51 protein-coding genes (1 of these 51 running past the window's edge) are annotated in these 57671 nt (G+C 68.1%); 18 read left to right on the forward strand and 33 right to left on the reverse strand.

Annotated elements, in window-relative coordinates; genetic code table 11:
* Positions 1 to 25: 25 nt before the first annotated feature.
* The 8 genes from OG878_RS11865 to OG878_RS11900 all read right to left on the reverse strand — a co-directional run bounded on the left by OG878_RS11865 (position 26) and on the right by OG878_RS11900 (position 9124).
* Positions 26 to 1726 (reverse strand): proline--tRNA ligase, encoded by a 1701-nt coding sequence (locus OG878_RS11865; protein ID WP_328886759.1) that lies wholly within the window; start codon positions 1724 to 1726, stop codon positions 26 to 28.
* A 36-nt stretch (positions 1727 to 1762) separates the two neighbouring features.
* Entirely contained in the window at positions 1763 to 2374 is a 612-nt protein-coding gene (locus tag OG878_RS11870) for a GNAT family N-acetyltransferase (protein ID WP_328886760.1), read from the reverse strand.
* Positions 2375 to 2517: 143 nt separating this feature from the next.
* Complete coding sequence (locus OG878_RS11875) at positions 2518 to 3360, reverse strand: GNAT family N-acetyltransferase (protein WP_328891212.1); 843 nt, start codon at positions 3358 to 3360, stop codon at positions 2518 to 2520.
* Positions 3361 to 3573: 213 nt separating this feature from the next.
* Positions 3574 to 4728, reverse strand: a complete 1155-nt coding sequence (ispG, locus tag OG878_RS11880; RefSeq protein WP_328891213.1) for a flavodoxin-dependent (E)-4-hydroxy-3-methylbut-2-enyl-diphosphate synthase — start codon at positions 4726 to 4728, stop codon at positions 3574 to 3576.
* Positions 4729 to 4913: 185 nt separating this feature from the next.
* Complete coding sequence (locus OG878_RS11885; protein WP_328886761.1) at positions 4914 to 6224, reverse strand: M50 family metallopeptidase; 1311 nt, start codon at positions 6222 to 6224, stop codon at positions 4914 to 4916.
* The gene (gene dxr / locus OG878_RS11890; RefSeq protein WP_328886762.1) at positions 6221 to 7483 is read right to left on the reverse strand and encodes a 1-deoxy-D-xylulose-5-phosphate reductoisomerase; all 1263 of its coding nucleotides are present in this window, start codon (positions 7481 to 7483) and stop codon (positions 6221 to 6223) included. Before dxr ends, OG878_RS11885 begins: the two co-directional genes overlap by 4 nt.
* Positions 7484 to 7664: 181 nt before the next feature.
* Positions 7665 to 8417 carry a hypothetical protein gene (locus OG878_RS11895; RefSeq protein WP_328886763.1) on the reverse strand — a complete coding sequence of 251 codons (753 nt, stop codon included), beginning with the start codon at positions 8415 to 8417 and terminating at the stop codon, positions 7665 to 7667.
* A gap of 77 nt (positions 8418 to 8494) precedes the next feature.
* Positions 8495 to 9124, reverse strand: coding sequence for an LppU/SCO3897 family protein (locus OG878_RS11900; RefSeq protein ID WP_328886764.1), 630 nt, complete (start codon positions 9122 to 9124; stop codon positions 8495 to 8497).
* Positions 9125 to 9522: 398 nt separating this feature from the next.
* Here OG878_RS11900 and OG878_RS11905 point away from each other — a divergent pair, with 398 nt between their 5' ends.
* A complete protein-coding gene (locus OG878_RS11905) occupies positions 9523 to 9975 on the forward strand; it encodes a nuclear transport factor 2 family protein (RefSeq protein WP_328886765.1) in 453 nt (150 codons plus the stop codon).
* 87 nt (positions 9976 to 10062) lie between these two features.
* Here the strand turns inward: OG878_RS11905 and aroA are convergent, their stop codons facing one another.
* From aroA to OG878_RS11940, 7 genes are all read right to left on the reverse strand, one after another.
* Positions 10063 to 11301, reverse strand: coding sequence for a 3-phosphoshikimate 1-carboxyvinyltransferase (aroA, locus tag OG878_RS11910; RefSeq protein ID WP_328886766.1), 1239 nt, complete (start codon positions 11299 to 11301; stop codon positions 10063 to 10065).
* 104 nt (positions 11302 to 11405) lie between these two features.
* Positions 11406 to 13352, reverse strand: coding sequence for an acyl-CoA dehydrogenase family protein (locus OG878_RS11915; protein WP_328886767.1), 1947 nt, complete (start codon positions 13350 to 13352; stop codon positions 11406 to 11408).
* A gap of 374 nt (positions 13353 to 13726) precedes the next feature.
* A complete protein-coding gene (locus OG878_RS11920; RefSeq protein ID WP_328886768.1) occupies positions 13727 to 14137 on the reverse strand; it encodes a VOC family protein in 411 nt (136 codons plus the stop codon).
* A gap of 10 nt (positions 14138 to 14147) precedes the next feature.
* Positions 14148 to 14588: a helix-turn-helix transcriptional regulator gene (locus tag OG878_RS11925; protein ID WP_328886769.1), complete on the reverse strand. Its 441-nt coding sequence runs from the start codon at positions 14586 to 14588 to the stop codon at positions 14148 to 14150.
* Between the two features lie 272 nt (positions 14589 to 14860).
* Positions 14861 to 17248: an ATP-binding cassette domain-containing protein gene (locus OG878_RS11930; protein WP_443049094.1), complete on the reverse strand. Its 2388-nt coding sequence runs from the start codon at positions 17246 to 17248 to the stop codon at positions 14861 to 14863.
* A gap of 232 nt (positions 17249 to 17480) precedes the next feature.
* Positions 17481 to 17624: a hypothetical protein gene (locus OG878_RS11935; RefSeq protein ID WP_328886771.1), complete on the reverse strand. Its 144-nt coding sequence runs from the start codon at positions 17622 to 17624 to the stop codon at positions 17481 to 17483.
* 263 nt (positions 17625 to 17887) lie between these two features.
* Positions 17888 to 18862 (reverse strand): serine hydrolase domain-containing protein, encoded by a 975-nt coding sequence (locus OG878_RS11940; protein ID WP_328886772.1) that lies wholly within the window; start codon positions 18860 to 18862, stop codon positions 17888 to 17890.
* A gap of 568 nt (positions 18863 to 19430) precedes the next feature.
* Between OG878_RS11940 and OG878_RS11945 the strand changes: the two genes are divergently transcribed.
* Positions 19431 to 20441, forward strand: coding sequence for a PP2C family protein-serine/threonine phosphatase (locus OG878_RS11945; protein ID WP_328886773.1), 1011 nt, complete (start codon positions 19431 to 19433; stop codon positions 20439 to 20441).
* Between the two features lie 242 nt (positions 20442 to 20683).
* Here OG878_RS11945 and OG878_RS11950 read toward each other — a convergent pair whose 3' ends face one another.
* From OG878_RS11950 to OG878_RS11970, 5 genes are all read right to left on the reverse strand, one after another.
* Positions 20684 to 20857, reverse strand: coding sequence for a hypothetical protein (locus tag OG878_RS11950; protein WP_158711388.1), 174 nt, complete (start codon positions 20855 to 20857; stop codon positions 20684 to 20686).
* Positions 20858 to 21585: 728 nt separating this feature from the next.
* Positions 21586 to 22137 (reverse strand): hypothetical protein, encoded by a 552-nt coding sequence (locus OG878_RS11955; RefSeq protein ID WP_328886774.1) that lies wholly within the window; start codon positions 22135 to 22137, stop codon positions 21586 to 21588.
* 146 nt (positions 22138 to 22283) lie between these two features.
* Positions 22284 to 22667, reverse strand: coding sequence for a VOC family protein (locus OG878_RS11960; protein ID WP_328886775.1), 384 nt, complete (start codon positions 22665 to 22667; stop codon positions 22284 to 22286).
* 837 nt (positions 22668 to 23504) lie between these two features.
* The gene (locus OG878_RS11965; protein WP_328886776.1) at positions 23505 to 24230 is read right to left on the reverse strand and encodes a class I SAM-dependent methyltransferase; all 726 of its coding nucleotides are present in this window, start codon (positions 24228 to 24230) and stop codon (positions 23505 to 23507) included.
* Positions 24231 to 24755: 525 nt separating this feature from the next.
* Positions 24756 to 25091 carry a pentapeptide repeat-containing protein gene (locus tag OG878_RS11970; RefSeq protein ID WP_328886777.1) on the reverse strand — a complete coding sequence of 112 codons (336 nt, stop codon included), beginning with the start codon at positions 25089 to 25091 and terminating at the stop codon, positions 24756 to 24758.
* A 461-nt stretch (positions 25092 to 25552) separates the two neighbouring features.
* Here OG878_RS11970 and OG878_RS11975 point away from each other — a divergent pair, with 461 nt between their 5' ends.
* Positions 25553 to 26491, forward strand: coding sequence for a phosphotransferase family protein (locus OG878_RS11975; RefSeq protein ID WP_328886778.1), 939 nt, complete (start codon positions 25553 to 25555; stop codon positions 26489 to 26491).
* A gap of 467 nt (positions 26492 to 26958) precedes the next feature.
* The gene (locus tag OG878_RS11980) at positions 26959 to 27687 is read left to right on the forward strand and encodes an XRE family transcriptional regulator (protein WP_328886779.1); all 729 of its coding nucleotides are present in this window, start codon (positions 26959 to 26961) and stop codon (positions 27685 to 27687) included.
* On the opposite strand, the gene cutA is transcribed toward OG878_RS11980, so the two are convergent.
* Complete coding sequence (gene cutA, locus OG878_RS11985; protein ID WP_328886780.1) at positions 27684 to 28004, reverse strand: divalent-cation tolerance protein CutA; 321 nt, start codon at positions 28002 to 28004, stop codon at positions 27684 to 27686. The genes OG878_RS11980 and cutA overlap by 4 nt on opposite strands.
* Positions 28005 to 28441: 437 nt before the next feature.
* Between cutA and OG878_RS11990 the strand changes: the two genes are divergently transcribed.
* Positions 28442 to 28873, forward strand: coding sequence for a DUF6281 family protein (locus OG878_RS11990; RefSeq protein WP_328886781.1), 432 nt, complete (start codon positions 28442 to 28444; stop codon positions 28871 to 28873).
* Positions 28874 to 29394: 521 nt separating this feature from the next.
* Here OG878_RS11990 and OG878_RS11995 read toward each other — a convergent pair.
* Entirely contained in the window at positions 29395 to 29634 is a 240-nt protein-coding gene (locus tag OG878_RS11995) for a hypothetical protein (RefSeq protein ID WP_328886782.1), read from the reverse strand.
* Between the two features lie 33 nt (positions 29635 to 29667).
* Here OG878_RS11995 and OG878_RS12000 point away from each other — a divergent pair, with 33 nt between their 5' ends.
* From OG878_RS12000 to OG878_RS12010, 3 genes are all read left to right on the forward strand, one after another.
* Positions 29668 to 29889, forward strand: a complete 222-nt coding sequence (locus OG878_RS12000; protein WP_328886783.1) for a hypothetical protein — start codon at positions 29668 to 29670, stop codon at positions 29887 to 29889.
* Between the two features lie 358 nt (positions 29890 to 30247).
* The gene (locus OG878_RS12005) at positions 30248 to 30763 is read left to right on the forward strand and encodes a DUF2231 domain-containing protein (RefSeq protein WP_328886784.1); all 516 of its coding nucleotides are present in this window, start codon (positions 30248 to 30250) and stop codon (positions 30761 to 30763) included.
* A 944-nt stretch (positions 30764 to 31707) separates the two neighbouring features.
* The gene (locus OG878_RS12010) at positions 31708 to 33111 is read left to right on the forward strand and encodes a PP2C family protein-serine/threonine phosphatase (RefSeq protein ID WP_328886785.1); all 1404 of its coding nucleotides are present in this window, start codon (positions 31708 to 31710) and stop codon (positions 33109 to 33111) included.
* Positions 33112 to 33960: 849 nt separating this feature from the next.
* Here the strand turns inward: OG878_RS12010 and OG878_RS12015 are convergent.
* Positions 33961 to 34635: a CBS domain-containing protein gene (locus OG878_RS12015; RefSeq protein WP_328886786.1), complete on the reverse strand. Its 675-nt coding sequence runs from the start codon at positions 34633 to 34635 to the stop codon at positions 33961 to 33963.
* Positions 34636 to 34843: 208 nt separating this feature from the next.
* Between OG878_RS12015 and OG878_RS12020 the strand changes: the two genes are divergently transcribed.
* Positions 34844 to 35761, forward strand: a complete 918-nt coding sequence (locus OG878_RS12020; RefSeq protein WP_328886787.1) for a pyridoxamine 5'-phosphate oxidase family protein — start codon at positions 34844 to 34846, stop codon at positions 35759 to 35761.
* A 153-nt stretch (positions 35762 to 35914) separates the two neighbouring features.
* Here the strand turns inward: OG878_RS12020 and OG878_RS12025 are convergent, their stop codons facing one another.
* The 6 genes from OG878_RS12025 to OG878_RS12050 all read right to left on the reverse strand — a co-directional run bounded on the left by OG878_RS12025 (position 35915) and on the right by OG878_RS12050 (position 41463).
* Complete coding sequence (locus tag OG878_RS12025) at positions 35915 to 36130, reverse strand: SHOCT domain-containing protein (RefSeq protein WP_328886788.1); 216 nt, start codon at positions 36128 to 36130, stop codon at positions 35915 to 35917.
* Positions 36131 to 36863: 733 nt separating this feature from the next.
* Positions 36864 to 38231, reverse strand: coding sequence for a Ni/Fe hydrogenase subunit alpha (locus OG878_RS12030; protein WP_328886789.1), 1368 nt, complete (start codon positions 38229 to 38231; stop codon positions 36864 to 36866).
* A complete protein-coding gene (locus tag OG878_RS12035) occupies positions 38228 to 39010 on the reverse strand; it encodes an oxidoreductase (RefSeq protein WP_328886790.1) in 783 nt (260 codons plus the stop codon). The genes OG878_RS12030 and OG878_RS12035 overlap by 4 nt, the downstream gene beginning before the upstream one ends.
* Position 39011: 1 nt before the next feature.
* Complete coding sequence (locus OG878_RS12040; protein WP_328886791.1) at positions 39012 to 39848, reverse strand: FAD/NAD(P)-binding protein; 837 nt, start codon at positions 39846 to 39848, stop codon at positions 39012 to 39014.
* Positions 39848 to 40306: a Crp/Fnr family transcriptional regulator gene (locus OG878_RS12045; protein WP_328886792.1), complete on the reverse strand. Its 459-nt coding sequence runs from the start codon at positions 40304 to 40306 to the stop codon at positions 39848 to 39850. Before OG878_RS12045 ends, OG878_RS12040 begins: the two co-directional genes overlap by 1 nt.
* On the reverse strand, positions 40303 to 41463 hold the full coding sequence (locus OG878_RS12050; RefSeq protein ID WP_328886793.1) for a 4Fe-4S dicluster domain-containing protein: 1161 nt from the start codon (positions 41461 to 41463) through the stop codon (positions 40303 to 40305). The genes OG878_RS12045 and OG878_RS12050 overlap by 4 nt, the downstream gene beginning before the upstream one ends.
* Positions 41464 to 41639: 176 nt before the next feature.
* On the opposite strand from OG878_RS12050, the gene OG878_RS12055 reads away from it, so the two are divergent.
* The 5 genes from OG878_RS12055 (at position 41640) to OG878_RS12075 (ending at position 47873) form a co-directional block, all read left to right on the forward strand.
* Positions 41640 to 42143, forward strand: coding sequence for a hydrogenase maturation protease (locus OG878_RS12055; RefSeq protein ID WP_328886794.1), 504 nt, complete (start codon positions 41640 to 41642; stop codon positions 42141 to 42143).
* 190 nt (positions 42144 to 42333) lie between these two features.
* A complete protein-coding gene (ppk2, locus tag OG878_RS12060; RefSeq protein WP_328886795.1) occupies positions 42334 to 43149 on the forward strand; it encodes a polyphosphate kinase 2 in 816 nt (271 codons plus the stop codon).
* Between the two features lie 258 nt (positions 43150 to 43407).
* Positions 43408 to 44754 carry a nicotinate phosphoribosyltransferase gene (locus OG878_RS12065; protein ID WP_328886796.1) on the forward strand — a complete coding sequence of 449 codons (1347 nt, stop codon included), beginning with the start codon at positions 43408 to 43410 and terminating at the stop codon, positions 44752 to 44754.
* 156 nt (positions 44755 to 44910) lie between these two features.
* Positions 44911 to 45534 (forward strand): CBS domain-containing protein, encoded by a 624-nt coding sequence (locus OG878_RS12070; RefSeq protein ID WP_328886797.1) that lies wholly within the window; start codon positions 44911 to 44913, stop codon positions 45532 to 45534.
* Between the two features lie 902 nt (positions 45535 to 46436).
* Complete coding sequence (locus tag OG878_RS12075; RefSeq protein ID WP_328886798.1) at positions 46437 to 47873, forward strand: multicopper oxidase family protein; 1437 nt, start codon at positions 46437 to 46439, stop codon at positions 47871 to 47873.
* A gap of 146 nt (positions 47874 to 48019) precedes the next feature.
* Here the strand turns inward: OG878_RS12075 and OG878_RS12080 are convergent, their stop codons facing one another.
* Genes OG878_RS12080 through OG878_RS12090 form a run of 3 tightly spaced genes read right to left on the reverse strand, consistent with a single transcriptional unit; the run spans position 48020 to position 52391 of the window.
* Complete coding sequence (locus OG878_RS12080) at positions 48020 to 50635, reverse strand: cation-translocating P-type ATPase (protein ID WP_328886799.1); 2616 nt, start codon at positions 50633 to 50635, stop codon at positions 48020 to 48022.
* A complete protein-coding gene (locus OG878_RS12085) occupies positions 50632 to 51492 on the reverse strand; it encodes a universal stress protein (protein WP_443049095.1) in 861 nt (286 codons plus the stop codon). The genes OG878_RS12080 and OG878_RS12085 overlap by 4 nt, the downstream gene beginning before the upstream one ends.
* The gene (locus OG878_RS12090) at positions 51489 to 52391 is read right to left on the reverse strand and encodes a universal stress protein (protein WP_328886801.1); all 903 of its coding nucleotides are present in this window, start codon (positions 52389 to 52391) and stop codon (positions 51489 to 51491) included. Before OG878_RS12090 ends, OG878_RS12085 begins: the two co-directional genes overlap by 4 nt.
* A 272-nt stretch (positions 52392 to 52663) precedes the next feature.
* Here OG878_RS12090 and OG878_RS12095 point away from each other — a divergent pair, with 272 nt between their 5' ends.
* Positions 52664 to 53365 (forward strand): CBS domain-containing protein, encoded by a 702-nt coding sequence (locus tag OG878_RS12095; RefSeq protein ID WP_328886802.1) that lies wholly within the window; start codon positions 52664 to 52666, stop codon positions 53363 to 53365.
* Between the two features lie 199 nt (positions 53366 to 53564).
* Here OG878_RS12095 and OG878_RS12100 read toward each other — a convergent pair whose 3' ends face one another.
* The gene (locus tag OG878_RS12100) at positions 53565 to 53699 is read right to left on the reverse strand and encodes a hypothetical protein (RefSeq protein ID WP_328886803.1); all 135 of its coding nucleotides are present in this window, start codon (positions 53697 to 53699) and stop codon (positions 53565 to 53567) included.
* A 577-nt stretch (positions 53700 to 54276) separates the two neighbouring features.
* Between OG878_RS12100 and OG878_RS12105 the strand changes: the two genes are divergently transcribed.
* The 3 genes from OG878_RS12105 to OG878_RS12115 all read left to right on the forward strand — a co-directional run.
* Positions 54277 to 55704 (forward strand): MBL fold metallo-hydrolase, encoded by a 1428-nt coding sequence (locus OG878_RS12105; RefSeq protein WP_328886804.1) that lies wholly within the window; start codon positions 54277 to 54279, stop codon positions 55702 to 55704.
* Positions 55705 to 56018: 314 nt separating this feature from the next.
* Entirely contained in the window at positions 56019 to 56669 is a 651-nt protein-coding gene (locus OG878_RS12110; RefSeq protein ID WP_328886805.1) for a CBS domain-containing protein, read from the forward strand.
* Between the two features lie 295 nt (positions 56670 to 56964).
* Positions 56965 to 57671: the 5' portion of an Acg family FMN-binding oxidoreductase gene (locus OG878_RS12115; RefSeq protein ID WP_328886806.1), read on the forward strand. 295 nt of this gene lie beyond the right edge of the window; the window shows 707 of its 1002 coding nt (coding positions 1-707); it begins with the start codon at positions 56965 to 56967; its stop codon lies off the right edge, out of view.

The following is a 57671-nucleotide window of genomic DNA, read 5'->3' on the forward strand; positions in this document are numbered from 1 at the left end:
GGGCCTTCGGCGGTCCGAGCGGGCGTCAGCCCTGCACGGTGAGGCGGGCGATGGCCTCGTCGACCGTGAGCTCCTCGCGCTCGCCCGTACGGCGGTCCTTGAGCTCCAGGACGCCCTCGGCCGAGCGACGGCCGGCGACCAGGATCTTCGGCACACCGATCAGCTCGGCGTCGGTGAACTTCACACCCGGCGAGACACCGGCACGGTCGTCGACCAGGACCCGGACGCCCGCGGCGCCGAGCTTCTCGGCGACGTCGAGGGCCAGCTCGGTCTGGAGCGCCTTGCCCGCGGCGACGAGGTGGACGTCGGCCGGGGCGATCTCGCGGGGCCAGCACAGGCCCTGCTCGTCGGCGGTCTGCTCGGCGAGCGCGGCGACGGCGCGGGAGACGCCGATGCCGTACGAACCCATGGTGACGCGGACGGGCTTGCCGTTCTGGCCGAGCACGTCGAGCTGGAAGGCGTCCGCGAACTTGCGGCCCAGCTGGAAGATGTGGCCGATCTCGATGGCGCGGTCCAGCTTGAGGCCGGTGCCGCACTTGGGGCACGGGTCGCCGGCCTCGACGACGACGACGTCGAGGTAGTCGTCGACCTCGAAGTCGCGGCCGCAGACGACGTTCCTGGCGTGGGTGTCGGGCTTGTTGGCGCCGGTGACCCAGGCGGTGCCGGGGGCGATGCGCGGGTCGGCGATGTAACGGACCTTCTCCAGGCCCTGCGGGCCCACGTAGCCGCGCACCAGGTCGGGACGGCCCTCGAAGTCCTCGGCGGTGACCAGTTCGACCACGGCGGGGGCGAGGTGCTCGCCGAGCTTGCCGAGGTCGACCTCGCGGTCGCCGGGGACGCCCACGGCGACGATCTCGCCGTCTACCTTGACCAGGAGGTTCTTCAGCGTCGCGGAGGCCGGGATCCCGAGGTGGGCGGCGAGCGTCTCGATGGTCGGGGTGTCGGGGGTGTCCAGCTCCTCGACCGGGCCGTGCGCCGAGCCGTCCGCGGGGGTGGCCTTGAAGGTCACGGCCTCCGTGTTGGCCGCGTAGTCGCAGGCGGGGCAGTCGACGAAGGTGTCCTCACCGGCCGGGGCGGGCGCCAGGAACTCCTCGGACGCCGAGCCGCCCATCGCGCCGGAGACCGCGGAGACGATGCGGTGGTCGAGGCCGAGCCGCTCGAAGATGCGGATGTAGGCGGCGCGGTGCAGCTGGTAGGCCTCGATGAGGCCTTCGTCTGTGGTGTCGAAGGAGTACGAGTCCTTCATCTGGAACTCGCGGCCGCGCAGCACACCGGCGCGGGGGCGGGCCTCGTCGCGGTACTTGGTCTGGATCTGGTACAGGATCACGGGCAGGTCCTTGTAGGACGTGATCTGATCCTTGACGACCTGGGTGAAGATCTCTTCGTGGGTGGGGCCGAGGAGGTACTCGGCGCCCTTGCGGTCCTTGAGCTTGAAGAGCAGGTCGCCGTACTCGTCGTAACGACCGCTCGCGTCGTACGACTCCTTGGGGAGCAGCGCCGGCAGCAGGACTTCCTGACCGCCGATGGCGTCCATCTCCTCGCGCACGACGCGGGTGATGTTCTCCAGGACCTTCTTGCCCAGGGGCAGCCAGGTCCAGATCCCGGCCGCGGTGCGGCGTACGTACCCGGCCCGGACGAGCAGCTTGTGGTTGAGCGTCTCGGCGTCCGCCGGGTCGTCGCGCAGTGTCTTGATCATCAATCGGGACATGCGCTGGACCTGGACCATGATGAACTCCTGCTCGGAAGGGTGATATGCAGGAGGTTAGCCGGGTGATACGGGCGGGCGGAAATCGATTGGCCCTCCCCGGGCCCGGCGGCGCAGCGGAAGAGGTGCTCCCATCACCGCGTACGGCATGGGAGCGCTGGGAAACAGCACCTGCCGGGCCAGGTCCCGGTAGCCGAGCGTGCGATACAGACCACGCGCCGGGCTCTCCGTGTCGATGGCGGAGAGGATGGAACGGGGCTGGTCGACGGCGTCCGTGAGGGCGGTGATCAGCGCGCGGCCGATGCCCTGGTTCTGAAACTCCGGGTGGACGTGCAGTTCGGTGATCACGAAGGAGTCGTCGAGCCAGTGCTCGCAGTCGTTGGCCCGCAGATAGGGCTCGACGACCGTGGACCACCAGTGTCCGCGCTCGTTCGGCATGCCGTAGACGAATCCGACGAGACGGCCGGCCCGCGTCGTGGCGCCGAGGGCGCGGGCATGCGGGTGCTCGAGATGCCTGAGGACGATGTGGCGGCGTACGTTCACCTCGTTCTGCCCGAGGCCGAAGGCGACGGCCTGCACGGCGAGCGCCTCGTCCACGCGCGCGGCGAGATCGATCGGCCCGACCAGGACACTGGGAGTGTGGGCACCGCCCCCGGAAACTGCTGCCATGCGCCGAACCCTACTGTCCGTGCCGGGCTGCGGGATACGTGCCCGGGGCTGCCGGGGGTGCCCTCGGACGGGCGGGAACCGCAGGCCGGGGGGCGCGCAACGGCTCCCCGTGCGCAAGATCCGGACGGCCGCCTTCGGCGTGGTCAGAACAGCACGCTCATGAATGCGCCGACCTCACGGAAGCCGACCCGCCTGTAGGCCTTGCGGGCCGGGGTGTTGTAGTCGTTCACATACAGGCTGACGACCGGCGCGACATCGGCGAGCGCATGGCGCAGGACCGCCGCCATCCCGGTCTCGGACAGCCCGCGGCCCCGGTATTCGGGGGCGACCCAGACACCCTGGATCTGGCAGGCCTGCGAGGTGGCCGCGCCGATCTCCGCCTTGAAGACGACCTTGCCGTCCTCGACACGGGCGAAGGAGCGGCCGGCGCCGACGAGCTCGGCGACGCGTGCCTGGTAGAGGAGTCCGCCGTCACCGGCCAGCGGGGAGATGCCCACCTCCTCGGTGAACATCGCGACGCAGGCCGGCATCAGCAGCTCTATCTCGTCCTTGCGGATGCGGCGTACGAGCGGGTCGGGCGTCACCTCGGCGGAGGGACTCTCGGTGACCATGAGCGGCTGGTTGGCCCTGACCTCGCGTGCGGGGCCCCACCCGGGTTCGAGGAGTCGCCACAGCTGTGCCGTGGGTTCGGCGGGACCGACGATGGACGAGCAGCGGCGGCCGGCCCGCCGGGCACGGTCGGCGAAGGCCCTGACGGCCTCGGGGGTGGCGCAGATGGGTACGAGATTGGCGCCGGAGTAGCAGAGCGACCGCAGTCGGCCGTCCGCGTACCAGCCCCACATCTCGCCGCCGAGGCGCCACGGGTCGAGCCCTGCGATCTGGACCCGTGATGTCACGAAGGCGTTGGCGACGGGTTCGCTCTCCAGGATGGCGAGCGCGGCGCCGAGGTCGCTGGGTTCGAGGACCCGGGTGGTGGTCTGCGTCAACACGAGGGGGCCTCACCATGCAGTCTGCTGATTTCCGCACTGTACCCAAAGAGGCTGGGAGACGCCGCCCCATGCCCGCCTCCGGTCCCTTCGGCGCACCGTGAGGTCTCTCACGGCTGTGCCCCGCCGGGCGGCTGGTCCGCCGGGCGGGGCATTGGTGCTGAGAGCGGGAGTACGGCTCGGATCGGCGCCGGGCCGGTCGCGAGACCGGCGTCAGCTGACGGAGACCTCGGGTTCGCCGGAGGCGATGCCGTCCTTCTCCATCTGCTCGGCGATCTTCAGGGCTTCCTCGATGAGTGTCTCGACGATCTTCGACTCGGGAACCGTCTTGATGACCTCGCCCTTGACGAAGATCTGCCCCTTGCCGTTCCCGGACGCCACACCCAGATCCGCCTCACGGGCCTCGCCCGGACCATTGACGACACAGCCCATCACGGCCACCCGCAACGGCACCTCCATGCCCTCAAGACCCGCGGCCACCTGATCCGCCAGCTTGTACACATCCACCTGCGCCCGACCGCACGACGGACACGACACGATCTCCAACCGCCGCTGCTTCAGATTCAACGACTCCAGAATCTGCAGACCGACCTTGACCTCCTCGGCCGGCGGCGCCGACAACGACACCCGGATCGTGTCCCCGATCCCCTCCGACAGCAACGCACCGAACGCCACCGCCGACTTGATCGTCCCCTGGAACGCAGGCCCCGCCTCCGTCACCCCCAGATGCAACGGGTAATCACACTGCGCCGCCAGCAGACGGTACGCATTGACCATCACCACCGGATCGTTGTGCTTCACCGAGATCTTGATGTCCCGGAACCCGTGCTCCTCGAACAGCGACGCCTCCCACAACGCCGACTCCACCAGAGCCTCAGGCGTCGCCTTCCCGTACTTCTTCAGCAACCGCGCATCCAGCGAACCCGCGTTCACACCGATCCGGATCGGCGTCCCCGCATCACTCGCCGCCCGCGCGATCTCCTTCACCTTGTCGTCGAACTGCTTGATGTTCCCCGGATTCACCCGCACCGCCGCACAGCCCGCATCGATCGCCGCGAACACATACTTCGGCTGGAAATGAATATCCGCGATCACCGGAATCTGCGACTTCCGCGCAATCGTCGCCAACGCATCCGCATCATCCTGCGTCGGACACGCCACCCGCACGATCTGACAGCCCGACGCCGTCAGCTCCGCAATCTGCTGCAACGTCGCACCGATGTCCGACGTCCGCGTCGTGGTCATCGACTGCACCGACACCGGTGCATCCCCACCGACCGCCACCGACCCGACCTGGATCTTGCGGCTGACCCTCCGGTCGGCGAGCTTGGTCGGAACGGACGGCATTCCGAGAGAAATCGCAGTCATGCGCTGAGCATCCCCAAGGTGTGGATCAAGGTCCCGAGATCGGCGGGCTCCGGACTTCGAGGTTACGGCACCGGTGGGATCACCGAGCACACCGCATCCCGAAGTCCGGACAACCGTGGCCGGCCGGACACCGGGTGGGTGCCCGGCCGCCACTCGTGGTGCATGCGATGCGGTCGCCGGGCCGGTCAGGTGATCTTGACCGGGTTGACGATGTCTGCCACCAGGACCAGCAGCGTGAAGCAGATGAAGACACCGGCGACGACATAGGCGACCGGCATCAGCTTGGCCACGTCGAAGGGGCCGGGGTCGGGGCGCCTGAAGACCCGTGCCACATTGCGGCGCAGGGACTCCCAGAGCGCTCCGGCGATGTGCCCGCCGTCGAGCGGCAGCAGGGGCAGCATGTTGAAGAGGAACAGTGAGAGGTTGAAGGTTGCGAGGACGAACAGCATCATCGCGATCTGGTTCGTCGCCGGGATGTCCAGGTTCATCACCTCGCCGCCGATCCGGGCGGCACCGACCACACCGACCGGGGAGTCCGCAGCCCGCTCGCCGTCGCCGAATGCCGCGTCCCACAGGTCCGGGATCTTGGACGGGAGGGCGATGATCGAATCGACACCGTTCTCGATCATGTCGCCCATGCGGACGACCGAGTCGCCGAACGAGAGCGGCACGATGGCCGTCTGAGCCGCGAAGCCCAGGTATCCGGCCGGGACGAACTTGCCGGGGACCACCTCGCCGTTGGAGTCCTTCTCGGCCACCGAGTTCTTCTGCAGCACGGCGTGGAGGGTCTTCTCCTGGCCGTCGCGCTGGACGGTGATGGTGGCGGGGCCGATGGTCTCGCGGATCCGGTCGGAGAGGGTGGCCCAGTCGTCCACCTTCCGGCCGTCGAAGGCGACGATCCTGTCGCCCTTCTTCAGTCCGGCGGCCTGCGCGGGCGAGACCGGGTCGCTCTTCTTGCAGGTGTCACGCTTCTCGCTCTGCGCGATCACGCACTTCTGAACTCCTGCCACCTCGGTGGTCTGCGTCTGGAAGCCGAAGGTCATCGCGACCCCCAGGAAGATCGCGACGGCGAGGACGAGATTCATGAACGGTCCGGCGAACATCACGATCACGCGCTTCCACGGCTTGCGCGTGTAGAAGAGACGCTTTTCGTCACCCGGCTCGATCTCCTCGAAGGAGGCCTCTCTGGCGTCCTCGATCATGCTGCGCCACGGTGAGGTGGACCGCGCCTCCAGCCGGCCGTCCGCACCGGGCGGAAACATGCCGATCATGCGGATGTAGCCACCGGCCGGGATCGCCTTGATCCCGTACTCGGTGTCGCCCTTCTTCCGCGACCAGACGGTCGGTCCGAAGCCGACCATGTACTGCGGAACGCGGATACCGAAGAGCTTCGCGGTCGACAGGTGACCCAGCTCGTGCCAGGCGATCGAGAACAGCAGGCCGAAGGCGAAGATGACGATGCCCAGAATCGTCAACAGGACCGTCGTAATACTCATGCGCGCGCCTCCGCTGTCGCTTTCGCCGAGAGTTCCCGAGCCCGGGCCCGCGCCCAGGTCTCCGCTTCCAGGACGTCTGCGACCGTGAGCGAAGTTCCCGTGGACGGGGTGCCGTGTTCGGCCACCACCGCCGTGACCGTATCCATGATTCCGTTGAACGGCAGCCGCCCTGCCAGGAAAGCGTCCACGCATTCCTCGTTCGCGGCGTTGAACACCGCCGGGGCGGTGCCGCCGAGCGTACCCACATGCCTGGCCAGCCCCACGGACGGGAAGGCGTCGTTGTCGAGGGGGAAGAACTCCCAGGTGGACGCCTGCGACCAGTCGAACGCGGGTGCCGCATCCGGCACGCGCTCCGGCCAGCCGAGGCCGATGGCGATCGGTCCGCGCATGTCCGGCGGGGTGGCCTGGGCGAGGGTCGAGCCGTCGGTGAACTCCACCATGGAGTGAACGTACGACTGGGGGTGGACGACGACCTCGATCCGGTCGAACGGGATGTCGTAGAGGAGATGCGCCTCGATGACCTCCAGCCCCTTGTTGACCAGGGTGGCGGAGTTGATCGTGATGACCGGGCCCATGGCCCAGGTGGGGTGCGCGAGGGCCTGGTCGCGCGTGACGTGCGCCAGCTCGCTCTTCGTCCGTCCTCGGAACGGGCCGCCGGAGGCGGTGACGACGAGCTTCCGGACGTCGGCCCGGGTACCGGCGGCGAGCGCCTGGAAGAGCGCGGCGTGCTCGGAGTCGACCGGGATGATCTGGCCGGGCTTGGCCAGCGCCTTCACCAGGGGGCCGCCGACGATCAGCGACTCCTTGTTGGCGAGGGCCAGCGTACGGCCCGCCTCCAGCGCGGCGAGCGTGGGGGCGAGGCCGATCGAGCCGGTGATCCCGTTGAGCACGGTGTGGCAGTCGCTCCCGGCGAGCTGCGTGGCGGCGTCGGGCCCCGCCAGGATCTCGGGCAGCGGCTGCCCGGCCCCGTACTGCTCGCGCAGCGCCTCGCGCAGGGCCGGCACCGCGTCCGGTGCGGCGACGGCAACGGTGCGTACCCTCAGCTGCCGGGCCTGCTCGGCCAGGAGGGCGACCCGGCCGCCCGCGGCGGAGAGCGCGGTGACGCGGAAACGGTCGGGGTTGCGCAGCACCAGGTCGATGGCCTGGGTGCCGATGGACCCGGTGGAGCCGAGGATGACGAGATCCCGGCGGCCTTCCGCTGCGTCGAAGACGAGGTGCGGGTCGGCAAGGGGGGCAGGGCTGTCGCTCATGCCCCCCATTGTTGCGGCACCGGCCCGGCAGGTGGACAGCGCGTCCCCGGAGAAGCCCGGAAGAGCAGGTCCGGCAGCGTTCCTGTGAATTCCGGCTGCCGCCGGGCCCCGGCCCACGCCAGGGCCCGGCGGCGCGGTGCGGGGCCGGTCGCGCGCGGGCTGTGCCGGAGCCGCGGGGCGAGGGCGGTGATCACACCGAGCGGAACGTGGTCCACTGCGCGGTCATGATGTCCTGCGGGATGCCCCCGATGTCCTTGGTGCCGGTGATCTCGCCGCGGAAGGCGAGCGTGGTGGAGCCCGAGCGGACGACGGTGAGGTACTCGTACAGCTTCAGCTTCCCCTTCACGTCGAGGAGGGTGAACCGGAAGGCCTTGGCCTCGTCGGCCTCGGCCGCGAAGCCGGGGGCCTCGGCGGGCTCGACCTTCAGATACTTCGCGCTCGCCAGTGCCCGGTCCTCGGTGAAGCCTCCGGCGCATTCCGCGCCCGCCGTGCCGAGCGCCTTCATGACCTCGGCAGCCTCCCCGTTCGCGTACGACCGAAGGGTGACGTCGACGGTGATGCCGAGCATCTCGTCGGGGAGGTCGACCTTGCGCTGGACCTGGGCGGCGGGGTCGTGCCCGCTGACGTCGCCGGCCAGGCTGACCAGCGGCTGGCAGACGGCCGGGTCTGCTGTGTAGGCGTCACCGAGAGGGCCGTCGAGGGTGTACTCGGACGCCGTGTACCTGCCGACGCCCTGCCCGTCGGTGAAGGAGGCCGCCGTGAGCTGCGCCTCGGTGAGTGCCTTGGGCGCAGAGGCTGCCCCCGACGGTTTGTCGTCCTTCCCCGGTCCACCCGGACCGCTCTTCTCACTGCTGCACGCGGTTGCGCCCAGAGCCGTCGCGACCGCAATCGTCACGGCCGCCGCCCGGCGCCACTGCCTGCGCTGGATCCCCACCCCGAACATCTCTGCCCCATCTCGCTGTTGGTGTGCGTCGTTCCCGGCCGACGCCCGATTGTGCGGCATGCCCGCGGCCGACGCGTCTACTTGGACATGGGGTGGGCGCACAAGGCCTTCTGATCTGCGCTGTATTCCAGGTGCAGCAGCCAGTCCATGCCCCAGCACCTGTCCCCGTCCGAGATCCAGAACTCGGCCTCGGGCGAGCTGCAGCCGACCTCTTCCAGATCCTGGTCGGGCCATGTGGCGTTGTTGCGGACGCAGTCTCCGACGGTGAACGTGGGCTGCGCGTCGGGGATCAGCCTCGGCACGGTGACCATGGCGAGCGCCAGTACCAGGGCGGCCATGACGACCAGCGCGGGCGGGCGGGCCAGTACGCGGCGGCCGGGCGAGAGCGGGGGGCGCGGATGCCCCACCGGGTGGGGCAGCGCGCGGATGCGGGAGCGGGCACCGATGTTCATCAGCATCGTGACCGGAGTGGCGAACACGGACAGCAGGCCCCACCAGCCCCGCCACAGCGTGTCGGAGGTCAGCTTGCGGTAGACGGCGGTTCCGCAGGTCCGGCAGAAGGCGCCTTCCTCGGTCAGGAAGCGGAGCGTGATGACCAGACCCCGGTGTCCGCGCACCACGACGTGGGCTGCGGGTATCGCACCGCAGATACGGCAGGACACGGTGGATCCGAACGGAACCGGAGGGTGGTGGGGCGATGTGGACATGAGAACTCCTGGGAACGGCGTGCGCCCCGGAACCCTAATGGGGGATCGCGGATTCCGTGGCGGAATCTCACGAGCACCGGCCATCCGCGAGGCTCCGCAGGTCAGCTGTCCCGTCGTACGAAGCCGCCGGATCCTCCCTCGCTCCCGTTCGTACCGGCGGGTCCTCGTCGCGGTGCGCTCCGAGCGGGCCGTGTCACATCCCGGGGGGCCGTGTCGTCGTAATGCTGAGACGAACACACCGTCCAGCGAGCAGGAGCCCCGTGGACGCTGGGCGATCGCGCCCTGCCGGCACCCGGACCACGCTCGGCGGGACCGGCCGCACTGCCGGCGGGGAGGCTTCCCCCCATGGCGGCGCGGCGTCGTTCGTGCACCGAGTTCAGGGTACGAGGAGGAACCCGATGAGTGACTTTCAGGCCATTGCGGATCGCGTCGAGATCGAGGCGCTGCGCGGTGAGTTCACCGATGCGGTGATGATGCGCGACTACGACCGTGTCGCCTTGCTGTTCACACCGGACGGCGTGTGGCGAATGCCCGGCATCCCCGTTGAGCTCGAAGGCCAGGAGGCGATCCGCGCCTGGGGCAGGCGGGTGCCCGATGTCGTGGACTTCCTCGTGCAGAACACGCACCCGGGCGTGATCCGGCTCGACGGCGCCTCCGCGTCCGGCCGTGCGTACATGGCGGAGATCGGGCGTGGCCGCGACGGCCGCGGAGGGCTGAACTACGCCATCTACCACGACCGTTATCAGCGCACCGGCGACGGCTGGAAGTTCGCCGAGCGCGTCTACGAGATCCGGTACGAAGACACCTCGCCGCCGGCCGGCTCGCCGCCCCGCTCGGCTGAGGATGCGTAGCCGGCCCACCGCGCAGGCCCGGTCGTTCGAGAACACCGGTCATCGGTGTTCTCGAACGGCCCGGCACCCCGGCCGGCCGGCGAACCGCTAACGGTTCGTGAGTTCCGCGAAGCCGGCGAATGCCTCGTGAAATCGGGGGAACGTCTTCCGCACGCAGCCGGGATCGTCGTAGGTGATGCCGGGAACGCGCAGGCCGGCGACGGCGAACGACATGACGATGCGGTGGTCACCGTGGGTGGCGATCTCGGTGGGACGCGGTGTACCGGGGTGGATCTCGATCCAGTCGGGGCCGGTCCGGACGGTGATGCCCATCCGCCGGAGGTTCTCCGCGCAGGCCTCCAGCCGGTCGCACTCCTTCACCCGGGTGTTGCCGACGTCCTCGATGCGTACCGGGCCGGAGGCGAAGGGCGCGAGCGCGGCCAGGGTCGGCATGGTGTCCGAGATGTCGCGCATATTGACTGTGAGGCCGCCGAGCGTGCCGCTGGACCGGACCGTGGTGGCCTCCTGGGTGCTGCGCACCTCGGCGCCCATGCGGCGCAGCACGTCGACGAACCCGAGGTCGCCCTGGAGCGCGTCCTTCCCGAGGCCGGGGACGGTCACCTCGTGGCCGGTGAGCGCTGCCGCGGCGAAGAAGTAGCTGGCCGTGGAGGCGTCGGGTTCGACGGCGTACGAGGTGGCCCGGTAGCCGCCGGGCGGCACCGTGAAGACATTGCCGTCGCGGGTCACCTCGACGCCGAAGCTGCGCATCATCGCGAGGGTGATCTCGATGTACGGGGCGGAGACCAGGTCGGTGACGGTGATCCGGAGCCCTTCCGCCGTCAGCGGCCCGAGCATCAGCAGCGCGGTGAGGTACTGGGAGGACTCCCCTGCGTCCAGGGTGAGTTCGCCGCCCTTGATCCCGGACGCGGCGATCCGCAGCGGGTGGTGGCCCTGAGCCGCCTCATGGTGCAGCTCGACGCCGAGTGTGCGCAGGGCCTCGGTGAGCGGGGCGAGAGGCCGGCGGCGCATCTGCGCGGAGGCGTCGAAGCGGTACGTGCCGGAGGCGGCCGCCGCAACGAGCGTCGGCAGGAAGCGTGCCGTGGTGGCACCGTCGCGGCAGTAGACGTCGGCCTCGGTGGCGGCCGGTCCGGCCGGGCGGCCCTCGATGTGCCAGCGGTCCGCCTCCTTCGCCACGTCGTAGCCGAGACGGCCGAGGCCCTCGGCGAAGCCTTCGGTGTCGTCCGAGCTCAGGGGGCGTACGAGGGTGCTGACGCCGTCCGCGGCGGCGGCCAGGAACAGGGCGCGTGCGGTGACGGACTTGGAACCGGGGACATGGATGACGGTCACGTGTCCCCATCCTGCCGTGCGGCGCGCGGCCGGGCGGGGCGCGTCCAGCGAGTGGACGCACCCCGCCCGGTGGTGCAACGGCGGGTGACCCGCTATGTCACCGGTCAGCGGATGGTTCGGTGAACGTTCCCCCTGGTGGCCGGACCGGGGCTGGCGTCGGCGATCCAGGGGCCCTCGCCGCTCGGGTCGACGACACCCTCCTCGAGCCAGGTGTACGAACCGTCCAGGACGGCGTCGACCACACGACGGTCGAGGTCGTCGGTGTTGGACCAGAGCCGCGTGAAGAGTTCTTCGGTCCGGACCCGGGACTGATGGCAGAAGGCGTCGGCGAGCTGGTAGGCCTCCCGGCCGTGCTCACCGGTACTGCGCAGATGTTCCGCGCGGACGCAGGCGGCGCTCATCGCGAAGAGTTCCGCTCCGATGTCGACGATCCTGCCGAGGAAGCCCTGCTTGGTCTCCATACGGCCCTGCCAGCGCGACATCGCGTAGAACGTGGAGCGGGCCAGTTTGCGCGAGGAGCGTTCGACGAACCGCAGGTGGGCGGAGAGGTCCGGATGACCGGAGTGATGGAACTCACTGTAGGTTCGGGGGAGTTGACCTGGTCCGGTGACCAGTTGGGGCAGCCAGCGGGCGTAGAAGCCGGCCGCGTTCGCCCCTGCCTTCGCCTTGGCGGAGAGCGGCTTCTCGGGGTCGATCAGGTCGCCCGCGACCTTCAGATGGGCGTCGACGGCCTCACGGGCGATCAGCAGATGCATGATCTCCGTCGAGCCCTCGAAGATCCGGTTGATGCGCAGGTCGCGCAGGAGTTGCTCGGCGGGGACGGCCCGCTCGCCGCGGGCGGCCAGGGAGGCTGCCGTCTCGAAGCCGCGGCCACCGCGGATCTGGACCAGTTCGTCGGCCATCAGACAGCCCATCTCGGAGCCGTACAGCTTGGCCAGCGCTGCTTCGATCCGGATGTCGTTGCGATCCTCGTCCGCCATCTGGGAGGCGAGATCCACCACGGCTTCCAGCGCGAAGGTGGTTGCCGCGATGAAGGCGATCTTCGAGCCGACGGCTTCGTGCCGGGCGACCGGCCTGCCCCACTGCTCGCGGACGGACGACCATTCGCGGGCGATCTTCAGGCACCACTTCCCGGCGCCGACACACATGGCGGGCAGGGACAGCCGTCCGGTGTTGAGGGTCGTGAGGGCGATCTTGAGGCCGGCGCCCTCGGGGCCGATACGGTTCGCGGCCGGCACCCGGACCCGGTGGAAGCGGGTCACGCCGTTCTCGAGCCCGCGCAGCCCCATGAAGGTGTTGCGGTTCTCCACGGTGATGCCCGGGGCGTCCGCCTCGACGACGAACGCGGTGATGCCGCCCTTGTGGCCGTCCGACTTCGGGACCCGGGCCATCACGACCAGCAGGTCGGCGACGACACCGTTGGTCGTCCACAGCTTCACGCCGTCGAGGATGTAGTCGGATCCGTCCGGGACGGCGGAGGTGGCGAGCCGGGCCGGGTCGGAGCCGACATCCGGTTCGGTGAGAAGAAAGGCCGAGATGTCGGTACGGGCGAGCCGGGGCAGGAACGTGTCCTTCTGCTCCTGGCTGCCGAACAGCTTCAGCGGCTGGGGAACGCCGATGGACTGGTGCGCCGAGAGCAGCGCACCGAGCGCCGGGTTGGCGGAACCGACCAGGGAGAGAGCCCTGTTGTAGTAGACCTGGGTCAGCCCCAGGCCGCCGTACTTCGGGTCGATCTTCATCCCGAGGGCGCCGAGTTCCTTGAGGCCGTTGATGACCTCGTCGGGGATCTGCGCCTCACGTTCGATCAGTGCGCCGTCGATCTTGGTCTCGCAGAAGTCGCGCAACCGGGCGAGAAACGCCTCGCCGCGCCGGACGTCGTCCGCGGCCGGCATCGGGTGCGGATGGATCAGATCCAGCCGGAAACGGCCAAGGAACAGTTCCTTGGCGAAGCTGGGCTTGCGCCAGTCCTGCTCACGTGCGGCTTCGGCCACTTGACGCGCTTCGCGCTCGGTGACCTTGGGCGTGTTCTTGGGAGCGGATGGTGCGGACATGAGGAGCTCACCTCGCCGCGTTGTCGGGTGGTCGGACACGGCCGGTTCGCGCGGAGCGCGCCGCATGCGCGCCTGCCGAGCCATACCAACCGGTGCTACTCGTCCGTATGTACCCGATTCCTGCCGCCCTCACCAGCCCTCGGACGCCGATCGGGTCGTGCGCCACTCCAGCGGCACGTTCAGCTGGCGAACCGCGGTCGGGCCGGTTCGAAGGAAGCGGGAACGGCCGAAGCCCCTGTCTGCAGGGCACGTTGCCCTTCGACGGACGGCCCGGCCGGCCCGACTTCCTCCGGCGGACGGTTCCGCCGCCCGGGCACAGCGAGGCTTCTTCGATCTGCTGTGCCCGGGCGGTGGGAGCCGAAGGCTCGCGCCGGCTACGCCGTCGGCGCCTGCGAGATCCGCACCATGTTGCCCGACGGGTCGCGGAACGCGCAGTCGCGCGGACCCCAGGGCTGGTCGATGGGCTCCTGCAGCACCTCTGCGCCGGCCGCCCGCACCTTCTCGAAGGCTGTGTCGAGATCGTCGGTGCGGAAGACGATGTTCGGCAGGACGCCCTTGGTGAGCAGTTCCTGCAGCGCGTCGCCGTCGGCCTTGGACCGGCCGGCGTGAGGTTCCGAGAGCACGATCTCGAGGTCCGGCTGGGTCGGGCTGCCGAGGGTGACCCAGCGGAATCCGCCGGAAGCGACGTCGTTGCGTACTTCGAGGCCGAGCGCGTCGCGGTAGAAGGCGAGCGACTCGTCCGGATCGTTGACGGTGATGTGGCAGTACTGGAGTGCGATGGTCATGCGGACCACGCTAGGCGGCGGCCTCGCGGACCGCTTCTCCGATCCTGCTCGGCATGTTTCTGGTCGGACGGGTGCGCATCTTCGCCACACACGCGGGCATCGCCGAGACTGCGGGGTGCTCGCGCAAACGGTAGGCGCTCGGCGTCTCCCCAAGGAGCTCGGTGAATCGCGAGCTGAACGAGCCGAGCGACGTACAGCCGACCGCCATGCACGCATCGGTCACGCTCATACCCGCGCGCAGCAGAGCCATCGCCCGCTCGATCCGGCGGGTCATGAGATAGCTGTACGGCGTCTCGCCATAGGCCGCCCGGAACTGCCGCGAGAAGTGCGCCGGTGACATGAGCGCGTGGCGGGCGATCGTCGGCACGTCGAGCGGGCGTGCGTACTCCCGGTCGATCAGATCCCGCGCCCGGCGCAGGTGCCCGAGGTTGGCGAGGTCTTGCGGGGTCATGGGACGAGGCTACCAGCGTTCCCTTCGGAAGCTGCTGACCTGCGACGATGCGACGTGGTAAGGATCCTCCGACCTGTCCCGGAACGGCTGCGAGCCATCTGGACGCCGTCGGCGCCGACCCCGACGGCCGCCCGCGCAGGGCGCCCGGCCGGGAAACCCGGCCGAGCGCCTGTCCGAGCCACCGGCAACAGCCGCATGGTCGGCCGTGTTGCCACGGCCCGATGGAATCGGCGACGACAGACCTCGTCCCCCGCTGTCCGCAGGGACCTCGGTCAGGTGCCGACGTAGGCCGCGAGGTGTTCGCCGGTCAGGGTGGAGCGGGCGGCGACGAGGTCGGCCGGTGTGCCCTCGAAGACGATCCGGCCGCCGTCGTGGCCGGCGCCGGGGCCGAGGTCGATGATCCAGTCGGCGTGCGCCATGACCGCCTGGTGGTGCTCGACGACGATGACCGACTTGCCGGAGTCGACGAGCCGGTCGAGCAGGGCGAGCAGGTGCTCGACGTCGGCGAGATGCAGGCCGGCGGTCGGCTCGTCGAGGACGTAGACGCCGCCCTTCTCGGCCATGTGCGTGGCCAGCTTGAGCCGCTGCCGTTCACCGCCGGACAACGTGGTGAGCGGCTGCCCGAGGCTGAGGTAGCCGAGCCCGACATCGGCGAGCCGCTGCAGGATCCGGTGGGCCGCCGGTGTGTGCGCCTCGCCGGCGCCGAAGAACTCCTCGGCCTCGGCCACCGGCATCGCGAGCACCTCACTGATGTCGCGGCCGCCGAAGTGGTATTCGAGCACAGATGCGTCGAACCGCTTCCCCTCGCAGTCCTCGCAGGTGGTGGCGACACCGGCCATCATCGCCAGGTCGGTGTAGATGACGCCGGCGCCGTTGCAGGTGGGACAGGCCCCTTCGGAGTTGGCGCTGAACAGCGCCGGCTTCACACCGTTGGCCTTGGCGAACGCCTTGCGGATCGGGTCGAGCAGCCCGGTGTACGTCGCGGGGTTGCTCCGCCTGGAGCCGCGGATCGCGCCCTGGTCGACCGACACCACTCCCGCGCCCGCGGGGATCGATCCGTGTACGAGCGAGCTCTTGCCGGAGCCGGCGACGCCGGTGACGACGGCGAGCACCCCGAGCGGGATGTCGACGTCGACGCCCTGCAGGTTGTGTGCCGTCGCGCCGCGGATCTCCAGCGTGCCGGTGGGCGTGCGCACCTTCTCCTTGACGGCGGCCCGGTCGTCGAAGTGGCGGCCGGTGAGGGTGCCGCCGGCCCGCAGCCCCTCGACCGTGCCCTCGAAGCAGACGGTGCCGCCCGCCGTCCCGGCTCCGGGGCCGAGGTCGACGATGTGGTCGGCGATCGCGATGACCTCCGGCTTGTGCTCCACGACGAGCACCGTGTTGCCCTTGTCCCGCAGCCGCAGCAGCAGGCCGTTCATCCGCTGGATGTCATGCGGGTGCAGGCCCGTGGTGGGCTCGTCGAAGACATAGGTGACGTCGGTGAGCGAGGAGCCGAGGTGGCGGATCATCTTGACGCGCTGTGCCTCGCCGCCGGACAGCGTGCCCGACGGCCTCTCGAGCGAGAGGTAGCCGAGGCCGATCTCCGCGAACGAGTCGAGGGTGTGCTGCAGCTTGCCGAGCAGTGGCGCCACCGACGGTTCGTCGAGGCCGCGGACCCATGCGGCCAGGTCGCTGATCTGCATCGCGCAGGCGTCGGCGATGCTGACTCCCTCGATCTTCGACGACCGGGCCGCTTCGCTGAGCCGGGTGCCGTCGCAGTCGGGGCAGGTGGTGAACACCACCGCCCGCTCCACGAAGGCGCGGACGTGCGGCTGCAGCGCGTCGATGTCCTTGGACAGCATCGACTTCTGCATCTTCGGGATCAGGCCCTCGTACGTCAGGTTGATGCCCTCGACCTTGATCTTGGTCGGCACCTTGTGGAGCAGGTCGTGCAGTTCCTTCTTGGTGTACTTGCGGATCGGCTTGTCCGGGTCGAAGAAGCCGCAGCCGCTGAAGATGCGGCCGTACCAGCCGTCCATGCTGTAGCCGGGGATCGTGAGCGCACCCTCGTTGAGCGACTTGCTGTCGTCGTACAGCTGGGACAGGTCGATGTCGGAGACCGCGCCCCGGCCCTCGCAGCGCGGGCACATGCCGCCGGTGCGACTGAAGCTCGCCTTCACCGCCTTCCTGGCACCGCGCTCGACGGTGATCGCACCGCTCGCCCGGACCGAGGCGACGTTGAAGGCGAACGCGCTGGGCGGGCCGATGTGCGGCTGCCCGAGCCGGCTGAAGAGGATGCGCAGCATCGCGTTGGCGTCGGTGGCGGTGCCGACCGTGGAGCGGGCGTCGCCGCCCATCCGCTGCTGGTCGACGGTGATCACGGTCGTCAGCCCGTCGAGGATGTCGACCTCGGGACGCGCCAGCGTGGGCATGAAGCCCTGCACGAAGGCGCTGTAGGTCTCGTTGATCAGCCGCTGCGACTCCGCGGCGATCGTGTTGAACACCAGCGAGCTCTTGCCCGAGCCGGAGATTCCGGTGAACACCGTCAGCCGGCGTTTCGGGATCTCGATGCTGACGTCCTTGAGGTTGTTCTCGCGCGCTCCGTGCACGCGGATCAGATCGTGGCTGTCGGCGGCGTGCAGCGCGGGCGACTGCGTGTCCGTCCTCTTGGCCATGGTCATCGTGTCTCCATCTGTTGCGCGGGACCGCGTCTGCGCGGCCTCCGTCGACACCGCCTGGCTCGATCCAATCAGGTTCGCGCGGTCCGTCTGGTTCCGTGCCGAGAGGTCGGATGGTTCCGTGCCGAGAGGGCGGACCGATCAGCGGTCGTCGCGCTTCGGCTCGTCACCCCGGGCGAGGAGCATCCGTCCGCGGGGAACCCGCTGCCGTCCATCACGCGGGTGCCCGGATTCGTCAGAAGAAGACGGTGCCGCACGGTTCGCCTCGGTGCGCGGCCACACGCGCGAGCGTGCCCTCCTCGGTGGGACCGGCGGCCGTGAGGCCACTCCGGTCAGCGATCAGTACCTTCACGCGGACGATCTCGCGGTGCCGGCGCACGGCTTCCGGCACCTCCCGGTGGGCCGCCGGCCACCGGCGCTCTCCGGTGCGGCGGCTCCCGGGCGGAGGTCGAGCGCCCGGGATGCGGCCCCGGCCACCGGCCACGGCGGGTGCCGGCCGAGCCGGATGAGGACCTCGCAGCTACGCGGGCCGCCAACCGTGAGCTGACGGCCCAGGTCACACGCTGACCGCGACGCCCGGATCTCACCGGCGACGTCCCAGGCGTCTCAGGCGTCTCAGGCGTCTCAGGCGTCTCAGGCGTCTCAGGCAGCGAAGTCGTTGACCGCCTTGGCGATGTCGTCCCCGGTCAGGGGCTGCTGCATGTCGCTGAGCAGTCGCGCCAAGGCGGGCAGGGCGCTCTCCTCATTGGCGAGGGCCACGCTCACGTAGTCCCGGTCCGGAATGAGGACTATGGCTGCCCGGTAGCCGGGCAGCCGTCCGTTGAGATACATCTGGCCCGACGGCCCCAGGGCCCATCCGAGCCCGTAAGCCATGGGGTCGCCGGACCCGGTGCGCGGACGGCGGATCTCCTCCAGGAGGGCCCGGTCGGCGAGCAGGCCCTCGCATGCGGTCAGGAGATCCGACACCGACGACCACAGGCCCCCGCTGGGCCGACGGGTGCGCGGGTAGGCGAGCAGCGGGAGTTCGGTCGTGGCGTCCCACCCGGTGACGGACGCCGCCGGGGTCTCGAAACCCGTCCGTGCGAGGCCCCAGGGGGCGAGCACGTTTCCCTTCAATGCGCTCTCGTACGTCGTACCGCTCAGGGCTGCAAGAACCGAGCCGGCCAGGAAGTAGTTACCGTTGTAATAGGACCACCGCCGGCCGGGCTCCCGCTCGTTCCCGGCGCGGACCACGAGCCGGGCGGCTTCCAGCAGCCCGTCGTCCCCGTCGCCCAGAGCCCTCACCGTCGCCGCGTCCACCGATTCGCGCAGGCCGGACACCTGCCCAAGAATCTGCTCGACGGTGAGGCTCTCGTCGGCCCGCCAGTCCGGCGCGAGGCCGGGGAGCAGTTCGACGACAGGTGTGCCCAACGGGACGCCCTTGTCCCGCAGCGTGCGGACCAACGCCGCGGAGGTGAAGACCTTCGTGAGCGACGCGACACGGAAACACGATTCCGCCGTCACCGCGACCGACCCGTGGGTGGCCGTCGTACGTGCGCCCGCGGCCGAGAAGCCTGCCGCAACAGCCGGGACATCGCGAAGACTCGCCTGCTCTTCCATCAGCTCCTGAAGATTCACAGTCCGCATGGTATTGACGGCGTTCCGGACCGTCGAACGCGGTGCCACCAGCCAAACCTGCGGAGCAAGTGTCTGCTGCGCCTTGATCCGTGACACCGGCCCGGGGACGGTCCGGCTCGGTGGGGTCGACCCGCGTCGCGTCCGGCCACCGGACCGGGCGGGTGACGACGCAATCGGCCTTTCCCGCGACGCTCCGTGCCGCTCTCTTCGACTCGGGCGGCGTGCAGCTGGATCGGCGGCCGTTGAACGCGCGGGGCGGGCGGGTCGGCGGCCAAGGGCTGTCCCGTAGTCCGTAGTCCCTGGCGGGCGCACCACGACAGCTGCGGCACCTGGCCGCGTTGCCGGAACGCCCGAATACGCCCAGTATGAGGACGCTCCTCCGCCTTGCGTTGCACCACATCCGACGTCGCGCGCTGATCCACCAGGGATGACGGGACAGGCCTTAGCCTGAGCTGGCCAGGAGCCCAGTCAAGGTCGGGAGCAACACGTGGCAAGGCGGGGAGTGTGGAAGTGGGTGGGAGGCCGGACCCACCTGCTGCCCGCCGTCCTGCTTGTCTTCGCTGTGTCGATGGACCTCGCCACGGCGCGCAATGTCAGCGCTGCGGCCCTCTACGCGGCTGCGATCCTGGCGGCCGCCCCCCTGTTGTCCCTGCGCGGGACCATCCTCACCGGCGTGAGTGCGTTCCTCCTCGACTGGGCCATGTTCCGGTATTTCGGCTATCGCCGGAGTCCGATCGAGTTCAGCGAGCTGGGCATGGTTGCGACAGTGACCGGGATCGCGGCCTTCCTGAATCGCCTCTTGTGCCACCGAGAAATGCAGCTGCAGTCCGTGCGCTATATTGCCGCCGCTGCTCAGCGTGCCGTTCTGCCGCACCCACCGGAGAGAATCGGTCCGCTGCGCTTCGCCGCACGCTACGAGGCTGCTCAGACGGATGCGCAGATCGGCGGGGACCTCTACGCGGTGGTCGACACCCCATTCGGCGTGCGCTGCGTGATCGGCGATGTGCGTGGCAAGGGGATGGAAGCGGTCAGGGTGGTCGCGATCTGCGTCGGGACGTTTCGAGAGGCAGCCCTGCAGGAGCCCAGCCTGACCGGCCTCGTGGAACGACTGGAGCGGGCCGTCACCCTCGATGCCCGGCAGTCGGGGAGCCTGATTGAGCTCGAAGGGTTCATCACAGGCGTGTTTGCGGAATTCCCGCGGCGCGGGAACGAATTCCGGTTGGTCAATCGCGGGCATCCGGCGCCTCTGCTGTTCCTGGGAGACACAGCGCAGTACGTCGAGCCCGGTCGGCCAGGTCTGCCTCTGGGCCTGGCTGCCCTCGGTGCCGGCCCCAAGTGCGTCGACACGGTGGCGTTCCCCGAAGGGGCGAGTCTGCTGCTCTACACCGATGGACTCACCGAAGCGCGGGACGAGACGGGCACCTTCTACGACCCTGTCGGCAGGTTCGCGGGACATCGGTATCCCGGCCCAGGTGCCCTTCTTGACGCCCTGCTTGCCGACGTGCACCGGCACACCGGTGGCCGGAGAACCGATGACATGGCGCTGCTGGCCATCGCCCGTACACCGGACAACGCATGACCGACTGGCGCTCGCCGGTGGCGCTCCAACCTACGCCGGTGGCGCTCCAACCTATGGGGGCGTCGCCGTTTCAACGACGGCGGTGACGGCGGTGCCGATGGCCAAGAGCTCGGCCCCGGCCGGACCTCGGCAAGCACCAGCACAAGGTGGCTCGGATCCGGAAACGGCGGCCGCGTGAAACACGAGTAGCCGCCGTTGCACCGTGGTTCGGTGCAACGGCGGCCGCGTCGGTTGGGCCGCTACTACAGCTCCCGCTCGATCTGGTGCTCGCTGACCTTGTCTTCGCGCATGGTCGCCTCGTTCTGGACGGCGTAGCGAGCCTGCGCCCCGCTGCCCTCAGCGCTCCGGATCTCGCCGCGCTGAAGCTCGTCCTGCTGGTCGCGGTACTCGACGTGCTGTCCCTTGCGGTACGGCATGGAAATCTCCAAGTCTCGTGTGGGTCGATGGGAGGCTGATCCCGCCGATTCGGCGGGGCCCCTCCTGGCGCCGGCGACTATCGCCAGGCGCAGTGACAGCCCACCTCCAACTACGCGCACCAGCAACCACTGCGGGGCCGAATGGGGGACGTATCGCCCGCCCGGCCGACACCGCCTTGACGTTGGTCAACCCCACGGGGCTGCACGCGGGCCCGGGAGGAGCGGCCGCCCAACCATTGGCGTGCTGTCCCTGTCGATCTCTCCAGGACCCCTCGGCCGCGAGGCAGTTCCCGCCCAGAGTTGCTCTACCGCGCGCTGGATGGAGTGCAGCGCCACGGGCGGAAGCGCCGCGTCACCTCCCACATGGGTACCTTGTGCGCGGAGTCCTTTGCGCCAATGGAACGAACACGTGGTGGGCGTACCGGTCGATCCAGCGTGGATGGACGCAGGGCTTCGTACCGTGCTCCTTGCCTCGCCCGACACACTCTTCAGCGACACAGAGGCGGCGTGGCCTCCATGACTGCCGGCGCCGGAGCAGACGTCGCGTGTTTGCGCTGGGGCGATGCTCGGACCCTGTGGACCGACCTCGGGGCCGACGCCGAGGGCGCACCTCCCGAAAGGTAAGACGATGCTGGCTGCTGTCCCCCGTCTTGAGTTCCGAGCGCAACTCGACTGCCGGCTCGGCGCCTACCGCATGTCGTGACACCGCGGACAAGGTGTCCGTGGTGTCACGACACAGGCTGGCCCGGCGCGATCCGAAAAGATACGCCCCGGTCGCGGCGTTGCAGGATGTAGAGATCCCAGCTGTCGGGGTCGCCGACGCAGACGAACAGTTTCGGGTGCTCGGGGGTCCCGAATACCGACCAGGTGTCCATGGAGCAGTCGTCGACGGACAGATCGACCTCCTGTGACCACGGTCCGGCACCCGGGTCGTACTCCCAGGTTCCGGCGCCGCTGCACTTCTGCACCACGGTGTCGAAGGAATCGTCCAAGTCGAACGTCTCGACCCGGGTAGCCGTGGCCTTGCCGTCCGAGGTGAGGATGAGCGTTCCGCCCTTCCCGTCGGACCACGTCCCGGCGACCCGTTCCGTGCTCAGCCGCGGAGGCTCGTATCCGAGGCCGGCGTACAGACCGATGCCGGCGAGCGTGATGGCGGTGACGACCGCGAGCGTCCCGTACAGAGCCACCCACCCGAACATCGCGCCGCCGGAGAACCGTGGGCGGTCCGGCAGCAACAGCCTGCGGGCGACCAACGCGGTGACGGCGAACGTCGCCGTCACCGCGAGCCACCCGCCGGTGGTGCGATCAGCACGGTCGCCTCGTAGCGGACGGCGAGTCTGTCACGCCTGGTGGCGGCGGTCCGGTGGCGCTTGAGGCGGTTGATTCCATCAACGAATGGCGGTCACCAGCACATTCACAACCGCCGCTACCCGTCGTCGCGGCACAGGCAGAAGGGGTGACCGGCTGGGTCGAAAAGCACGCGAACGTTCTCCTGGGGCTGAACCGGCGCCAGCGACGCTCCCATGGCGACGGCCTCGGTAGCCGCCTCGTCCAGGTCACCCACCTGGAAGTCGAAGTGCATCATCGTGCGCTGCTCACCATCAGTTGGCGGCCACGTGGGCGGTCGATACCCGACGGCCTGCTGAAAGACGATATAGACAGATCCCTGCGGCGGAGCGACGACGGCCGTCCCCGGCTCCTCGTGCACGATGGACCAGTCCAGCAGCTGCGCGTAGAAGCGGGCCAGGGCCCCCGGGTCCGGCGCTTCGATCGCGGTTCCCCACCACATGCCACTGGTTCTCGATCTCATGCTTAACCCTAACCGAGGCCGCCAGCACCGCGGTTGGGCGGATCGCAGTCATCAAACGACCATCGCAATCAGCGCTTTCGCAACAGACCCACCGTCCAGCGCGGCCGGGACCAGGCAGCGATCACACCGCGGGGCCTGGCGAGCATCCGCACCAACTGCTCCCGACATTGGGGGTGTTCTCGACCTGGGGCCGACAGGGCGGTGTCTCTGCGGTTGGTCAGCGACACAATGAGCCCGTGAGCGAGCAGGGTGGGGATGTGGTCGCAGTGTGGCGGGTGCACCCGAGCCTGATGGGCTGGGCAGGGGTGTCGTGGACGCTGGTCGCGCTGTCCGTGGCGGGTGCTTGGCCGGCCTGGTTGCTGGGTCCGACAGAGACACAGGCCGTGCAGCAGTCCCAACCTGTGTGTCATGTAGGTGTTTTAGCAGTCGGGACTGACAGGCGCCGCGGGGGCTGCCTGGATCAGGGGTGTGACGATTCCCGCAGGTGAACCCTGTGAGATGCCTGCTGTGCATCTGGCAGTGGAGATGGGCGACCTCGAAAAGCTGACGCGACTCCTGGATCCTGGAGCTGATCCGGATGAGTTCGACGATTACGGCGGCCGGACAGCCTTGCTCTTGGCAACCGACAGCGAAGCAGACGGTGCGGTACAGAGCGGAGAGCCTTTGCACGCCGCTGCGACCGCAATCCTTCTCGCCTACGGAGGCGACCCTGAGCGTCCTTCACGAGATGGGCTTACCCCGATGCAACTTGCTTCCCAGTCACATCATGAGATGGCCGTGCGGCTGATCGAGGTCCACTTGGGCCGGCGACGCCTGGCCGGGCAACGCCGATGTGCGTCACTTCCTGCTGCCCGCGCGCACGACGAAGAACGGTGGCAGGTCGGCACGCTGCGGTTGTTCGGCGGTGACCTGGGCGTCCGGCGTCGGTTCTGCGGCCGCTTCGATCAGAAACCCGTGCGCGACCAGGGCGGTCAGGTAGGTGGACAGCATTCGGTGCTGGTTGCCGGCTCGGCGCACGCCTTGGGGATTGCCCGAACGCCAGAATCCCTCGGCGTGGTAGTCGCCCACCACGCGGCGCGGGCGACCTCGCGCGGCATCCGTCCAGAACGCATGCGGTGCTTCGAAGCAGGGGTGCGGGATGGTGAAGATCAGACGCCCGCCAGGAACCAGGACACGTCGCGCGGTCGCGAGCGCGGCATCAAGGTCGGGCACGTTGTTGATGGACAGACCGGCGGTCACCCAGTCGACGGAGTCGGTGGCCACCGTGGCCAGGGTGCATCCGTCGTCGACCGCGTAGCGCGCCCCGGTCGGCAGATTCTCCTCAACGGCCCGCGCGTGCTCGATCATGCGCGGGGACGGATCGATGCCCAGAACCCGTGCACTGCGGGTGGCCAGGGCGCGGGTGATGATCCCCTCACCGCATCCGAGATCGAGAACACGCTGACCGGACAGCTCATCGGGCAAGCAGCCGAGGAGGATGTCACGGCTGAACTCGTGCAGGGCGGAGCCGGTCCGCAGACGCTCGGCGTACCAGTCGGCGATCGTGTTCCAGGTCTCGGTCATCAAAACCCGGACGCTACTCGACAACCTCCGCAGCGGACCACGGAGTTGTCAACGGCTCCCTGGAATCGATCGTCCAGGAGGCCGGCTGCGTCTCTTCCCGGGGCGTCCCGGTTCCGGAGGTCGTACCGTCCTCGGGATCCAGGGAGCAGATCCTGAGCGTTCGCGCGGCCCTCGGCAGGTGATCTTGCATTCGCGGCCGTTGCCGGCGCTTGCACCTCGGGAACCCGCTCGCGACCGATCGGCGAAACGATCGCGGGCGGGAGTCATTGAGAGCGCGCCGGCACATCCACGAACTCGTCCAGGACAACCGTGCAGTCCGATAGGGAGCGGACCAGGGTCCGTCTTCAAAGATCAATCGAGTGGTGGATCACGGTGTGGTGCTGCCGCCGGTGATCAGGATCTTCATGACCGCTCACGGCAGACCTCGGACATCGGCCGATTATCCGGTGATGGGCCAGCCGATGACCTGGTCAAGCTGAAGGTCGCGGAGGACGGCATTGTCCAACTTGATGCCAGTGGCATGGGTCAGCCATAGGGCGGGGTGCCTGTGAGGACCTGGCCCAATTGCGCACTGGTCAGGTCCGCCCCCCGGAGGTCGGCTCCGGTCAGATCGCAGCCCGCCAGGGAGACCTCTCGCAAGGAGGCGCCGCTCAGGTTGGCCCCGCGAAGATCGCACAGCTTGAAGCGGCAGCCGTCCAGGGTGGCTTGACGCAGATCAGCCCCGCGAAACGAGCACCGCGTGAACCACAACTGCTGCAGGCGCACCGATGCGAGATCACCACCGTCGAAGGATTCCCGTTGGAGCGCCGCATACCGACGGCGGGACGCGAGGTCTTCCTTGACCGTCACTACTTTGCCCATGGCGGACATCGTGTCAGCCCTGGCAGACGGCTGTCGTGGGCAAATTGCGGGCGCCGGCGTCAGCCGCCCAGAAGGGATGTGCAGAAGCGGCGCGCAGGCCTGGTGAGGGAGTTCAACGTCGGCGCGTGGAGACCGCACACGGCTCCGGAGAGCCGGGAGAGTGCGCCATCTGGGGCGGTGATGTCGGGCGGCAGCGGGTGACACGCGACTGCGGTCAGCTCAGGCACTTGATCGCCCAGGCCGAAGCCGACATGCACGCGTGAGGCGCGGCCGTGATGGCGCTTGTGTTGTCCGCCCGGCAGACGAGGCGCAAATGTCGTTGCTGCGCAGTATCAAGTCTCAGTAACGTGCTGTAGGTGGCTTGATCTCCCATGCCGTCGGCCTGACCGGCGGTCGAAGCATTCGCTCCGCCGCCGTCGGTATCCGACCGCGGCTCGTTTGCCTTACCCAGGAGATCCTTCATGCCCCAGAGCAACATGTCTGACCGAGCTGATACTCACACTGCCGAGACTGTGCTGAGGGAGGCCAACCACGCGCATGGCACCCAGTTCCAGCTGAATCACCGATTCGACGACGGAGTGCAGTCAGGAGCCTGGCTCCTGACCGACGACACCGGCCGACGAGCAGTACTGAAATGGAGTTCCGCCCGCGTCCGGGCTCGTCAGATCGAGCATGCCGCTGAGGGGGTCGCAAAGATCCGCTCTGCCGGGTATCCGACGCCCGCCTGGCTCGCCGTCGGCACGAGCACAGAAGGCTTTGGATACCAGATCCAGGAGTTTGCAGGCGGTCGCAGCCCGAGACAAGTGGCGGCAAGGGAGGCCCAGTTGCTGATTGACCTCCTGGAGACGCACGCGGGCCTCGATCCCGACCCGGACAGGTGCTGGTCGCAGTACGTGACAGACCGCCTGACCGACCGACGTGAGGACCTGTGGCAGCAGGCGGCCGAGACCGGCCCAACTGGGCGTGACCTCGTCAATGCCTGCGAACGGCTTCTCGCTGCCCATGGGACTGTCACTTTGCCCACCGGCGACCTGGTCCACGGCGACTTCCGCCCTGGCAACATCCTCTTCCACGCAGATCGTGTCAGCGCTGTCATCGACATGGAAGCACTGGGCAGCGGCACCAGGGCCTTCGACTACGCAACGCTTCTGAGCGCCCACGACATCACCCCTGAGGCACTGCAGATGCTCTGCGCCGCCGGCGCGCGGGTCGCCGGCCCCGGCGCTCTGGCCTACTGCTTCGCCCACGTCGTCCTTGACCTAGCCGTCTTCGTCCATCGTCGAAACCTTCTCCCGGGCATTCGGAACGTGAGCACGCTCCATGAGCGCGTACTGATCCTGCTGAACCACACCGACGAGGCCCAGAGATCCTCGACGTCGCGTGTCCCTACGCAACGCTGAGATGCACGTCAGGCACAACCCGACCGGCGGCCGCACGGCCGGTCAAGCACAAAACCAGGCGTGCCTCAGTGCCAGCACCCGCAGATCGGAGCGGGCGTGGGCACCTGGCACAGCAGGAGCAGGTCAGGACAGGATCGGGATCAGGCCGATCGCGAAGACCACGTAGAAGCCTGCCGCGACGGCGAGGCGGGCCGGGGTGAGCCCGCATGGTCAGCAACAGGTAGGCGGTCGCGGCCATGGTGATGAGCCCTGACCACAGCAGGGCGCCGTCGCAGTGCCACTTGGTGAACAGCAGGCCGAGTCCACTGGGGACGGTGGCATGGATCATCATGGCGCCGGAGATGTTCGCGAGCGCGAGCTTGGTCCTGCCCTGCCGTACTCCTTCCAGCGGCGGACGACGCGGGCCTCACTCACCGGCTGTCCGCTCTGCCGCCGCCCGCTGGTACCGGCCGGTCATCACCAACTGAGTGACCGCCTGCGGGACGCAGAGCCCGCCGGGACTGTCCATCGGAGGGGCCGCGTTCGACGGCGGTCGCACACGCGACGCCGAATCCCTCTACGAGGAGAGCCGCGACTTCGCGCGCGACACACAGGACACCGACCTCTACGGCAACAGCCTTGCCTTCCTCGCCTACAACACCATCGCGGACGACCGGCGCACCGCCATTACGTTCGCAGAGGACTCCTGCGCCACGATCACCGCCAGGACGCCGTCCTCCGTCCGCGCCCTCCTCTACGAGCGGCTCGCCTGGGCCTGCGCCGTCGGCAACCAGCCTGCCGGCACCGACGTGGCCCTCACCGCCGCACGCAAGGCCCTTGCCGACGCACAGGACGACGAACCTCAGCCCGACTGGTCCGCCTGGGTCGACGACACTGAGCTCGACATCATGACGGGCCGCTGCTGGACCGAGCTCCGTCGTCCTCTCCGCGCCGTGCCCGTCCTCACCGACGCCCTCAACCGGTACTCCGACGACCACGCACGCGACAAAGCGCTCTACCTCTCCCGGCTCGCCAACGCCTACCTCACTGCCGGCGAGATCGAGCAGGCGGCCGTGACGACCGGCCGCGCGCTCGAACTCTCAACAGGCGTCGCCTCCATCAGGCCCCGACAGCGCATCACCCCACTGCTCGACCAGCTACGCCCCCACGCGGACCTCTCCGTCGTCCGGGACCTCCTGGAACACGCCGCCGGTTAGGGAGCTACAGCTCCAGCAATCCACTTCTTGCACCCCTCGGACCCCAAGGCGATCGGTACGGCACACACCTCCGGGTTGTCCCACGGGTGATGCTCAAGAAGGTGCGCCTCCAACTCCGCGTAGCGGTCTGTCGTCGTCTTGAGAAGGAGCTGCCACTCCTCGCCTGTGCCGAACTCGCCCAGGTGCCAGAACGCGCTGGTGACCGGCCCGATGATCTGCGCACCGGCGGCGAGCCGCTGCTGGACAGCCGGACCCGCGAGGTCGATTGCTTGCTGCTTCGTCTCCGTGGCCGTGGATACCTGCACGTATTCAGTCATGTAGCCGGGTGCTGGAGCGCGCGGCCTGGGCCGAGCAGCGAGAGAACCGATTGACGGTGGAGACCGCAGCCCGCGTGCAGGCGGCGATCACCGCCCACGCCGAAGCAACGGAACCGCTACGCCGTCGAGCGGGAACTGAAGCGGGGTGTGAGGCACTCCGAGCCTGACGCCGACTGACCTGCGCAGGGACCCTGTTGTGTTCGCCTCGCCCAGCGCTGCTCGGGCGAGGCGCGTCCGAGTCGCGGCGAGCAGCCAGCTAGGGTCTCTCGTTTGGATCAGGTGAGAAGGGCGAGTCACCGAAAGCGGAATGAACCAGTTCGCCCCGCGCTCCGTCATGTTCATGAATTGATCGGGAGACGCGCCTGGGGTCCGAACTCCCCACGGGTTACGCGGCACCCGGTGAGACGGAGCGCGCACGCTCCAGAAGGAGCCCACTGATGCGAATTAGAATTTCGCGCCGACGCGACGCCGACATGTCGACGCGGTCGCGGCGGCTGCCGTTGCACTTGGGCATGATCATGGTCGTGGCCGCGCTGACGACCGCCTGTTCAGCGCAGAGCGGTGGCGGGGAGGCCGGAGGGTCATGCACCATCGCTGCCATGTACGGGGGCCGCACCTATACGCAGCTGGCCAACGTCGACTTCACCGTAGGCAAAGCACTCGGCCCCGCCGAGTTCCCGCCCTGCCATGACACACCGGGCCACAACGACGATGCCGCAGGGCCCGAACCGACCACGGCCTATGCCGTCGACGGCTTGAATCCACGTATCGCCATCGCGGTGCGATACACCTCGGACGAGGTCATGCTGCTCGCCGTCCAACCCGGTGGCAGCCTGCCTCCGGAGGTCAAGGCCCTGACACGAGGCTAGCGGCCATGAGGCGATCACCGCTGAACGTGGGCTGCGGTCAAGACAGTGCCTCCGGCGGAGGATCGACCGACACCGGGATGGAGAGGGCGCCGCTTCCGACTGCGGGTCCGTAGTGGCGTGCGCGGGGTACTCCCATCCCGCGCACGCCATCGACCCAGGCGGAGCCGAGCAGTCGCGGCCCCTGGCGTCACAGTCGTTCGTACAGTAGCGCGCTCCACCTGGACGCCAGGAACCACGCCCGCTCCACGGTGTGTGGGTCGACGGCGGACGGGATGGGAGCTGGGGTGAGTGGCGGGTAAGGGCAGTGGTGAAGCCGCAGCGAGAGGGACAGCGGCCGTGCCACATTCGTGCCAGATCCCAGGGGGAGCAGCGGGGAATCGGGGCGAGCGGCGGAGCACCCCCAGGCACCCGGCGAAGGCAGTGAACCCGCAGGTCAACGCAGTGATCGCCCAACCTGGCTCCTAAGGCGGGGGTCGCAGCTCGGATTCTCCTCCGGTCGAGATCCACGCCGACGGCGTCGCTCATCCCTTCCTCGGGCACATCAAAGGCACGGACGCCAGTCGCGCCACGGAGGAGACCAGCCCCGGAATGAGGAACCATGCCGGCAGATTCTCCGCTGGCACGCCGACGGAGAGGGCCGCCACGGACACCATCAGCTGCGCCGCTGCCATGAAGCAGCCGAACGTCCGGTTCGGAGGCAGCCAGGGCAGCGCCGCCCAGGCGACGGGCAGAAGTAGCCATAGAACGAGCGCGATAACCATCAGTACCTTCTTGTCTACTGATTCACCGGCCTGGTGTCCCCACCGAATGTGCGGTACGCAGACCTGCCGGAGGCTTTGGGCTGCGACGGCTGGTACACCGCACGTGTCACCACCATCGCCGAACTCGACCAGGCCATGGACACCGCGGCCACGGCCGACACTGGCTGCTGCATCGAGGTCGTGACCACTACCTACGAGGCACCGCCTATGGCTAACCAGCTCCACGAGAACATCGACACCCTCTACTCCACGTGAGCACGCTTCACACCCTCCGCTCCTGAGGTCGGACCCACACAGCGGCACACCCGCCGCCGCGTTCGCCTCACTCACCCTCGTCGGGCCCCGCCTGACGCTCACCGACACCTACGCCACCGCTGCATTCGCCGGAGGCGACGGGGCACAGGGCTGGGTGGAAACACTGGACGGCTACGAAGCACTCGCGGTTCTGCCCGACGGCCAGGAATGGCGAACCCCAGAATTTCGGCGATATGGATCATGAGACAGGGCACGGACTCATTCCCGGTCACGGCCGCGGCTTCGCCACCGAAGGCGCCGTAGAAGCTCTACTTGTTCCCTGTCCAGCGTTGAACACCAACCCCGAAGGAGCCCCGCTGTGGGACTCGACCTGATCAACGGCATTCCCGCGCACGTCTTGCTCGTGCACTTCGTCGTGATCCTGGTACCCCTCACTGCTCTCGCTCTGATCCTGTGCGCCGCCCTCCCCTCGGTCATGCGCCGGTTCGGACTTGCACTCCCAGCCCTCGCCCTGGTGTCCCTGATCAGCGTGCCGTTGACGACAAACGCCGGCGAGTGGCTGGAGCGGCACGTGGACAGCAACGCACTGGTCCGCAAGCACACCGAACTCGGCGACGAACTCCTTCCCTGGGTCGTCGCACTCTTCCTGGTGGCCACGGCGGTGTGGTGGTCCTACCGCCGCGCCGCCCACCGCACCCCCAAAGCGGGGGGATCCACCAGCACGGTGGCCATCCCGCTGCGCATCACCGCAGCGGTGCTGTCCCTCGTCGTCGGAGTCGGCGCGGGCGTACAGGTGTACCGAATCGGCGAGTCCGGTGCCAAAGCCGCCTGGCACGACGCCTACTCCTCCACCGCGCACCCCAACCGTGACTGACCGGCATCCGTCGGGACGCACCCCAGCCCGGGGACCGCGCTCGTTGACAACCACACGACATCCAGCCCTTCTGCCTGATGCGCATTGAGCACCAAAAGCAGGAGGTCCAGGACGTGCCCGAGCACCACTGCTCGGCTCACGCGGTCCCTGTCACAAACGATCCATTCCTGGAGCAAGATCAAAATCGGGTCACCGGGGCGTCGCCACAATCGGATCATTTCTCAGAACTCGCTCTCGCACAAAAGCGAGTCGACCCCCTCAGGGGAGATGTTCTCGCCGTCCGTGGGGTCGAGGTTGGTGGCCGTGCCGCGCGTTCTGCCCGCGTTGGAGCGGTGAGCACGTCGATGGCACCGATCCCGGTAAGCATCGGCTCGGAGGCCGCTCCCCGCCGACAGGGTTGATCGGTCTGCTGCAAACCTGCGCGCAGGCCCGCCGTCGGCCGGCGCACGGCTGCCGTTGCACAACCTTCCCAGCGATGGTGCCAACCGGAATACGCAGCGACGTTCCCGCGAACGCGGCCCGGTCTGCCCGGGCTGCGCCAGCTGGGGCGTGCCGCCTTCGGAGTAATGACCGGGTTGAGCTGTTTGATCGTGTCACGCTGTGATCTTGTTCGATCACGGTCGTGTCAGGAGCCCGAGATGTACCGCTCGCGTGAGTGGGTGATGAGTCGATCCGTCGTGCCTGCCACGCGGATCACACGGTCTCGGCCCGACGGTGGCCCAGCGATGCCGGAACGGTACAGCCACCGGCGTCGCCGGAACTCGGGTTGCTTGGACAAGAGGCCGCCAACGCCTCGTTAAGCAGCGGCACAAGACCTTCGACCTATCCGGGGCGTCGTGCGGCGAGCGCCTGCCGGCTCACCTTCAAGTCCGTCTGATCCCGACCGGAACCGACTGCAGATGGGCTGAGCCACCGAACCCAAATCGAACCACCAGGCGGCCGTGATGACAGGGAAAATCGATGACCCTCAGCAGCCTGACCCCAGGCTGCGCCTCCGTCTGGGCACCGAGTTGGAGCGAATTGCCGAGCAGCTCAGATCATTGGCCCGGACCCAGGACCGATTGCATGACCTGTACGAAGCCGTCCTCAGCCGAGACGTGGAACTGCCCGTAGTACTGGGTCTGATCGTGTCCACAGCGATGGAACTGGTCGGCGCTCGCTACGGCGCTCTGGGCGTGCTTGATGAGCAGGGCGAAAACCTTGAACTGTTCGTCCCCGTGGGTCTGTCCGAGCAGGAACGGGCAGACTTGGCCGGTGTGGAGCTTCCCCGCGGGCGCGGCCTGCTCGGGCATCTGATCGCCCACCCTCAACCACTGCGTGTCGAGGACATCGCCAGCCACCCTGACTCGGCAGGCTACCCACCCGGTCATCCGGCTCTGCGCACCCTGTTGGGCGCACCGATCAGCATCCGCGGGAAGATCTATGGTGATTTGTATGTCTCCGAGCGGCTGGACGGTCGGCCCTTCGATGCCCACGATGAAGTCTTGATCGTCGCGCTGGCCGGCGCCGCGGCCGTGGCCATCGACGACGCCCGCCTGTACGAGCAGACCAGGTTCGACGCCGAGCGGTTCCAGCGGCTCCTGCTACCGCAGCTCCCCGAGCACCTGGAGCCGTTCGAAGCTGCCGCTGTCTACATTCCTGCCAGCACCCCCGGCCAAGTCGGTGGAGACTGGTACGACACCCTATTGGTCCCTGACCAAGCCTGCGCCGTGGTCATCGGCGACGTCGTCGGCCACGACCTCCAGGCCGCTGCCGCCATGGCACAGACCCGCAACATGCTGCGCGCTCTCCTCTACAACCGACACACCCCGCCCAGCGCCGTCCTCAGCCGGCTCGACCGCACCCTCCAAGCCATCACCGACAGCCCCGTCACCACCGCGTGCCTTGCACGCATCGAACCCGGACAACCGACCGGTTGGACACTGCGCTGGAGCACTGCAGGCCACCCCCCACCACTACTGATCACTCCGGACTGCCGGGCTCGCTACCTTGATGCCGACCCTGACTTGCCCCTCGGCGTCGACATCGCCCACGCACGCCACGACCACACCTACCGCCTGCCCCCTGGTGCCATGGTGATGTTCTTCACCGACGGGCTCGTCGAACACCGTGAGTACCCAGTTGGAGAGAGGATGGAACGCCTCGCAGTCATCGCTGCCGCCCACGCCACCATGCCCCTGCACGACTTCGTACAAGCAGTGGCCGACGACCACCCCAGCGACGGCCACGACGACATGGCCATCCTCGCCCTACGCACCCCGCCAAGCCCCAGGCGGACGCGGGAGGAACACCGTGCACCGAACGCTCGTGAAGAGCGCGGTCCAGGAGACCCGTCACTGCCGATCTGACGGGCAGCCGGCTTGCATCATCGCCATCACTCACAGCACCTTCGCCGAACGGTGGCAACTTCTTGATCGATATGATCCTTGCTTCGCTGGACAGCCACACAAGTGATCGGCAACCCGCCAAGCCAAGAGGGCAGTTGAGGACACCGGCGGGCAGCATTCACCCTACGGTGTGAGAATTCGCTCGATGCGCCGAGGAGTCGCACATCTGCGGCATCGACAGTCGCACGCACGGCCAGGAGGGCCTCGATAGCCAATGGCGTTTAGGCTTGCGCAGCAAAACGCAACGGCGTCCAGCCCGCGGCGTCGGCTACCTCCGGAGCGGCGCCCCCAGCCAACACCCTCAGGCCGTCCGCGCCCCCGTCGGCAGCCGCACAGTGCACCGCCGTCCGCCCCAACCGATCCCGATCCGTCATGGCGTCATACTCACCCGGCTTGCGCCGGATAAGGGCACCTCCCGCTCGGTTGTGTTCACTGGGAACCTGCCTGTGTCCGCCCGGCGAATGTTCCTCGAGCGGACACTGCGCGAGCGGGTCTCGACGTTCACAGCGAGATCAAGGAGCAGCAACGCACGGGCGTGGTGGCACGCCCGCGACCTCAGGCGGTCCGACCCGCACGAATCCGCCACCGGACTCCGATCCCGAACACATCAGCGCGAAGTCGGCCGACGGAGTCCTCCGTGCGTGCGCGTCCCGAGAGTCGCAAAGGGGCCAGGCCACACCTCATCAAGATCACCGGCTGAGGTGGCGCGAACCCAGCCGACAAGGTGTGTGCGGACTACACAGGACTGCGTTTTGCCGCTTGCACGAAGGGCTGTCGTACCGTCGGTGGCCCCGGTCCCGCCTGAATGTCTCACATCTCGGAGGGGGAACTCCGGGCGTCGTCGGTGCGGTACGCGATGTCCTCAGAGACCGAGACCACGCCGTCAACGCTCCGGCACAGCCGCTCGATGATGGGGATCAGGCTCTTGAACTCGACGGATCCACCGAGGGTGACCTGCCCCTCGCGTACCTCGACCGTCACCTCTGAGGGAACGAGGCCCAACGTCTGCTGCAGCAGATCCCGGTTGATCTCCTCGCGAATGGCGTCGTCACGGCGTAGGAAGATCCGCAGCAGGTCACTGCGGCTGACGATGCCCTGGAGCCTGTCCGTCTCGTCAACGACGGGCAGCCGCTTGACGTTCTGGACTGCCATGAGGCGGGCGGCTTCAACTACGGTCCATTCCGGACGCGCGCACACTGCGGGAGCCGACATCAGCTCCTCTGCCCTGGCCCCCTCGGCCTTGGCCCGCTCCCACGCCTCCAGATGCGGAATCGGGGCCCGGCCGGAGGGATCGGTCTGGTCCGCGGACTTGCGCAGGAGGTCGGCCTCGGACACCACCCCCATGGGGCGGTCCCGTTCATCCACCACAGGTACGGCGGTGACATCATGCTCCGCCAACAGCTTGACGATCTCTTTGAAGGGCATGTCACGCCGTGCTCGGACGACGTCTCGGGTCATGAGCTCTGCGACCGTTCGGTGGCGCATGATGCTTCTCCCTTCGGGGGTGTGACGCGCAGGTGTGCAGCGCGTCAGGAACCAATCGCCCACAGGTGAGCCGCCCAGGTCCGTTTGGTGGCCGGGAGGCCCGAGACCGGCCCGTTGGCCCGAGCGGAATCAGGGTTTCACCCCGTGCGGCGGCACGCCGCGCGTGGCACGTTGGATACAGCACCATAGTGAGGAAACGGCGGCGATCATGCGAGCTCACCTCGGCGATCAACTTGTGGTCGAAAGCCCAGCCACCGGCGCTACCAGGCGCGACGGTGAAATTGTCGGACTCCACCACGAGGACGGAACCCCTCCATATGACGTGCGCTGGTCGGATACGGACGCGGTGACTCTCGTTTTCCCCGGGCCCGACGCGCATGTCCATCACGTTGAACACGGACCCGAGAGAAACCACGAGCTTTGCCCACCGGGCACGGATGAGGCGGGTGCCGAGTCCGCCAGGGCCCCGCTTGGCAGGGTCCCCAACCCTGGCGACATCGGTCGGCGCGTGGCCTTCGAACGCAAGCGCCAGGGGCTCACCCGCGCAGAAGCAGCCCGCCTCGCCGGGATGGCGCCGGCCTACCTGGCGTATCTCGAAGAACGGCCGGCCGACCCGACCGTGGCGAGTCTCATCACGCTGGCCGGCGCACTGGGCACCAGCGTCGAGGCCCTGCGCGGAGGCGGTATCGACCTGCCGCCAGGCCAAGGTCGCGCGCTCGTACATCCCCGGCTGCGCGACCTCGACCCCGACGAATGCCGGGCCCTTCTCGACACGCATGGCGTGGGGCGCGTCGCGGTGTCGACACCCGATGGCCCAGCCGTCATCCCGGTGAACTACGACGTCATCGATGACGCGATCGTTTTCCGGACCGCGCCTGCCTCGGTGCCCGCAGCTGCTGTGGGAACGGATGTCGCATTCGAGATCGACCATGTGGATGAAGCCATGAGCCAGGGCTGGAGCGTTCTCGTAGTCGGCCCTGCGCGGGTTGTTACGGAGCCCGAAGCGGTGCGACGGCTGGCCGTTCGCGCCCGTTCCAAGCCTTGGGCGGGGGGCCAACGCGAGATGTGGGTGTCGATCCGGCCCACGCGCCTCACGGGCCGTCGCATCAGTCCTGCCGATCAATGAGGGCCTTGGACTGCGGCTCGCCCCGCGCGCATTCCAGGACCATAAAGATCTGACCGTCACCGCAAGACAAGTCCGGAGATGGTCATGGCGGCTCCTTCCTTGTGGCGGTCCGGCGTCCTTGATGCGATTGGTCGGCAAGGGCATCCGCAGGGATCATTCCCGCCTCGTGGAAGGCGGGGAGGCGCGCAGGGTCGTCAGGCGCCGCTGATACTCCTCCTCGTCGATCTCTCCACGGGCGAACCGCTCGGCAAGCAGCTGCTCGGGCGAGGACCCGGCCTGGATGTGGGTGTGGGGGTGTTCGGGGGTGCGGCCCAGGGCCCGGAAGATGAGCACGCCGATGCCGACGATCACCACCCAAAACAGGACCATGCTCACTGACATTGCGAACCAGCCCCAGCCGCCGTCATGGCCGTACCAGAACATCGTGTTTCACTTCCCGGTTGTTTTCGGGGGCCGCAGGCGCGGAGCCCACTGTCCTGCGACGTTCTCTGTCGCCATCACTGCCACGGTCCCTCGGCCCTGACCGCCGGTGTAGGGCCGGATGGTCCCCGGTTGCTGGACGGTCACCCCTTCCCAGGTAGCAGGTGCATTGGCGAGGCTGGAGGGAAGCGGTCACTCAGGGAGGACGCTGCCACGGGTGCCGCCGATGTCTCTGTGCCGCCGCGCTGAACGGTGCGCTGGGCTGGTTCTTCTTCGGACCCCGCCGGGCCCGGACCACCCGCACCGAAAGGCAGGGGGCAGCGGGCTCCTGCTGAGCGGGAGGTGCCCTGGAGGCGGCATCAAAGACCCTGGTCCCCCACCGACGTCAAGGCACGTTGGGCCACAGGGCCGCCGCCGAGCACGCCGCGGCCGCCCGCCCCTGCACAACCTCGGCCGTGGCGCTTCCGCCCGGTGTCCGACGCGTTCAGGATGCACCGTACGCGGCCCCGATGCGTGCTGTGCGGCATTCTTCTGCGGTCTGCGCAGTTCGCGGACGCGGCTGACCTCCACCGAGTTGCAGGTACGGCTGTTGCATACGGCCGCAACAAGCTACGTCGACGCGGCCACCCACGCTGGGCCAGTGACCTGGCGCGCCGATTCACATACCTCTCTCGTTCGGCATTCAGGTCCGCTCGACGGTGAGATTGAGGAAGTGGGCCGAGCACGAGATGCACGGATCATGATTGCGGACCGCCCGTTCGCACAGGGCGGTCAGCTCCGCGTCGGTGGCAGCGCCGTCTCCCAGTCGTTCCTGCACGATTCGGCGGAGGTCCTCCTCGATCGCACCCAGGTTCTGTGCGGTCGGCGGGACAAGGCTGGCGTCGGTTACGGTCCCTTCGGAGTCAAGGGTGTATCGGTGGTACAAGAGACCGCGCGGCGCCTCAGTCGCTCCATGCCCGGTACCGGCTCGTGAGGGCACGTGGACGTAGGGGCGCGGTGGAGGTTCGTAGGCTCCGATGATCCGCAGTGCCTCGTCGACCGCGTAGAGCACCTCAACCGCTCGGACGATGATGCTCCGGAAGGGGTTCCGACAGACGGTGCCCTGCCGGGGGTCGCCGAGTCCGGCGTCGTGGGCGGCCTCGAGGGCGATCGGGGACAGCCAGCGGCCGCTGATGGCGTACCGGGCGAGTGAACCGGTGAGATGGCGGCGGCCGTCCAGCATGGAGTGGAGGGCGGTGGAGTGGGGTACCTGGCTCTCGGTGACGCGGGCGCCGAAATCGTGGACCCCAAAGGTACGGGTGGGCAGCGCGCGGTCGGATTCGGGGTGAAGGCCAGCGATGGGCGGCGCGGGCATGACGGTCGGGGTGCCGGACTCGATGGCGTAGGTGCCGGGCTCGGACAGAGCGAACAGGTCGTTGTCGCAACCACCGTCAGGGAACTCGAAGCCGGCCACCCAACGGACGGTTTGGGCCGCGTCGTCCCGGGCCCGGCGCAACCGAGCGGCCAGCGGGCGGAGTTCGGTTGTGGTCGGGATGCGGTGGAAGCCACCGAGGCGGACATTGACCGGGTGGATCGCCCGACCCCCCAGCAGTTCTAGGATCGCGTTGCCGGCCTGCTTGAGCCGAAGGCCGCGTTCAATGTCGGCGCGCCGGGTGCGCGCGAGGTCGATGGCGCTGTCGCAGCCGAAGAAGTCGGGCGCGTGGAGAAGGTAGATGTGCAGCGTCTGGCTCGCGATCCATTCACCGCAGTAGAGCAGTCGGCGCAGCGCCGCCAACTGCCCGTCCACGACGACGCCGCAGGCGTCCTCGATCGCTCGGCAGGCGCTCATCTGGTACGCGACCGGGCAGATCCCGCACACCCGGGAGGTGATGTCGGGCGGCTCGGCGTAGGAGCGTCCGCGCAGGAACGCCTCGAAGAACCGTGGCGGTTCGTAGATCGCCAGCCGGGCCTCTGCGACCTCGCCGCCGTCCATGCGCAGATGCAGTGCGCCCTCACCCTCGACGCGGGCGAGCGATCCGACTTTCAACACCCTTGAGCCGCGGTGGGTCACTCCTCCAGTTCCTTCCGGGATGCCGCGTCGAACTCAGGGGCGGCGGTATTGAAGGTTCGCAGCACCCGCACCACGTCGAGAGTGTCCATGCCATCGCGGCGCAGGAGGGGAATGAACGAGGGGAAGTTGGTCGAGTTGGACGGGCCGAAGCAGCCGTAACAGCCGCGCCCGTACGCGGGACAGATCGCACCGCATCCGGCGTGGGTGACCGGACCCAGGCAGGGTGTGCCGTGGGCCACCGTCACGCAGACCGTGCCGCGCTGCTTGCACTCGAAGCAGACGCTGTGCGCGGGTACGTAGGGCTTGCGTTCGGCCAGGTAGGCCGTGATGACTTCCACCAGTTGGCCTCGGTCGATGGGGCAGCCGCGCAGTTCGAAGTCCACCGGGACATGGGCGCTGATGGGTGTGGAGGTGGCGAGCGTCTCGATGTAGTCCGGTCTGGCGTAGACGGCAGCCTGGAAGTCTGCGACGTCCGCGTAGTTGCGCAGCGCCTGGACGCCACCTGCGGTCGCGCACGCCCCGATGGTCACCAACCGCTTGGAGACGGTCCGGATGTGCTGTGCCCGGTCGACGTCCTGCTGGGTGGTCACCGATCCCTCGATCAGCGACAGGTCGTACGGGCCCGGCGCGTCGGCGCTGGAAGCTTCCAGGAAGTGTGAGATCTCCACCCTTTCGGCGATGCCGAGGAGCTCATCCTCGCAGTCCAGCAAAGTGAGTTGGCATCCGTCGCAGGAGGCGAACTTCCAGACGGCGAGTTTCGGCCGATCGCTCGCGGTCATGTCACAACTCCCTGACCATGAGCAGGTGTTGGGCCTTGCTCCAGCTGACGACGGGGCCGTCGCGGCAGAGCAGGATGGGGCCGAGCTGGCAGTGTCCGCAGTGACCAGTGGCACAGTGCACATTGCGTTCCAGCGAGACCCGAATCAGCTCCGGATCGACGCCGCGGTGCACCAGTTCACCGGCGGTGGCGCGCATCATCGGCTCGGGGCCGCAGATGAACGCCGCCGACGCCCCGGGACCGAAGGCAGCCCGGTCGAGCAGGGTCGTGACGACGCCGACCTCCCCCTGCCACAGCGGGTCCGCGCGGTCCACGGTGGTCAAGACCCGGGCAGCCGACCGCCAGCCGCGAACGTCCTCGGCGTAGAGCAGCTCGTGGGGCGTGCGCGCTCCGATGAGAACGTTCAGCCGTCCGTAGCGCTCGGGGGTGGCGAGCGCGTCGCGGACGAGCGGGCGCAGCGGCGCCAGACCGATACCTCCGGCCACGACGAGCAGGTCGTTCCCAACTGCGGCGGGTAGTTCCCAGCCGGTGCCGAACGGACCGCGCACTCCGACCGTGTCGCCACGCCGCAGCCTGTGCAGCGCTCCGGATACCGCTCCGACCGTACGGACGGTGTGCGTCAGCCGGTGCCCGTCGATCCCGGAGACCGACAACGGGATGTCGCCGACGCCGAAGGCGTACACCATCGCGAACTGCCCAGGGGCGAATGGCTGCAGGGCCCAGCGGACCGGTTCCAGGACGATTGTGGCGGTGTCGGGTGTCTCGGCCTCGCGTTCCACCACCCGGTACGGAATAGGGACGGTTCCCGACCGAGCAGTCAATGTTGCGGAAGCCGTCATCACGACTCACCGGCGTCGGGGGGCCCGTACAGGTCGAGCAGGCGGATTCGGGTGGACTTCAGCCGCCGTGCGATCACCTGCGCAACGCAGTTGGTCAACGCCAGGCCGAACCACGGATCCTTCTCGCACGCGGCTCGGACCCGCTCCGCGTCGAACTCTGACGCCGACACGGCGCTGCGGGCCAGCGCGCCCAGGTGCCAGCGGTACGGCTCGAACAGCCAGGACCAGCCCAGCAGATCGCCTTCGCCAAGGGTCTCCAGGACTGCCTCGCGCCGGGCCGGAACGTGAACGTCGAGCGCAACGAGCCCGGAACGGATGATCCAGAACCGGTCGGCGACACCGCCCTCGTCGAAAATGCGGGTGCCACCAGGGAAGGAGACGTCGTGGGCGAACGAGACCAGCCGCTCGCGGTGGCCGGGCGACAGGGCCCCGAGAAACCCGTGGCGAACAACGGTCATTTCGGGCTCTCCCTCGGCTCCTGCCCGGCGGCGTCCCGTTCCAGGTTCAGCGCATTGGCCTCCTCGGTGATGTCGATACCGACCGGGCACCACACGATGCAGCGCCCGCAGCCGACGCACCCGGAGCTGTCGAACTGGTCGTACCAGGTGCCGAGTTTGTGGGTGGCCCACTGCCGGTAGCGACTGCGCGAGGAGTTACGGACCGGACCCGCCTGCAGGTGGGAGAAATCCAGGTCGAAGCAGGACTCCCAGCGCCGCCATCGCTCGGCGTGTTCACCGGTGAGGTCCGTGACGTCCTCGGTGGTGGTGCAGAAGCAGGTCGGGCAGACCATGGTGCAGTTTCCACAGGTCAAACAGCGGGCCGCGACGTCGTCCCAGCGCTCGGCCGTGAGCGTCTCGCGCATCAGCATCTGCAGGTCCACCAACGGCATGCTGCGGCCCATGCGATCCGCCGCGTCGGCGACACGCTCACTCGCCGCGGTCCGAGTCGCGGCGTCGGCGGGACCGTGGGGCACCTCGGCCAGGACCGACTCTCCCTCCTCGCTCCCGATCCGCACCAGGAAGCGGTGGCCGTCGGAATCGAGCACCTCGGTCAGCGCCAGGTCGTAGCCGGGCCCCACGGCCGGCCCGGTGCCCATGGACACGCAGAAGCAGGTGGCACCCGGCTCGGTACACTCCGCCGCCACCAAGAAGGCCCGCTCACGACGCCCACGGTACGCCGGGTCGTTGTACTTCCCGCCGGTCAGCACCCGGTCCTGAATCGCGATGGCCCGCAGGTCGCAGGGGCGCACACCGAGGAACGCGTACGACGACGGTGATGTCCGGTCCTCGGTCACCATCAGCTCGCCGTCGGCACCGCGATCGGCAGACCACTGCCGCTCCCGCGGCGGATGCAGAAACGTCTTCCAGGACTGAGGACCCGCGCTGTGCGCGAACACGGCGCCGTCCTCGCGGGCACGCAGCCGGTAGACGCCTGCCTCCAACTCGACTCCCCAGCCGTAGGGGAGTTCCGCACCGCCGGAGATCTCGGACAGGACGATCGCCCCGTCGCGGACGGTCGGTCCTACGACCGTACGGCCACGCCCGGCCAGGACCGTGATCAGCGCGTCCAGGCCGTCCTTGCCGATCACCGCCGCCGTCCCGCCGCCGTCCGCCATCGCCAACCTTCCGCCGCCGCCGATGATGCCTTCCAGCCAGTATGCGCACGGAGCTGCTGCCCGGCATGGGCCGACCGGCCCATGCGTGGTCCAGGTGGCTGTGTCCGTCACCCCGTACGGCCCCCGCGCGAACCCGGTACAACTGGCGAGCCTGTCCGACGGGAAGGGGCAAGCGCGTGAACCTCTCTACGCGGATCGCCGTCATCGGCATCGGGAACGACTTCCGCCACGACGACGGTGTGGGATGGGCCGTCGTGGCCCGCCTGGCGGAACGAGCCGCGGAACGGCCACTGCCGGGTGCGACCACCCTTCTGGCGTGCGACGGCGACCCCGCCCGCCTGATCACCCTGTGGGAAGACGTCGGCCTCGCCATCGTGGTGGACGCCGCACACGCACACCCCGGCCACCCCGGTCGGCTGCACCGCCTGGAACTGGATGGTGGGCAGCTGACGCAGACAGACAGTGCGACGAGTTCCCACGGGCTCGGGCTCGGCGACGCCGTCGAACTCGCCCGCGAACTGGATCGCCTGCCCGGACAACTGGTCGTCTACGCCGTCGAGGGAGCCAACAGCACCCTGGGCACCGGCTTGTCAGCACCCGTCGCAGCCGTCGTGGAGCCGCTCACCGAACGGATCGCGGAAGAAATCGCGCTGCACGTGGGTTCTGTCCGCAGCCGATAGGCGCGAACTGGCTGCTTCCGACGTGTATGTTCCCTTGCGGCACCGCCCTCTTCTACGTCAGAGCGCTTTTCCCCCCGGCGCACCTGTCTGCCGCCCGAGTCATACGCGGACGCCGTAACGGTCCGCGCCGCGAAGCCCGTTCGGCGCTGACGCTTGACTTCGAGCGTGGTCCCCTCCCTAACGTCATCCCATGGCAGACGAGAAAGGCAGGCCCGGAAAGCTGCGGCGCTCGCTGTACGAGCCGGAGCTGTACCGACTCCAGACCGAGCTCGTGAAGCTCCAGGAGTGGGTACGGGCCGAAGGCGCACGGCTCGTCGTGGTGTTCGAGGGACGAGACGCGGCCGGCAAGGGCAGCACGATCAAGCGCGTCACTGAACACCTCAATCCCCGGGTAGCACGCATCGTCGCGCTGCCGCGGCCCACCGAGCGCGAGCGCAGCCAGTGGTACTTCCAGCGGTACGCAGAGCATCTTCCAGCTGCAGGGGAAGTGGTCCTCCTCGACCGGAGCTGGTACAACCGCGCAGGCGTCGAGCGCGTCATGGGCTTCTGCACCATGGAGGAACACCAGCGGTTCCTCCGCCAGTGCCCGATCTTCGAGCGGATGCTGGTGGAGGACGGCATTCTGCTGCGCAAGTACTGGTTCTCGGTGAGCGACGCCGTGCAGGAGGAACGATTTCGACGCCGACTGCAGGATCCCACCCGTCGATGGAAGCTCTCACAGATGGACCTGGAATCGATCACTCGCTGGGAGGCCTACTCCCGCGCAAAGGACGAGATGTTCGTCCATACGGACATCTCGGAGGCTCCCTGGTATGTGGTCGAGAGCGACGACAAGCGCCGGGCCAGGCTGAACATGATCGCCCATCTTCTGTCATCCGTGCCGTACGAGACAGTCACTCCACCGGTGATCGAAATCCCTCGGCGGCCGCCGGCCACCGGATACCAACGGCCGCCGAGGGACCTACAGACCTACGTCCCCGACCACGCCTCAGAACTAGGACAGTGAGCGGGAAGGTGCCCCGCACGGTCAGGACGGTGGTGGACCAGGCATGTACGACTCGGCCGAGCTTGAGACCGAAGTGGACGGACGTGATCCGCCTGGGCCGCACCCATGACGTGCCCTTCACTACAGCAGCAGCGGCAGGAGGCTCGCTGGGCGCCGCCTGGCACTGGGCTGGCCCACGGGGCGTCGGAGGCTGATAGTGGAGAGGGAGGAAACAGGCAGCCGGGCGCGTGAACCGTACAGGGCGGGAAGGTGCCGTCGATGTCGAATGCCACGAGCACCGACCTCTACGAGGTCACGATGGCCCAGTCGTATCTGAGCGAGGGCATGACCGGTTCGGCGACGTTCAGTCTGTTCGTGCGCAACCTGCCTCCGGACCGGGGCTTTCTTGTCTGTGCCGGGCTGGAATCAGTCCTCGACTTCCTCTCCGCCTATCGTGTGGACGCGGATGACGTGGATGTCTTCGCCTCTGTGATGGGACGACGGCCCGAGGATCTGGCACCGCTGCTCGGCCTGGAATTCACTGGTGAGGTCCGGGCAGTGCCCGAAGGGCGCATCGTGCTGGCCGGCGAACCCCTGCTGGAAATCACTGCGCCCCTTCCGCAGGCCCAGCTGGTTGAAACCTACGTGCTTAACCAGCTCAACCACCAGACCGCCATCGCCTCCAAATGCGCCCGGTGCGTCCTGGCCGCCGACGGACACCGGGTGGTGGACTTCTCCCTGCGGCGCACTCATGGCATTGAAGCCGGACACCGGGCCGCTCGGCTGGGTGCCATGGTCGGCTTTGCCGGAACCAGCAATGTTGCGGCGGCTCACGCCGAGGGCCTGTCCGCAGTCGGCACAATGGCCCACTCGTACATCGAGGCATTCGGTCTTGAGGAGGACGCGTTCCGGGCCTTCACCCGGTCCCATCCAGGCCCTGTGACACTCCTGGTGGACACCTACGACACCGTGACGGGCGTGGCGACGGCGGCGCGCGTGCTGCGCGATCTGAGGCTCGGGCCGGGGTGTGCCATCCGGCTGGACAGCGGTGACCTCGGAGCCCTGGCCATACAGGCTCGGACGATCCTTGATGCTGCCGGTCTACAGGAAACACGCATCGTGGCGAGCGGTGGTCTCGACGAGTTCGCCGTGGACAGTCTGGTCCGCTCCGGAGCGCCGATTGATACGTACGCCGTCGGGACCCGGATTGGCGTCTCCGCGGATGCCCCGTACCTGGATTCCGCGTACAAGTTGGTCGAGTACGACGGTCGGCCGGTAATGAAGCTTTCTTCGGCCAAGGTGACAGCGCCAGGGCGCAAGCAGGTGTTCCGAAGGCCGGGACACGCGGATCTCATAGCTCTCATCGACGAACCGGCGCCTCCGGACGGCGTCCCGCTGCTGGAGCCGGTCATGCGGGAAGGCCGACGCGTCTCGGAACGCACAGAGCTGGAAACAGCTCGGCAAAGGTTCAGGGCCGACCTCGCGACGCTGCCGCCCGGGGCTCGCAGCATATGGGCACCTGTCGCGCCGAAGGCGGAACTCTCAGGGCTCCTCAGCTCACTCGCGGCACATGTCCGAGGATATATCCAGAAGAATCTGATAACGGACGCGGGCGAAGTCATTTGATTCGATCTCGCCGCCGCGCACAAGCCGTTGTTCTCGCCAACCGATTGCAGGTCTCTCGGATCCGTCTCTCTGGCTTTTACGCCCCTCACGGCCGCGGCAGTTGTCCGTGATGAACGCCGTCGCGCCGCCGCAACAGCCCCGCCCGAGGAGCACCCCATGACTGCATCCCGGTACATCGTCAGCGACGTCATGACCCACACGGCCGTGGCCATCGGCCGCGAGGCCTCGTACAAGGAGATCGTGGAGCTGATGCACCAGTGGAAGGTCAGCGCAGTTCCGGTCCTTGAAGGCGAGGGCCGTGTCGTCGGGGTTGTCTCCGAGGCAGACCTGCTGCCGAAGGAGGAATTCCGGCAGGATGAGCCGAAGCTGCCCGACCAACTCGAGGAGGCGTCGAAAGCCGATGCGGTGCTGGCCGAGGAGCTGATGTCGAGTCCGGCAGTCACCGTCCACCCCGATGCCACGCTCGCCGAGGCCGCTCGCATCATGGCGCGCAAGCGGGTGAAGCGTCTGCCCGTCGTGAACAGCCTCGGCATGCTGGAGGGTGTCGTGAGCCGCAGCGACCTACTGAAGGTGTTCCTGCGCCCGGACGAGGAGATCGACGAGGAGATCCGCTCCGCCGTTGTCGCGGAGCTCGTTCCCCCGGTCGAGCTGGACTTCTCGGTGCTGGATGGTGTGGTCACCCTGCGAGGGTCTCTCCAGAACCGTTCTCTTGTGCCGCTTCTCGCTCGGGCCATTCGCGCGGTCGAAGGCGTCGTGGACGTGCGCATGGAGCTTGTCTGAAGCTCCCTCCAGGCGCTGCGTCCTGCAGCAGCCGGTCCGGCTCCGCCGTGCGGGTGGTCGCGACTCAGCAGGGGTATCGACTGAGTGAAGTTCCTCCGGCGGAGTGGACACTCGACCTCCACGCTGCGGGGGGCAGTGTCGTGACTGCGCTGCCGCTGAAACGTGGCCGGGCCGTACCGGTCTCCTTTATCAAGCCGACTGTCGCCACAGTCGTAGGCGATGCACCGTGAACACCACGGAGTGGAGATCCGGGCGACCTGAAACGCTGCACTTGCACGCAGACCTCGGCCCGCGACGTTCCGAGTGGCTCTTCTTCGTTGTGTCCGAAACACTGGAACGGTTTCTGGGACTACAGCCGATGGGGGGCCGTGTCCAGGAGGACTCAGATGGCCACAAGGCGTCAATTCATCAAGGCCGGCCTAGGCGGCGGAACCTGCCTCTTCCTCCCGGCCGGGACTGCCTCCACGCCGGGCTGGCCTGGGTTCGCCAGTCGCGTCCTGGACCCGACGACAATCGACAAGTACGTCACCGAGCTCGCCGTCCCGTCAGTCATGCCCTGGGCCGCGAGGGACGAGGCAGGACACGTCGATCACTACACGATCGGTGTTCGGCAGTTTCGGCAGCACATTCTGCCGGCCGGTATGCCTGCCACGACGGTGTGGGGGTACGGGTCGACCCGACATCCGGGAAGCTTCGCCTACCCGTCATGCACCGTCGAGGCGACCTTCGGCCGGGCCATACAGGTCACGTGGGTGAACCAGCTGCTCGACCGCCACGGCAACCATCTGCCGCACCTGCTGCCGGTAGACCCCACACTGCACTGGGCCAACCCTGAAGGCGGTATTTCATGGCGTGATGCCCGACCGACCTTCACTTCGACACCCGGCCCCTATACCGGGCCCGTGCCGATCGTGACCCACCTGCACGGGGGGCACAACACGCAGGAGAGCGACGGCTACCCCGAGGCGTGGTATCTACCCCGTGCATCCGACATCCCCGACGGATATGCACGGGTGGGCTCCTTCTATGAACAGTTCAAGATGATATTCGAGGACCGGTTCCATGCAGCCTGGGAGCCAGGAACCGCCGTATTCCAGTACGCCAACCAGGAGCGTGCCGCCACCTCCTGGTTCCATGACCATGCCCTGGGGATCACTCGGCTGAACGTCTACGCGGGGCTGGCGGGCTTCTACCTCCTGCGTGGCGGACCCGCCGACCTTCCGAGCGGTGTACTTCCGGGGCCGGCACCGAAATTCGGTGACCCCCCGGGAAGGCACTACTACGAGATCCCGGTCGCCATCCAGGACCGGTCGTTCTCCACTGACGGCAGCCTGTTCTACCCGACGAGCCGCGCATCCTTCGACCACTTCACCGGTCCCTACATCCCCGGCAGCGACATCTCCCCCATCTGGAACCCGGAGTTCTTCGGCAACACGATGGTGGCCAACGGCCGTACCTGGCCCACTCTCTCAGTCGAGCCGCGCCGCTACCGCCTGCGGTTTCTCAACGGCTGCAACGCACGCTTCCTGATCCTGAAGATCGTCACCGACCCGATGGCCCCTCGTCCCGCAGCTCCGGTGCTCCCCTTCTGGCAGATCGGTTCGGAGGGAGGTTTTCTGCCCGCACCTGTGCAGCGCGACCAACTGCTCACCGCCCCCGCCGAACGCGCAGACGTCATCGTCGACTTCACCTCGATGCCGGTCGGCACCAATCTGTACCTCATCAACGAAGGCCCCGACGAGCCGTTCAAGGGCGGGAAAGCGGGCACAGACTTCCAGCCGGCGGCTCCCGGGACCACCGGACAGGTCATGAAATTCACCGTGGCACGACCGCTCGCTGCACCGGACAGGACCATACCCCCCGCCCAGCTCACCCTTCCGCCGTTCGAACCACTGGGTCCAGCGAGCCACACACGGCAGGTCTCCTTGCAGGAGCAGAACTCCGCAGTCCTGCGGGGGGTGGGCCCCCGCATGGTGATGCTCGGCACCGTGGACCGGCACGGAAACCGGACCCCCATGGGATGGAGTGATCCCATCACGGAGAACCCGGCACTCGGGGCGACCGAGATCTGGGAGATACACAACTCCACCAAAGACGCCCACCCGATCCACATCCACGAGGTTCAGTTCCAGGTCGTCGACCGGCAGACCGCCGGGCACAGTACAAGACCTCCAGAGCCCGGGGAGAGCGGTTTCAAGGACACGGTGATCGCCTATCCGCACGCCATCACCCGGGTCAAAGCCACCTTCGACCGGGTGGGACAGTATGTGTGGCACTGCCACATGCTGGAACACGAGGACAACGAGATGATGCGGCCCTACCGTGTCGGCCCTCGCTGAACGCCAGAACACCTGCTTTTACGCTGCCATCGCTCTATGACGTGACGATTCATTCACCCCTCGTACCGAGTCGGCACCTACCGCCAGGTGACCGGCCGGTTGAAGATCGTGCGGCGGTTGGCGGTGGGCGAAGACTCGCACCAGTCTCATGACTTCGCCTCCGCGGCCTTCCTTTCCCGGAATGCATGTCGTGTGAACCGAGCAGCCAGGTAGCCACTCATAAGGGCGGCCGTCGCAAGAGCGGCCCCGGACCAACCGAGCGGCTCGGTCTCCAGAACCGACCGCAGCGGCGGAGCATACAGGGCCGCCAGCGCCAGCAGGGCAGATGCGAGCACGGCCAGCGGGAGGAAGGGGTTCTGCCGGGTCAGTAGACGCGTCCGCAGCCCCATGACGACGCCGAGTTGCGCGCCGAGCAGCGACAGGAACAGGACGCTCTGCCATGGAAGGTCCCAGGCACGTGCAACAACCCCCGCCGCCAGACAGACCGCGGTAACGACCGTGGCCAGCACGAGGAGACGCTGCCAAGCACCGGCGCCGAGGATGTGCTGACCGGGTGGCCGCGGTGGCCTGTGCATGGCATCCGGGGACGCCGGCTCTGCGCCCATGGCCACGCCAGTCAGACCATGGGTCAGCAAATTGATCCACAGGATCTGGCCGGCCCGGAGGGGCAGCGGGAGTCCGACAAGGGGACCGACCAGCATGACGAGGATCTCCGCGGTACCGCCGGCCAGGCCATAGATCAAGAAGCGCCGGATGTTGTCGTACACCCGCCGGCCCTCCTCGACGGCCGCGACCACGGTCGACAGATCATCGTCGGTGAGGACGAGGTCAGCCGCCTGTCGTGCGACCTCCGTTCCCCGCTTGCCCATGGCCACACCGATGTCGGCCCGGCGCAGGGCCGGGCCGTCGTTGACACCGTCGCCGGTCATAGCCGTGACCGCCCCTCGGGAACGCCAGGCATCGACGATGTCCAGTTTCTGCTGCGGGTTCGTCCGGGCGAATACCCGTGCTGTGGTGAGGTCGTCTGTGCGCCCTGATGCCAGATCAGGGCCACTGAGCACCGATTCGTCACCGCAGACTCCGTCGATGAGTCCCACACGAGCGGCCACCGCGCGTGCTGTGGCGGGGTGATCTCCCGTAATAAGGACTGGTGTGATCCCCGCTGCACGGCAGGCGGCGAGCGTAGCGGCCGCCGCTGGTTTCGGGGGATCGCTGATGGCAACGAGGCCCAGCAGCCGCAGGCCTGTCTCAGCTGTGGCAGCGTTGCTCGGTTCGTTCCGCCGCTCGTTGGACGCAACGGCGAGCACTCGGAAGCCGCGGGAAGCAAGAATCGACGCCTGCTGTCGCGCGCCCATCAGTACGTCTTTGCGGTCGGCGAGCACGGAGACGTCGAGCACCACTTCAGGCGCGCCTTTCAAGCACACCAGCAGAACCCCTGAAGGCATTCGGTGCACTGTGGTCATGCGCTTGCGGAGGCTGTCGAACGGCGCTTCCCATGTCCTCGGGTACTGCCGCCTGATTTCCGTTTGATCCGCACAACCTGCTTTGGCCGCTGCCGCCAAGAGAGCGGCTTCCATGGGGTCACCGACCGCAGTCCACCGGTTCTCATGGGCGGCATGATCCTGCGGTGGTCGCAGGGCGGCGTCATTGCACAACGACGCCGCCGTCAACAGGTCCCGTACGGGCCCCAGTTCAGCAGGAGTCGGCTGCTTTCCATCGACCTGGACGTCCCCGTACGGTTCATAGCCCACTCCAAAGAAATCCGCTGCGATCCGCGGCGTCCATACGTGCTGAACCACCATGCGGCCTTCAGTGAGGGTTCCGGTCTTGTCGGTGGCCAGCACCGTCACGGAACCGAGCGTTTCCACGGCCGGGAGCCTGCGGACGAGGGCGTGCCGGGCCGCCATACGCCGGGCACCCAGCGCCAGCGCGAGGGTCACGACGGCCGGCAGAGACTCGGGTACCGCCGCGACGGCCAGGCTGATCGCCGTCACGGCCATGGTGCCCGCCGGCAGGCCGCGTGCAAGCCCGAGGACGAAGACCACCAGGCAGAGTCCGAGAGTGACGGCAGCCAGGATGCGTCCCAGGGAGGCGAGACGGCGCTGCAGGGGCGTCGGCTCGTGTGCACCGTCGAGGAGTGCGGCGATACGACCGAGCGCACTTTCGGCGCCGGTGGCTGTGACCGTCGCGACGCCCCGTCCGCGTACCACGACAGTCCCGGCGCCCAGTGGCGCGCCGGAATCCTTGTCGACAGGCACGGACTCGCCGGTGAGCATGGATTCGTCGATGAGAAGGGCGGATGCCTCGATAAGCTTGGCGTCGGCAGCGACGATGTCGCCCTCGCCGAGCAGCAGTACGTCGCCAGGCACTACAAGTGCTGCGGCAACCTCCCGTGCTGAGCCGTCCCGCAGGACACGAGCGCTCGGTGCCGACATCGCCGACAGAGCTGCCACGGCGTGGTCGGCGCGGATCTCCTGCGCGACCCCCACCGTCGTGTTGAAGACGATCACCAGACCGATGACCACCGCATCCGCGTGGTCACCGATCACAATCGTCAGCAGTGCCGCACCGAGCAACACCATGATCAGCGGATCGCAGAGCTGCGCAATAACTCGACTGTACAAAAGTGCGCTGCGCACGGCCGCCACCTCGTTGCGGCCGTGCGCAGCCAGACGGCGCTCGGCCTCCGGCCCGGTCAGCCCGCCGGCCTCCTCTACTTGCACTCGTCCGCGTCCGGGGTGGTCGTCACGATGAAGCTTCACACGAGGGGAACTGTGATCACCGGGCAGTGTGCCCGGTGCAACAGTCCGTGGACTACGGAGCCGAGCCGCATGCCCGTGTAGCCGCCCCGGCCACGGCGGCCCACGACGACAGCCAGGGCGTGCTCGGACGCACCGGCCAGCTCCTCCACCGGATGTCCGGTCGGCACCTCATGAGTCAGGTGCACGTCCGGGTACTGCAGTGACCAGCCCGCCGTGGTCTCGGAGAGCATGCGTCGCTGGGCCTGCACCGCGGCCTTTTCGTCGTGGAGCATGAATACGGGCGGCTGCCACACCGAAACGGCTCGGAGCGATGCTCCCCGGAGGTCGGCCTCCTCGAATGCCAGCCCCAGCGCCACCTTCGATGATTCGCTGCCGTCGATTCCCACGACCAGGTAGGTCGGCTGTTGAGTGACGTGTTCCGCATCGCCCACGACCACCACGGGACAGTTGGCCCGGGCCGTGACGGGGACAACAAGGGAGCCTGCACCGAAGTACTCCGCCGCGCGGCTCAGATGCCGGGATCCAAGAACGACCATCCGGGCCCGCGCGGACAGCTCACCGATCACGGGAGCCGGAAGACCGTCGAGCAGGTCAGTGACCGGCTGCAGTTGCGGATGGCGTGCCCGGACCCAGTCGGCCCCCTCTTGGAGCGCGTCGGCACCGGCCTGGATCATGGACATTCTGCGCGGACCGTCATCGACATGCTGCGTGTCGCGTTGTGGAGGTACGGCCACGACGAGCCGAAGCTCCAGCCCGCGTCGATGGGCCTCGTCCGCCGCCCAGGCCAACGGCAGGTGCCAGTCCTTGGCCGGATCGATGCCGACGACGAGCTCGCGGCGTTCAGCTGCGCCCATCACGACTCACTCCCGTGTCCGGGACCGTGCCGTGGAATAAGCTGCACCGGACAGTACGCGTGGTGCAGGAGACTGTGCGTCGTCCGCCCGAGGGTGCGTCCGATGTAACCGGGTGAGCGCCGCCCGCCCATCACCAGCAGATCCGCGTGGTGGGACGCCTCGACCAACACTCCGGCCACGGTGAGGCTTCCCTCAGCATCCGCCTGCACGGTCAGAGCCGGGAATTCATCGCGGATGACGTCCGCCACAGCGGTCAGGTGGTGAACCTGTTCGCCCGCGATTCCTTCGACGTTGTCGAGCATGGTCACGGCTAGTCCGGCGGACTCGAGTACGTTCCACACGTGCAACAGCCGCAGCGATGCCTGGCGGAGCTCGGCTTCGCGCGCCGCGTACCGGGCGCATTCGCCGTCGTGCTCGTCACGGACCGCGGCGAGCACCACTCCGGTCTGGCCACCCGTCTCAACGCCCCTGACCACGATCACGGGCGTCGTGGCACCGGCAGCAACCTTCAGACCGACGGATCCGAGCATGAGGGATTCGAAACCGCCGAGACCCCGGTTCCCCACCACGACAGTTCCGCGAAGGCCAGCGGTTCGGTGCAGGCTGGGGACGGCGGAACTGCGGCTGAGTTCTGTGGTGATGTGCACGCCGGGATACTGGTCCCTGATCGCCGCAGCAGTGTCCTGCAGCAGCTCGTGCCCCGCGTTGCGTACGTGCTCGATGCTCTCCACTGAAAGGTAGAGTGCCCGGCGGTCCGTGTCGGCCGCGTGGACGATGTGCAGTGGACTGTCACGGCGTGCAGCCTCGGCCGCCGCCCACAACGCTGCCCGGCGGGCCGGCTTGGAGCCATCAACGCCGACGATGACGGCACCCAGATTCAGGCTGCCAGTGGTGCCTTCCATGGTTCCTCCTCACCGAGAGCCAGCAAAAGGGGGCAGCTCTTACGCTGGCACCGCGAGGCCCGCGTGTAGAGGGCCGCTCAGGCCCGCCCGGGGCCCCAATGGTCCCTCTCGAGGGAATCTTGCCCTGCCCGAACACCCGAGCCGGGTCCGACCGGTCCCGGCTGAGACCCATTCGGCCCTCCTCGCTTCGGTACGGCCCGCCGGATCGTGGTTTCTGGACGACCTCCGGCATTACGTCCGTGCGGGTCGGCGAGACGGCAGGAGGTGCCTCCATGAAGCACATCAAAGTGGGAGACCTGATGACCGACGAGGTCGTCTCGGTCCTCTCAGTCACCTCCTTCAAGGAGGTCGCGAAGCTGCTTGCACAGCACAACATCAGCGGACTGCCCGTGCTCGACGAAGAGGACCGCGTTGTCGGCGTTGTCTCCGAGAGCGACCTGCTGAGCCGACAGGCGGCGGAGCGCCCGATGAGGGGAGGCGCTCCGGACGCCGCCCCTTGGACCACGGCCTCGTCCTTCGGCGCAGAAGTTACCGCTGCTGAGGTGATGTCCACGCCGGCAGTGACTGTCCGCGCGGAGGAGACCGCTCCGGACGCCGCCCGGCTGATGGCACGCCGCGGCGTGGAGAGACTCCCGGTCGTCGACGACGAGGACCGGCTCGTCGGTATCGTCACGCGGCGCGACCTGCTCCGCCTGTTTCTGCGACCCGACGCGGAGATACGACGACGCATCATCGAGGACGTGGTTGTGAGCACCATGGGGCTCGGAGCCGACGCGGTCGCCGTCCATGTGATAGACGGCGTTGTCACTCTGGAAGGCCGATTGGAGAGCCGGAGCCAGATTGCGATCTTGACACGCCTTGCCGAACAGCTCGATGGGGTTGTCGCGGTCATAGGCCATGTAACTGAGCACGTCGATGACCGCATATCCGCTCCCCCTCGGTCTGCCGCACATGGCCTGTCCGGAGAGCCGTGAGGGCCAGGTACGGCGAGATGCGCGCCAGGCCCTCAGGGTCAATTCCCGTCACTCGCACGGCAGCTGACAAGCACTCAGGCGGAGTCGCCGTGGACGGGACCGCGTGGGGGCGAGGGTCAGGTCGGTGACGATGCGACTGGCCGGGACAACCTCCGGGGCGGGCGGGTCCGCCCAGGGCGCCCGAGGCACCGTCGGGCCGTCAGGCCCCGTCGTCGAGGAGGCTGCGGATCAGGGCGATGGCGCGGTCGATCGCCGGCTGTTCCCCGATGACGACCGGCGTCCATTCCAGCGCCGTACCGAGCTGGACCACGATGCTCCCGTGCGGAAAGACCACGCGCCTCAGTGCCGAGTTCGCGCCGCAGCAAGGGCAGGGGCTCCAGCGGATCCGGGCTCAATAGCGGACCCTGGCCGGTGGTTGGGCGTGTGGTGCCGGCCTCGGTCACCTTCGGCTCCCGGCCCCAGCCGGTCGGCCCGGCGTGGGTGCAACGTGCCGGTGGCCGCACTGTCGATCAGCGGCGCGTCGCAACCCGTTCGCACGACAGTCGAACAACCGCCGCAGCGGACGCAGAGTCACGGCTCGGGATTGCATGGGTTCGGGTCCGGTCGAGTTGACATCGGACATCTGGCGCCTCCGCGCTGCCTCCCTGCGACTACGCTCAGGGGGAAGTGGCGTGCGGCGTTCATGCGGTCGACCCAGGTCTCCATGCTCCGTGCCCCGAAGAACGAGTGACTTCACGACGTCGCCCCTCTTCCTGCCTCTTCTCTGGCGAGTCTCGCCCCAGGTTGACCCGGCGCAAGCCTGTCGCGCATGGGCCGGTCGGTCCCTGCCTGGGCCTGTCGGGCCCATCCCGCCCCGGCGCCGGGAGTGTGATGGTGAAGACGGTGACCACCCACCAAAGGAGGGGCTGGCCATGTTTGGCACAGACTTGGGCCCGGCCACACCCTCGTCGAGACCCGCGCTGCTGCGCTTCCTCGGCGGCGTCCGGACCGTCACCGGCAGTAAGTTCCTCATCGAGAGCGACCATGCCCGGGTCCTCCTCGAATGCGGTCTCTTCCAGGGATTTGCAGACCTGCGCCGCCGCAATTGGGCGAAGCTGCCGTGCGACGCCTCCGACATCCACGCCGTGGTGATCGCCCATGCCCACCTGGACCACTGCGGCTACTTGCCGCGACTGGTCAGGCACGGCTTCCGGGGACCGATCCTGGCCAGTACCCACACCGCCCGGCTCGCGGAGATCGTGCTCCGTGACAGCGCGCACCTCCAGATGGAGGCAGCTCAGCACGCCAACGCACACGGTTGGTCCAAGCACCAGCCCGCCAAACCGCTCTATGACGAGACCGACGTCGATACCACCGTGAAGTTTTTCGACCCCGTCCCGGTCGGCAGCGAAATCGAGATCATGGACGGCACCCGGCTCACGCTGCACCACGGTGGACACATCCTCGGCTCGGCCTGGGCCCGCCTTACCCTCGAAGACGGCCGCACTCTGGTCACCAGCGGAGATCTCGGGCGGCCGGACCACCCGCTGCTGCTGCCGCCGGAGCCGTTCAGCGGCGCCGACGTACTACTGATGGAGTCGACGTACGGCGATCGTCACCATGAACCCGAGAGAGCCCAGGCCGAATTCGCAGCCGTACTCACGCGTACTCTTGCGCGCGGCGGAACCGTCGTCATCCCGGCCTTCGCGATCGACCGCACCGAGGTTGTCCTCCATGAGCTCGCCGCGCTGCGCCACAATGGGATCCTGCCACGGTCCGTTCCCGTCCATGTGGACAGCCCCATGGCTCTGGCAGCGCTCGACGTCTACCGCGAAGCACTGCGTGCACACTCCCCCGAGATCAGACCCGAGATCCTCGCCCATGCCGAGACGGCGATCAGTCCTGACCCGTTCCTGCCCGCGCGAACCGTCCAGGAGTCCATCGACATCAACAGCGCACCCGGTCCCGCCGTCATTGTCTCCTCAGCCGGCATGGCCACCGGCGGCCGCGTCCTACACCACCTCCACCGGCTCCTGCCCAATGCGCGCAACGCCGTCGTCATCGTCGGTTTCGCAGCCGCCGGCACCAGGGCCCGCGACCTGGTCGACGGTGCCCACACACTAAAAATGTTCGGCGATTACGTCCCCGTACGCGCAGAGGTGGCCGACCTACCGCACTTTTCGGCACACGCCGATACCGACCAGATCATGGACTGGCTGCGCGGCTCCCCCGCACCACGTACGACCTATCTGGTCCACGGCGAGGAGCCGTCGTCAGAAGCCCTGCGGGACCGCATCGACCGTGAACTGGGCTGGACAGCGGTGGTACCCAAGCCCGGGGAAGCTGTCCTGGTCCGCTGACCGGTATCGAACGGCTTGCGCAATCTGACGCCGCGGGACTCTCCCGCACTCCGTCACCGCCAGTGCAAGGCTGCGAGGGAGGGGTTGGAGGCGAACCATGAAGGCTATGAAGGCTTCGCTCGGCGACATGTCGTCCGATGTGACTCGACACCACAGCCGTAGTGGCCTCTGCGGGGAATTCTCCCGAGTGGCCGATCACCGCGGCCACGGCCCACGAGCCGCCTGTCGCCCCGGCCGCGCCCGCGCTGTTCGGCACCTGTGCGCCCCCCACGGCAGCAGTCGGCCGCTCGCCCACACTCACCGAGGGATTTGCCATGACCTCTGGCCGGTACACCGTCAACGACGTCATGACGAAGACTGTCGTCACCATCACCCTTGACGCGGAATTCAAAGAGATTGCCGCCGCCATGGAGCAGTGGAAAGTCACGGCCGTACCCGTCATCGAAGGCGAGGGCCGAGTCGTCGGCGTCGTCTCCGAAGCCGACCTGCTCCCGAAGGAGGAGTTCCACGACCACGCGCCCGGAATGATCGAGCAAATGCACCACCTGGGCGACATCGCCAAGGCCGGCTCGGTCCGGGCCAAGGATCTGATGACGAGCCCCGCCGTTACGGTCAAGCCTGACGCGCCCCTCCCGCAGGCCGCCCGGCTGATGGTCGACCGGCATGTCAAGCGCCTACCGGTCGTTGACGCCGATGGCAGTCTCAAGGGCATCGTCAGCCGCGCCGATCTCCTCAAGGTTTTCCTGCGCGCCGACGACGAGCTCGCGGCCGAAATTCGTCGTGAGGTCGTCAACCGGCTATTCCCCGTCTCGGACCAAGTGAAGGTCAGTGTCACCCGGGGTGTGGTCACGCTCACCGGTCGTGTCCGCGACGCCACCCTCATTCCCGTCGCCGCCCGCCTCGCTCAGTCCGTGGAAGGCGTAGTCAGCGTGGACTGCCGACTCGAAGGCCTGACATCTGCATGAGCTGGCGATTTCCTTGCACTCGCAGGCACCGAGCCGAAGGGTCCCGGCCCCATCTCGTCGACCCCGGTGAGGCACCGTCCTGCGACAAACATGAGCAAGCGTCTGGACAGTCGCTGTCCCGTATGTCCGGCAACACATCCCCGTCCGTCCTCCTCGCGAGAATCGAGCACCCACCGGCCCCGCCGGGGAGTCCATCCGGCCCTGTCGAGGGACGAACGGCCCATTGGTACGGGACTCCGAACCGCTCCATGCTGAAGAGGCCATCGACTGTTCCCGTCTCTCCGGGAGACCTGCGATGCTCACCAAAACGCTCCATGACGCAACGTTGACCGACCTAGTCGCCGATGCCACCACCGCACCGTCCATGCACAACGCCCAGCCCTGGCAGTTTCGCTACGAACGCTCTAGCCGCACCCTCACGCTCCGCGCGGACCTCGACCGTGCGATGCCGGAGGCCGACCCCTCTACCCGCGGACTCCATGTCGGCTGCGGCGCGGCCCTGTTGAACCTGCGGGTATCCGCCGCCCACCTCGGCCTGGACTGCGTCACCACGCTGCTGCCCGAACCGTCGGACCCGCCCCTCCTGGCCGTCGTACGCCTGGGCATCCGCGCCGACTCCGCCCGGAAGCCGGCGGACGAAGCACTCGCGGCACTCCACCCTGCGATCCGGGACCGGCATACCAGCCGCTATCCGTTCGATGAGCGGGCCATCCCCGAGGACATTCGTGCGCGCTTCGCCGAAGCGGCCCGCATCGAGGGCGCGGACTTCGCCTTCATGACTCCGACGCATCTGGAGACCGTGCTCGAACTAATCCGGGATGCCGAGGGATACGACCGCAGGGATCCGGCGCGAGAGGCGGAACAGCGCAGCTGGACCCGGGACACAAAGACAGAGGTCCCAGCCGACGGAATTCCGGATTACGCGTTCGGGCCGCGTGACGCGTCCGAAAGGGCGACCGTCCGCGATTTCGCGGGCACCGCCGTCCTCGCAGGGCGAGTACG

This window comes from Streptomyces sp. NBC_00316 (genome assembly GCF_036158715.1).
Taxonomy (GTDB): Bacteria; Actinomycetota; Actinomycetes; order Streptomycetales; family Streptomycetaceae; genus Streptomyces.

Excerpts from the sequence above, each read along its gene's own strand:
- OG878_RS11990 (WP_328886781.1), top strand. The coding sequence starts at position 28,442 with ATGCGAATTAGAATTTCGCGCCGACGCGACGCCGACATGTCGACGCGG.
- OG878_RS11975 (WP_328886778.1), top strand. The coding sequence starts at position 25,553 with ATGCCCCAGAGCAACATGTCTGACCGAGCTGATACTCACACTGCCGAG.
- ppk2 (WP_328886795.1), top strand. The coding sequence starts at position 42,334 with ATGGCAGACGAGAAAGGCAGGCCCGGAAAGCTGCGGCGCTCGCTGTAC.
- OG878_RS12050 (WP_328886793.1), bottom strand. The coding sequence starts at position 41,463 with ATGGCGGACGGCGGCGGGACGGCGGCGGTGATCGGCAAGGACGGCCTG.
- ispG (WP_328891213.1), bottom strand. The coding sequence starts at position 4,728 with ATGACTGCGATTTCTCTCGGAATGCCGTCCGTTCCGACCAAGCTCGCC.
- OG878_RS11905 (WP_328886765.1), top strand. The coding sequence starts at position 9,523 with ATGAGTGACTTTCAGGCCATTGCGGATCGCGTCGAGATCGAGGCGCTG.
- OG878_RS11885 (WP_328886761.1), bottom strand. The coding sequence starts at position 6,224 with ATGAGTATTACGACGGTCCTGTTGACGATTCTGGGCATCGTCATCTTC.
- OG878_RS11865 (WP_328886759.1), bottom strand. The coding sequence starts at position 1,726 with ATGGTCCAGGTCCAGCGCATGTCCCGATTGATGATCAAGACACTGCGC.
- OG878_RS12065 (WP_328886796.1), top strand. The coding sequence starts at position 43,408 with ATGTCGAATGCCACGAGCACCGACCTCTACGAGGTCACGATGGCCCAG.
- OG878_RS12045 (WP_328886792.1), bottom strand. The coding sequence starts at position 40,306 with ATGACCGTTGTTCGCCACGGGTTTCTCGGGGCCCTGTCGCCCGGCCAC.
- OG878_RS12105 (WP_328886804.1), top strand. The coding sequence starts at position 54,277 with ATGTTTGGCACAGACTTGGGCCCGGCCACACCCTCGTCGAGACCCGCG.
- OG878_RS11930 (WP_443049094.1), bottom strand. The coding sequence starts at position 17,248 with ATGACCATGGCCAAGAGGACGGACACGCAGTCGCCCGCGCTGCACGCC.
- OG878_RS11900 (WP_328886764.1), bottom strand. The coding sequence starts at position 9,124 with ATGTCCACATCGCCCCACCACCCTCCGGTTCCGTTCGGATCCACCGTG.
- OG878_RS11960 (WP_328886775.1), bottom strand. The coding sequence starts at position 22,667 with ATGAGATCGAGAACCAGTGGCATGTGGTGGGGAACCGCGATCGAAGCG.
- OG878_RS12090 (WP_328886801.1), bottom strand. The coding sequence starts at position 52,391 with ATGGAAGGCACCACTGGCAGCCTGAATCTGGGTGCCGTCATCGTCGGC.
- dxr (WP_328886762.1), bottom strand. The coding sequence starts at position 7,483 with ATGGGGGGCATGAGCGACAGCCCTGCCCCCCTTGCCGACCCGCACCTC.
- OG878_RS12070 (WP_328886797.1), top strand. The coding sequence starts at position 44,911 with ATGACTGCATCCCGGTACATCGTCAGCGACGTCATGACCCACACGGCC.
- OG878_RS11915 (WP_328886767.1), bottom strand. The coding sequence starts at position 13,352 with ATGTCCGCACCATCCGCTCCCAAGAACACGCCCAAGGTCACCGAGCGC.
- OG878_RS12010 (WP_328886785.1), top strand. The coding sequence starts at position 31,708 with ATGACAGGGAAAATCGATGACCCTCAGCAGCCTGACCCCAGGCTGCGC.
- OG878_RS12095 (WP_328886802.1), top strand. The coding sequence starts at position 52,664 with ATGAAGCACATCAAAGTGGGAGACCTGATGACCGACGAGGTCGTCTCG.
- OG878_RS12025 (WP_328886788.1), bottom strand. The coding sequence starts at position 36,130 with ATGGTCCTGTTTTGGGTGGTGATCGTCGGCATCGGCGTGCTCATCTTC.
- OG878_RS11950 (WP_158711388.1), bottom strand. The coding sequence starts at position 20,857 with ATGCCGTACCGCAAGGGACAGCACGTCGAGTACCGCGACCAGCAGGAC.
- OG878_RS11895 (WP_328886763.1), bottom strand. The coding sequence starts at position 8,417 with ATGTTCGGGGTGGGGATCCAGCGCAGGCAGTGGCGCCGGGCGGCGGCC.
- OG878_RS11995 (WP_328886782.1), bottom strand. The coding sequence starts at position 29,634 with ATGGTTATCGCGCTCGTTCTATGGCTACTTCTGCCCGTCGCCTGGGCG.
- OG878_RS11920 (WP_328886768.1), bottom strand. The coding sequence starts at position 14,137 with ATGACCATCGCACTCCAGTACTGCCACATCACCGTCAACGATCCGGAC.
- OG878_RS12110 (WP_328886805.1), top strand. The coding sequence starts at position 56,019 with ATGACCTCTGGCCGGTACACCGTCAACGACGTCATGACGAAGACTGTC.
- OG878_RS12040 (WP_328886791.1), bottom strand. The coding sequence starts at position 39,848 with ATGACGGCTTCCGCAACATTGACTGCTCGGTCGGGAACCGTCCCTATT.
- cutA (WP_328886780.1), bottom strand. The coding sequence starts at position 28,004 with ATGACTGAATACGTGCAGGTATCCACGGCCACGGAGACGAAGCAGCAA.
- OG878_RS11965 (WP_328886776.1), bottom strand. The coding sequence starts at position 24,230 with ATGACCGAGACCTGGAACACGATCGCCGACTGGTACGCCGAGCGTCTG.
- OG878_RS11945 (WP_328886773.1), top strand. The coding sequence starts at position 19,431 with ATGGACCTCGCCACGGCGCGCAATGTCAGCGCTGCGGCCCTCTACGCG.
- OG878_RS12015 (WP_328886786.1), bottom strand. The coding sequence starts at position 34,635 with ATGCGCCACCGAACGGTCGCAGAGCTCATGACCCGAGACGTCGTCCGA.
- OG878_RS11925 (WP_328886769.1), bottom strand. The coding sequence starts at position 14,588 with ATGACCCCGCAAGACCTCGCCAACCTCGGGCACCTGCGCCGGGCGCGG.
- OG878_RS12020 (WP_328886787.1), top strand. The coding sequence starts at position 34,844 with ATGCGAGCTCACCTCGGCGATCAACTTGTGGTCGAAAGCCCAGCCACC.
- OG878_RS11970 (WP_328886777.1), bottom strand. The coding sequence starts at position 25,091 with ATGGGCAAAGTAGTGACGGTCAAGGAAGACCTCGCGTCCCGCCGTCGG.
- OG878_RS12035 (WP_328886790.1), bottom strand. The coding sequence starts at position 39,010 with ATGACCGCGAGCGATCGGCCGAAACTCGCCGTCTGGAAGTTCGCCTCC.
- OG878_RS11870 (WP_328886760.1), bottom strand. The coding sequence starts at position 2,374 with ATGGCAGCAGTTTCCGGGGGCGGTGCCCACACTCCCAGTGTCCTGGTC.